Origin of the sequence: Massilia sp. YIM B02769, from assembly GCF_030411995.1 — a bacterium.
Lineage (GTDB): Bacteria > Pseudomonadota > Gammaproteobacteria > Burkholderiales > Burkholderiaceae_D > Telluria.
The window spans coordinates 304,942-353,477 of record NZ_JASNRC010000007.1 but is presented as its reverse complement, the minus strand read 5'-3'; the positions used below and the strand labels follow the sequence as shown (position 1 = coordinate 353,477).

Annotated in this window: 39 protein-coding genes (1 of these 39 running past the window's edge); 20 read left to right on the top strand and 19 right to left on the bottom strand. The window is 66.2% G+C overall.

Going from position 1 to position 48,536, the window contains the following annotated elements; all coding sequences use genetic code 11:
* Nucleotides 1-128: 128 nt before the first annotated feature.
* On the bottom strand, nt 129-920 hold the full coding sequence (gene aadA1, locus QPK31_RS13820) for an ANT(3'')-Ia family aminoglycoside nucleotidyltransferase AadA1 (RefSeq protein WP_001206317.1): 792 nt from the start codon (nt 918-920) through the stop codon (nt 129-131).
* Nucleotides 921-1,061: 141 nt separating this feature from the next.
* On the opposite strand from aadA1, the gene intI1 reads away from it, so the two are divergent.
* The 3 genes from intI1 (at nt 1,062) to QPK31_RS13805 (ending at nt 5,966) form a co-directional block, all read left to right on the top strand.
* Nucleotides 1,062-2,075, top strand: a complete 1,014-nt coding sequence (gene intI1, locus QPK31_RS13815) for a class 1 integron integrase IntI1 (RefSeq protein WP_000845054.1) — start codon at nt 1,062-1,064, stop codon at nt 2,073-2,075.
* A 360-nt stretch (nt 2,076-2,435) separates the two neighbouring features.
* Entirely contained in the window at nt 2,436-2,996 is a 561-nt protein-coding gene (locus QPK31_RS13810; RefSeq protein ID WP_003090771.1) for a recombinase family protein, read from the top strand.
* A 3-nt stretch (nt 2,997-2,999) separates the two neighbouring features.
* A complete protein-coding gene (locus QPK31_RS13805; protein ID WP_290423507.1) occupies nt 3,000-5,966 on the top strand; it encodes a Tn3 family transposase in 2,967 nt (988 codons plus the stop codon).
* On the opposite strand, the gene QPK31_RS13800 is transcribed toward QPK31_RS13805, so the two are convergent.
* Nucleotides 5,963-6,091 carry a hypothetical protein gene (locus QPK31_RS13800; protein WP_290423506.1) on the bottom strand — a complete coding sequence of 43 codons (129 nt, stop codon included), beginning with the start codon at nt 6,089-6,091 and terminating at the stop codon, nt 5,963-5,965. The genes QPK31_RS13805 and QPK31_RS13800 overlap by 4 nt on opposite strands.
* 299 nt (nt 6,092-6,390) lie before the next feature.
* On the opposite strand from QPK31_RS13800, the gene QPK31_RS13795 reads away from it, so the two are divergent.
* The 4 genes from QPK31_RS13795 to QPK31_RS13780 all read left to right on the top strand — a co-directional run bounded on the left by QPK31_RS13795 (nt 6,391) and on the right by QPK31_RS13780 (nt 13,006).
* Nucleotides 6,391-7,791, top strand: coding sequence for a metallophosphoesterase (locus QPK31_RS13795; RefSeq protein ID WP_290423505.1), 1,401 nt, complete (start codon nt 6,391-6,393; stop codon nt 7,789-7,791).
* Between the two features lie 213 nt (nt 7,792-8,004).
* Nucleotides 8,005-9,189 (top strand): cation:proton antiporter, encoded by a 1,185-nt coding sequence (locus tag QPK31_RS13790; RefSeq protein WP_290423504.1) that lies wholly within the window; start codon nt 8,005-8,007, stop codon nt 9,187-9,189.
* A gap of 1 nt (nt 9,190) precedes the next feature.
* Nucleotides 9,191-10,318, top strand: a complete 1,128-nt coding sequence (locus QPK31_RS13785) for a YbdK family carboxylate-amine ligase (protein WP_290423503.1) — start codon at nt 9,191-9,193, stop codon at nt 10,316-10,318.
* A gap of 156 nt (nt 10,319-10,474) precedes the next feature.
* The gene (locus QPK31_RS13780) at nt 10,475-13,006 is read left to right on the top strand and encodes a M20/M25/M40 family metallo-hydrolase (RefSeq protein WP_290423502.1); all 2,532 of its coding nucleotides are present in this window, start codon (nt 10,475-10,477) and stop codon (nt 13,004-13,006) included.
* On the opposite strand, the gene QPK31_RS13775 is transcribed toward QPK31_RS13780, so the two are convergent.
* On the bottom strand, nt 13,003-13,497 hold the full coding sequence (locus QPK31_RS13775; RefSeq protein WP_290423501.1) for a MarR family winged helix-turn-helix transcriptional regulator: 495 nt from the start codon (nt 13,495-13,497) through the stop codon (nt 13,003-13,005). The genes QPK31_RS13780 and QPK31_RS13775 overlap by 4 nt on opposite strands.
* A gap of 124 nt (nt 13,498-13,621) precedes the next feature.
* Between QPK31_RS13775 and QPK31_RS13770 the strand changes: the two genes are divergently transcribed.
* Nucleotides 13,622-16,045, top strand: a complete 2,424-nt coding sequence (locus QPK31_RS13770; RefSeq protein WP_290423500.1) for a transglycosylase domain-containing protein — start codon at nt 13,622-13,624, stop codon at nt 16,043-16,045.
* 248 nt (nt 16,046-16,293) lie between these two features.
* Here QPK31_RS13770 and QPK31_RS13765 read toward each other — a convergent pair whose 3' ends face one another.
* The 3 genes from QPK31_RS13765 to QPK31_RS13755 all read right to left on the bottom strand — a co-directional run bounded on the left by QPK31_RS13765 (nt 16,294) and on the right by QPK31_RS13755 (nt 18,665).
* On the bottom strand, nt 16,294-17,133 hold the full coding sequence (locus QPK31_RS13765) for a glucose 1-dehydrogenase (protein WP_290423499.1): 840 nt from the start codon (nt 17,131-17,133) through the stop codon (nt 16,294-16,296).
* A 43-nt stretch (nt 17,134-17,176) separates the two neighbouring features.
* The gene (locus QPK31_RS13760; RefSeq protein WP_290423498.1) at nt 17,177-18,319 is read right to left on the bottom strand and encodes a mechanosensitive ion channel family protein; all 1,143 of its coding nucleotides are present in this window, start codon (nt 18,317-18,319) and stop codon (nt 17,177-17,179) included.
* 166 nt (nt 18,320-18,485) lie between these two features.
* Nucleotides 18,486-18,665 carry a DUF3606 domain-containing protein gene (locus tag QPK31_RS13755; protein WP_290423497.1) on the bottom strand — a complete coding sequence of 60 codons (180 nt, stop codon included), beginning with the start codon at nt 18,663-18,665 and terminating at the stop codon, nt 18,486-18,488.
* A gap of 292 nt (nt 18,666-18,957) precedes the next feature.
* On the opposite strand from QPK31_RS13755, the gene QPK31_RS13750 reads away from it, so the two are divergent.
* The 3 genes from QPK31_RS13750 to QPK31_RS13740 all read left to right on the top strand — a co-directional run bounded on the left by QPK31_RS13750 (nt 18,958) and on the right by QPK31_RS13740 (nt 23,736).
* Nucleotides 18,958-22,050: an amidohydrolase family protein gene (locus QPK31_RS13750; protein WP_290423496.1), complete on the top strand. Its 3,093-nt coding sequence runs from the start codon at nt 18,958-18,960 to the stop codon at nt 22,048-22,050.
* 79 nt (nt 22,051-22,129) lie between these two features.
* Nucleotides 22,130-22,447: a thioredoxin family protein gene (locus tag QPK31_RS13745; RefSeq protein ID WP_290423495.1), complete on the top strand. Its 318-nt coding sequence runs from the start codon at nt 22,130-22,132 to the stop codon at nt 22,445-22,447.
* Nucleotides 22,444-23,736, top strand: coding sequence for an MFS transporter (locus QPK31_RS13740; protein WP_290423494.1), 1,293 nt, complete (start codon nt 22,444-22,446; stop codon nt 23,734-23,736). The genes QPK31_RS13745 and QPK31_RS13740 overlap by 4 nt, the downstream gene beginning before the upstream one ends.
* A 332-nt stretch (nt 23,737-24,068) precedes the next feature.
* On the opposite strand, the gene QPK31_RS13735 is transcribed toward QPK31_RS13740, so the two are convergent.
* Both QPK31_RS13735 and QPK31_RS13730 read right to left on the bottom strand, forming a co-directional pair.
* A complete protein-coding gene (locus tag QPK31_RS13735; protein ID WP_308633770.1) occupies nt 24,069-24,884 on the bottom strand; it encodes a DUF481 domain-containing protein in 816 nt (271 codons plus the stop codon).
* Between the two features lie 226 nt (nt 24,885-25,110).
* A complete protein-coding gene (locus tag QPK31_RS13730) occupies nt 25,111-26,403 on the bottom strand; it encodes an NCS2 family permease (RefSeq protein WP_290423492.1) in 1,293 nt (430 codons plus the stop codon).
* A gap of 232 nt (nt 26,404-26,635) precedes the next feature.
* Here QPK31_RS13730 and QPK31_RS13725 point away from each other — a divergent pair, with 232 nt between their 5' ends.
* The 3 genes from QPK31_RS13725 to QPK31_RS13715 all read left to right on the top strand — a co-directional run bounded on the left by QPK31_RS13725 (nt 26,636) and on the right by QPK31_RS13715 (nt 31,962).
* Nucleotides 26,636-28,915 (top strand): ATP-binding protein, encoded by a 2,280-nt coding sequence (locus tag QPK31_RS13725; RefSeq protein WP_290423491.1) that lies wholly within the window; start codon nt 26,636-26,638, stop codon nt 28,913-28,915.
* A gap of 75 nt (nt 28,916-28,990) precedes the next feature.
* Entirely contained in the window at nt 28,991-30,208 is a 1,218-nt protein-coding gene (locus QPK31_RS13720; RefSeq protein WP_290423490.1) for a hypothetical protein, read from the top strand.
* A 578-nt stretch (nt 30,209-30,786) separates the two neighbouring features.
* Nucleotides 30,787-31,962, top strand: coding sequence for a glycosyltransferase (locus QPK31_RS13715; RefSeq protein WP_290423489.1), 1,176 nt, complete (start codon nt 30,787-30,789; stop codon nt 31,960-31,962).
* Nucleotides 31,963-32,309: 347 nt separating this feature from the next.
* On the opposite strand, the gene QPK31_RS13710 is transcribed toward QPK31_RS13715, so the two are convergent.
* Nucleotides 32,310-33,404 (bottom strand): mechanosensitive ion channel family protein, encoded by a 1,095-nt coding sequence (locus tag QPK31_RS13710; RefSeq protein WP_290423488.1) that lies wholly within the window; start codon nt 33,402-33,404, stop codon nt 32,310-32,312.
* 123 nt (nt 33,405-33,527) lie between these two features.
* On the opposite strand from QPK31_RS13710, the gene QPK31_RS13705 reads away from it, so the two are divergent.
* Nucleotides 33,528-33,965, top strand: a complete 438-nt coding sequence (locus QPK31_RS13705) for an NUDIX hydrolase (RefSeq protein WP_290423487.1) — start codon at nt 33,528-33,530, stop codon at nt 33,963-33,965.
* On the opposite strand, the gene QPK31_RS13700 is transcribed toward QPK31_RS13705, so the two are convergent.
* Both QPK31_RS13700 and QPK31_RS26240 read right to left on the bottom strand, forming a co-directional pair.
* The gene (locus QPK31_RS13700) at nt 33,910-35,202 is read right to left on the bottom strand and encodes a hybrid sensor histidine kinase/response regulator (RefSeq protein WP_290423486.1); all 1,293 of its coding nucleotides are present in this window, start codon (nt 35,200-35,202) and stop codon (nt 33,910-33,912) included. The two genes, QPK31_RS13705 and QPK31_RS13700, sit on opposite strands and share 56 nt — an antisense overlap.
* 6 nt (nt 35,203-35,208) lie before the next feature.
* Nucleotides 35,209-36,291 carry a PAS domain-containing protein gene (locus QPK31_RS26240; RefSeq protein ID WP_290423485.1) on the bottom strand — a complete coding sequence of 361 codons (1,083 nt, stop codon included), beginning with the start codon at nt 36,289-36,291 and terminating at the stop codon, nt 35,209-35,211.
* Between the two features lie 301 nt (nt 36,292-36,592).
* Here QPK31_RS26240 and QPK31_RS13690 point away from each other — a divergent pair, with 301 nt between their 5' ends.
* Nucleotides 36,593-37,426, top strand: a complete 834-nt coding sequence (locus QPK31_RS13690) for a phytanoyl-CoA dioxygenase family protein (RefSeq protein WP_290423484.1) — start codon at nt 36,593-36,595, stop codon at nt 37,424-37,426.
* A gap of 45 nt (nt 37,427-37,471) precedes the next feature.
* Here QPK31_RS13690 and QPK31_RS13685 read toward each other — a convergent pair whose 3' ends face one another.
* From QPK31_RS13685 to QPK31_RS13665, 5 genes are all read right to left on the bottom strand, one after another.
* A complete protein-coding gene (locus QPK31_RS13685) occupies nt 37,472-38,128 on the bottom strand; it encodes a hypothetical protein (protein WP_290423483.1) in 657 nt (218 codons plus the stop codon).
* 293 nt (nt 38,129-38,421) lie between these two features.
* Nucleotides 38,422-38,685 (bottom strand): hypothetical protein, encoded by a 264-nt coding sequence (locus QPK31_RS13680; protein WP_290423482.1) that lies wholly within the window; start codon nt 38,683-38,685, stop codon nt 38,422-38,424.
* Nucleotides 38,686-38,753: 68 nt separating this feature from the next.
* Entirely contained in the window at nt 38,754-39,023 is a 270-nt protein-coding gene (locus QPK31_RS13675) for a DUF5985 family protein (protein WP_290423481.1), read from the bottom strand.
* A gap of 1 nt (nt 39,024) precedes the next feature.
* A complete protein-coding gene (locus QPK31_RS13670; RefSeq protein ID WP_290423480.1) occupies nt 39,025-39,282 on the bottom strand; it encodes a DUF5985 family protein in 258 nt (85 codons plus the stop codon).
* Nucleotides 39,283-39,672 (bottom strand): hypothetical protein, encoded by a 390-nt coding sequence (locus QPK31_RS13665; RefSeq protein ID WP_290423479.1) that lies wholly within the window; start codon nt 39,670-39,672, stop codon nt 39,283-39,285.
* A gap of 188 nt (nt 39,673-39,860) precedes the next feature.
* Here QPK31_RS13665 and QPK31_RS13660 point away from each other — a divergent pair, with 188 nt between their 5' ends.
* The 4 genes from QPK31_RS13660 to QPK31_RS13645 all read left to right on the top strand — a co-directional run bounded on the left by QPK31_RS13660 (nt 39,861) and on the right by QPK31_RS13645 (nt 43,690).
* Entirely contained in the window at nt 39,861-40,679 is an 819-nt protein-coding gene (locus QPK31_RS13660) for a DNA/RNA non-specific endonuclease (protein WP_290423478.1), read from the top strand.
* A 12-nt stretch (nt 40,680-40,691) separates the two neighbouring features.
* On the top strand, nt 40,692-40,964 hold the full coding sequence (locus tag QPK31_RS13655; protein WP_290423477.1) for a hypothetical protein: 273 nt from the start codon (nt 40,692-40,694) through the stop codon (nt 40,962-40,964).
* A gap of 298 nt (nt 40,965-41,262) precedes the next feature.
* A complete protein-coding gene (locus QPK31_RS13650) occupies nt 41,263-41,649 on the top strand; it encodes a YsnF/AvaK domain-containing protein (protein ID WP_290423476.1) in 387 nt (128 codons plus the stop codon).
* Between the two features lie 22 nt (nt 41,650-41,671).
* Nucleotides 41,672-43,690, top strand: a complete 2,019-nt coding sequence (locus QPK31_RS13645; RefSeq protein ID WP_290423475.1) for a YsnF/AvaK domain-containing protein — start codon at nt 41,672-41,674, stop codon at nt 43,688-43,690.
* 151 nt (nt 43,691-43,841) lie between these two features.
* On the opposite strand, the gene QPK31_RS13640 is transcribed toward QPK31_RS13645, so the two are convergent.
* The 3 genes from QPK31_RS13640 to QPK31_RS13630 all read right to left on the bottom strand — a co-directional run.
* Complete coding sequence (locus tag QPK31_RS13640) at nt 43,842-46,700, bottom strand: pitrilysin family protein (protein ID WP_290423474.1); 2,859 nt, start codon at nt 46,698-46,700, stop codon at nt 43,842-43,844.
* Nucleotides 46,701-46,798: 98 nt separating this feature from the next.
* Complete coding sequence (locus QPK31_RS13635; RefSeq protein WP_374045809.1) at nt 46,799-47,728, bottom strand: diguanylate cyclase; 930 nt, start codon at nt 47,726-47,728, stop codon at nt 46,799-46,801.
* A gap of 214 nt (nt 47,729-47,942) precedes the next feature.
* On the bottom strand, nt 47,943-48,536 hold the 3' portion of the coding sequence (locus QPK31_RS13630; protein WP_290423472.1) for a sensor histidine kinase. The gene runs 324 nt beyond the window's last position; only the last 594 of its 918 coding nucleotides appear in the window; its start codon lies beyond the right edge, outside the window — the gene reads right to left on this strand; the stop codon is at nt 47,943-47,945.

Here is a 48,536-nt window from a genome sequence, read left to right as displayed (position 1 = left end):
ACATCGACCCACGGCGTAACGCGCTTGCTGCTTGGATGCCCGAGGCATAGACTGTACAAAAAAACAGTCATAACACCTGAATTAAGCCGCGCCGCGAAGCGGCGTCGGCTTGAACGAATTGTTAGACATTATTTGCCGACTACCTTGGTGATCTCGCCTTTCACGTAGTGAACAAATTCTTCCAACTGATCTGCGCGCGAGGCCAAGCGATCTTCTTCTTGTCCAAGATAAGCCTGTCTAGCTTCAAGTATGACGGGCTGATACTGGGCCGGCAGGCGCTCCATTGCCCAGTCGGCAGCGACATCCTTCGGCGCGATTCTGCCGGTTACTGCGCTGTACCAAATGCGGGACAACGTAAGCACTACATTTCGCTCATCGCCAGCCCAGTCGGGCGGCGAGTTCCATAGCGTTAAGGTTTCATTTAGCGCCTCAAATAGATCCTGTTCAGGAACCGGATCAAAGAGTTCCTCCGCCGCTGGACCTACCAAGGCAACGCTATGTTCTCTTGCTTTTGTCAGCAAGATAGCCAGATCAATGTCGATCGTGGCTGGCTCGAAGATACCTGCAAGAATGTCATTGCGCTGCCATTCTCCAAATTGCAGTTCGCGCTTAGCTGGATAACGCCACGGAATGATGTCGTCGTGCACAACAATGGTGACTTCTACAGCGCGGAGAATCTCGCTCTCTCCAGGGGAAGCCGAAGTTTCCAAAAGGTCGTTGATCAAAGCTCGCCGCGTTGTTTCATCAAGCCTTACGGTCACCGTAACCAGCAAATCAATATCACTGTGTGGCTTCAGGCCGCCATCCACTGCGGAGCCGTACAAATGTACGGCCAGCAACGTCGGTTCGAGATGGCGCTCGATGACGCCAACTACCTCTGATAGTTGAGTCGATACTTCGGCGATCACCGCTTCCCTCATGATGTTNCCATCCACTGCGGAGCCGTACAAATGTACGGCCAGCAACGTCGGTTCGAGATGGCGCTCGATGACGCCAACTACCTCTGATAGTTGAGTCGATACTTCGGCGATCACCGCTTCCCTCATGATGTTTAACAAGCCATGAAAACCGCCACTGCGCCGTTACCACCGCTGCGTTCGGTCAAGGTTCTGGACCAGTTGCGTGAGCGCATACGCTACTTGCATTACAGTTTACGAACCGAACAGGCTTATGTCAACTGGGTTCGTGCCTTCATCCGTTTCCACGGTGTGCGTCACCCGGCAACCTTGGGCAGCAGCGAAGTCGAGGCATTTCTGTCCTGGCTGGCGAACGAGCGCAAGGTTTCGGTCTCCACGCATCGTCAGGCATTGGCGGCCTTGCTGTTCTTCTACGGCAAGGTGCTGTGCACGGATCTGCCCTGGCTTCAGGAGATCGGAAGACCTCGGCCGTCGCGGCGCTTGCCGGTGGTGCTGACCCCGGATGAAGTGGTTCGCATCCTCGGTTTTCTGGAAGGCGAGCATCGTTTGTTCGCCCAGCTTCTGTATGGAACGGGCATGCGGATCAGTGAGGGTTTGCAACTGCGGGTCAAGGATCTGGATTTCGATCACGGCACGATCATCGTGCGGGAGGGCAAGGGCTCCAAGGATCGGGCCTTGATGTTACCCGAGAGCTTGGCACCCAGCCTGCGCGAGCAGCTGTCGCGTGCACGGGCATGGTGGCTGAAGGACCAGGCCGAGGGCCGCAGCGGCGTTGCGCTTCCCGACGCCCTTGAGCGGAAGTATCCGCGCGCCGGGCATTCCTGGCCGTGGTTCTGGGTTTTTGCGCAGCACACGCATTCGACCGATCCACGGAGCGGTGTCGTGCGTCGCCATCACATGTATGACCAGACCTTTCAGCGCGCCTTCAAACGTGCCGTAGAACAAGCAGGCATCACGAAGCCCGCCACACCGCACACCCTCCGCCACTCGTTCGCGACGGCCTTGCTCCGCAGCGGTTACGACATTCGAACCGTGCAGGATCTGCTCGGCCATTCCGACGTCTCTACGACGATGATTTACACGCATGTGCTGAAAGTTGGCGGTGCCGGAGTGCGCTCACCGCTTGATGCGCTGCCGCCCCTCACTAGTGAGAGGTAGGGCAGCGCAAGTCAATCCTGGCGGATTCACTACCCCTGCGCGAAGGCCATCGGTGCCGCATCGAACGGCCGGTTGCGGAAAGTCCTCCCTGCGTCCGCTGATGGCCGGCAGCAGCCCGTCGTTGCCTGATGGATCCAACCCCTCCGCTGCTATAGTGCAGTCGGCTTCTGACGTTCAGTGCAGCCGTCTTCTGAAAACGACACAAGGCGCATCACGCCGTCAGAATAGAGTCCGCTTTCACATTCTTTGACACATGCTTGCCAAGGTCATAGATTTCAGCCTGACAAATTCAAGGCTTCGGGCGCAATGGAACCAAAAACCAACGCAAGCCCTGCCGCCCATCCAGCCCATGGAGGCATCTTGCAGGGACAACGCATCGGTTACGTCCGGGTCAGCAGCTTCGACCAGAACCCGGAACGCCAACTTGAACAGGTCGAGGTCGGCAAGCTGTTCACCGACAAAGCCTCGGGCAAGGACACCCAGCGTCCCCAGCTGGAGGCCATGCTCGGTTTCGTTCGCGAAGGCGACACCGTGGTGGTGCACAGCATGGATCGCCTGGCACGAAACCTCGATGATTTGCGCCGCCTGGTGCAGAAGCTGACCCAGCGCGGTGTGCGCATCGAGTTCTTGAAGGAAGGCCTGGTGTTCACCGGCGAGGACTCGCCGATGGCCAACCTGATGCTGTCGGTCATGGGGGCCTTTGCCGAGTTTGAGCGCGCCCTGATTCGCGAGCGGCAGCGCGAGGGCATCGCCCTGGCCAAGCAGCGCGGTGCCTACCGGGGCCGCAAGAAAGCCCTCTCCGACGAGCAAGCCATCACGCTGCGGCAGCGGGCCGCTGCGGGCGAGCCGAAGGCGCAGCTCGCCCGCGAGTTCGGCATCAGCCGAGAAACCCTCTATCAGTACCTTCGCAAGGACGACTGAACCATGCCGCGTCGCTCGATTCTCTCGGCTACGGAGCGCGACACCTTGCTTGCGTTGCCGGAAAGCCAGGATGACCTGATCCGCTACTACACCTTCAACGACTCCGACCTGTCGCTGATCCGCCAGCGGCGCGGCGACGCCAACCGCCTGGGCTTCGCGGTGCAGCTCAGCCTGCTGCGCTACCCCGGCTATGCGTTGGGCACCGACAGCGAGCCGCCCGAGCCGGTCATCCAGTGGGTGGCCAAGCAAGTTCAGGCCGACCCGGCGAGTTGGTTGAAGTACGGCGAACGCGACGTGACTCGCCGCGAGCACGCCCAGGAACTGCGCACCTACCTACAACTGGCCCCGTTCGGCCTGTCCGACTTCCGCGCCCTGGTGCGCGAGCTGACCGAGTTGGCCCAGCAGACCGACAAGGGCTTACTGCTGGCCGGTCAGGCCCTGGAGAGCCTGCGACAGAAGCGGCGCATTCTGCCGGCGTTGAGCGTAATTGATCGAGCTTGTTCGGAGGCCATTGCGCGGGCCAATCGCCGAGTCTACCGCGCCCTGGTCGAACCACTCACGGACTCGCATCGGGCCAAGCTGGACGAGCTGTTGAAGCTCAAGGCCGGCAGCAGCATCACCTGGTTGACCTGGCTGCGACAGGCACCGCTGAAACCGAACTCCCGCCACATGCTCGAACACATCGAGCGGCTGAAGACATTTCAGCTGGTGGACTTGCCCGAAGGCCTGGGCCGACACATCCACCAGAACCGCCTGCTCAAGCTGGCCCGCGAGGGTGGGCAGATGACGCCCAAAGACCTCGGCAAGTTCGAGCCGCAGCGACGCTACGCGACCCTGGCCGCCGTGGTGCTGGAGAGCACCGCGACGGTGATTGATGAGTTGGTCGATCTGCACGACCGTATCCTGGTCAAGCTGTTCAGCAGCGCGAAGCACAAGCATCAGCAGCAGTTCCAGAAGCAGGGCAAGGCGATCAACGACAAGGTGCGCCTGTACTCGAAGATCGGCCAGGCTCTGCTGGAAGCCAAGGAAAGCGGTAGCGATCCCTATGCCGCCATTGAGGCGGTGATTCCCTGGGACGAGTTCACCGAGAGCGTCAGCGAGGCCGAGCTGCTGGCCCGGCCGGAAGGCTTCGACCATCTGCACCTGGTCGGCGAGAACTTCGCCACTCTGCGCCGTTACACGCCGGCCTTGCTGGAGGTGCTGGAACTGCGCGCTGCCCCGGCTGCGCAAGGCGTGCTGGCAGCCGTGCAGACCCTGAGCGAGATGAACGCCTACAACCTGCGCAAGGTGCCGGCCGATGCGCCCACCGCCTTCATCAAGCCGCGCTGGAAGCCGCTAGTGATAACCCCGGAAGGCCTCGACCGGCGCTTCTACGAAATCTGCGCCCTGTCCGAGCTGAAGAACGCGCTGCGCTCCGGTGACATCTGGGTCAAGGGCTCGCGGCAGTTCCGCGACTTCGACGACTACCTGCTGCCGGCAGAGAGGTTCGCCGCGCTCAAGCATGCGCAGGCTCTGCCCCTGGCGATCAACCCGAACAGCAACCAGTACCTGGAAGAGCGCTTGCAGCTGCTGGACGAGCAGCTGGCCACCGTCACCCGCCTGGCCAAGGACAACGAGCTGCCCGATGCCATCCTCACCGAGTCCGGGCTGAAGATCACCCCGCTGGATTCCGCGGTGCCCAATACCGCGCAGGCGCTGATCGACCAGACCAGCCATTTGCTGCCGCGCATCAAGATCACCGAACTGCTGATGGACGTGGACGACTGGACGGGCTTCAGCCGCCACTTCACACACCTGAAGGACGGTGCCGAGGCCAAAGACCGGACATTGCTGCTGTCAGCGATCCTGGGCGATGCAATCAACCTCGGGCTGACCAAGATGGCCGAGTCGAGCCCCGGCCTGACCTACGCCAAGCTGTCCTGGCTGCAAGCCTGGCACATCCGAGACGAAACCTACTCGGCGGCCCTGGCCGAGTTGGTCAACCACCAGTACCGCCATGCCTTTGCCGCCCATTGGGGCGACGGCACGACTTCCTCTTCCGATGGCCAGCGCTTCCGCGCGGGCGGCCGGGGCGAAAGCACCGGGCACGTCAACCCGAAGTACGGCAGCGAGCCGGGACGGCTGTTCTACACCCACATCTCCGACCAGTACGCTCCGTTCAGCACTCGCGTGGTGAATGTCGGCGTGCGCGATTCCACCTACGTGCTCGACGGCCTGCTGTACCACGAATCCGACTTGCGGATCGAGGAGCACTACACCGACACGGCCGGCTTCACCGATCACGTCTTCGCCCTGATGCACCTGCTGGGCTTCCGCTTTGCGCCGCGTATCCGCGACTTGGGTGAAACCAAGCTGTACGTGCCGCAAGGCGTGCAGACCTACCCAACGCTGCGACCGATGATCGGCGGCACCCTGAACATCAAGCACGTTCGCGCCCATTGGGACGACATCCTGCGCCTGGCCAGCTCGATCAAGCAGGGCACCGTCACCGCCTCGCTGATGCTGCGCAAGCTCGGCAGCTATCCGCGCCAGAATGGCCTGGCCGTGGCCCTGCGCGAGCTGGGCCGGATCGAGCGCACGCTGTTCATCCTCGACTGGTTGCAGAGTGTCGAGCTGCGCCGCCGCGTGCATGCCGGATTGAACAAGGGTGAAGCGCGCAACTCCCTAGCCAGGGCAGTGTTCTTTAACCGTCTCGGCGAAATCAGGGATCGGAGCTTCGAGCAGCAGCGCTACCGGGCCAGCGGCCTCAACCTGGTGACAGCCGCCATCGTGCTGTGGAACACGGTGTACCTGGAGCGCGCCACCCAGGCGCTAGGCGAAACTGGCAAGCCGGTGGACGGGGAACTGCTGCAATACCTGTCGCCTCTGGGCTGGGAACACATCAACCTGACCGGCGATTACGTCTGGCGGCAGAGCCGCAGGCTGGAAGACGGGAAGTTCAGACCGCTACGGCTGCCCGGAAAACCTTAGCGTACGATTTTTTCCGAATTCTGCGGGCTCCCCTTGAACCGGTAGCCGACCCAGGCGCCGACGAGCAGGGCGCCGCCGGCGACCAGGCCCCAGAAGCCTGCTTGCAGCCATACCGGTATATCCATGCGGGTCTCCATTGTTGTGTTTGTCAAAATGGTACTACCAAGGCCGGCATGGCGGAGTTCTGCTGGGTGTAGGGTGGTCGGCTACACCCGATGCCATGCAAGTCTGCGGTGCCGGCGCCGCCCACGCGTTCAATGCCCCTCCGCTCGGCCCGCCACCTTGCAGACAGCGGTTGAACGCGTGGGCGGCGGACACCCAGCAGCGTTTCAGCCCGACGGGTGGAGCCGGCCACCCTACGGCACGGATTCACGGGATCGTCATACGGCTGTGATACATTCGGCACTTTTGCAGGAAAGGCAGCATGAACCTGACCCCTTCGATTCCATCGATCCGCCTGGCGGCCCTGCTGGCCGCCTCCACCCTGGCCGGCTGCGCAGCGTACACGCCCGTTCCCACGCATACCGAAGCAGCCTTTGTCCTGATCGGCGATAACGGCCAGGCCATCGCGCGCGTGATCACGGCGCAGCAGGCTTGCCCGCCGCTGCAGGTCGACGGCCACCTGATCCCGATGCGCGTGCGCGTGCCGTTCTCCAGCATTCCGGCGCGCGCCGGCCAGGCGCACACGCCGCCGTCGAGCGCGGTGCTCACCTGCGAGGCCCCGATCCCGGCCGGCAGCTTCACCGCCCAGGTCAACGGCCAGTCGCTGCCGGTGCCGAAAGCGGAACCGAAGCGCATCGTCGTCATCGGCGACACCGGCTGCCGCCTGAAGGGCAAGGACTTCCAGGACTGTAACGATCCCAAGGGCTACCCCTTCTCGACCGTGGCCGCCAGCGCCGCCGCCTTCAAGCCGGACTTGGTGATCCACGTCGGCGACTACCACTATCGCGAAGACCCGTGCCCGAGCGGCCGCCCCGGCTGCGCCGGCAGCCCCTACGGCTACGGCTACGACGCCTGGGCCGCCGACTTCTTCACGCCGGCGAAAACCCTGCTGGCGGCGGCGCCCTGGGTGGTCGCGCGCGGCAACCACGAGAACTGCACGCGCGGCGGGCAGGGCTGGTGGCGCTATCTCGATCCGCGCCCGTTCGAGACCGGGCGCGATTGCGACAAGCCGGAGAACGACGCCACCGGCGACTACAGCGACCCTTACGCGGTGCCGCTGGGTGGCGGCGCGCAGCTGATCGTGTTCGATACCGCGAACACCAACTACAAGGGCCTGCCGGCGAGCGACCCGCGCCGCGCGCGCTATGCCGACACCTACCGCAAGGTCGAGGCGCTGGCCAGGAATGCGCAATACAACATCGGCGTCGACCACCATCCGCTGTTCGCCTTCGGCGCGAACCGCGACGCGAAGACCGGCGAGATCACGCTGTTCGGCGGCGACAAGGGCTTGCTGGATGCCTTTGGCGACGTCGATCCGGGCTACTTCCCGCGTTCGGTGAGCATGCTGCTGTCGGGCCACGTGCACCTGTGGGAACAACTCAGCTTCTCGACGCCGCACCCGACCCAGTTCGTGGCCGGCTTCTCGGGCACCGCCGAGGATATCGTGCCGCTGCCCGCCAGCGCGCCGCCTGGCCAGAGCCCGGCGCCGGGCGCCATCGTGGAGACCATGAGTTCGTGGATCGACGGCTTCGGCTTCATGACCATGGAGCGCACCGGCCCGGATGCCTGGCTAGTCAAGGTGATGGACCGCGACGGCAAGCAGCGCAACAGCTGCAGCGTCAAAGGCAAGCGCTCGCGCTGCGAAGTTGCACAAGTGAAATAGTGGTAAGTACATTTAGTCAAATATAATTGCCAGTAGAATATTTATCAGGCAATATAGACCCTATCGGAGCCGCCGCCATGGCGGGCTCGCGATCAGCGATGAGGCGTACACCACGTTTCTTTTGAGCCCCCGGGCACCCCGGGGGCTGTTTTTCGCGGAAGGCCCACCGCCCGGTGGTGCATGTCTTTCTTCCGCCCTGCCTGGAGGAAATGCATGCTCGACTATTCCGACCTTGGACTACAACTCGCCTGGCCGCTGGCCATGACGCTGGCCTGGATGGCCGGCGAACTGGTCTACCGCTGGACCGCGCTGCCGCGCATCGCCGTCTACGGCCTGGCCGGCTTCGTGTTCGGCAACCTGGCCGCCGGCTACCTGCCGCCCTCGGAAGCGAAGAACTTCATGTGGCTGGCGAACCTGGGCCTGGGCCTGATCCTGTTCGAGCTGGGCTACCGCATCAACCTGCGCTGGCTGAAGAACAATCCCTGGATCGTCGTCACCTCGGTGCTGGAAGCGATCTGCACCTTCGGTGTCGTGTATCTCGTTTCCTGGTACTTCGGCATGGAACGCCTGCCGGCTGCGCTGACGGCCTCGCTGGCGATGTCGAGCTCGCCCGCCGGCCTGCTGCGCGTGCTGAACGAGCAGGGCGCTTCCGGCCAGGTGACCGAGCGCGCCATGCACCTGACGGCGCTGAACTGCGTGATGGCGGTCTTCACCTTCAACATCGTGGTCGGCATCGGCGTGTTCCAGACCTCCGGCGACCTGACCCACGCGGCCGGCAGCAGCCTGCTGGTGCTGGTGGCGTCCGCCGGGCTGGGTGCGCTGTTCGGCGCCCTGGTGCCGTTCTGGCTGCGCATCATCGACGCCTCGCGCGACGGCACCCTGGCATTCGCGCTGGCCGTCGTGCTGCTGGTGGCGATCACCTCGGTGCTGCCGCTGTCGCCGGTGCTGGCCGCGCTGACCTTCGGCCTGGTGGCGCGCCACCGCCGCATCGCCCTCAGCCCGGCGCAGCGCAACTTCGGCGTGCTCGGCGACCTGTTGGCCGTGCTGATGTTCTTTTTCGTGGCCACCAAGGTGCAGGTCGAGCACATCGGTGGCGGCCTGGCCCTGGGCCTGCTGCTGGTGGCGGTGCGCGCGGTCGTCAAGGTCGGCATCTGCACCGCGTTCGCGCGCGTGTCGGGCATCTCGGCGCGCAAGGGCGCCTTGTCCGGTCTCGCGCTCACGCCGATGGCGGTGTTCGCCATCCTGCTGATGGAGCAGACGCGCTGGATCGGCGTCGATCTGTTCGACAGTCTGGCGCCGCTGGCGGCCGTGATGCTGCTGCTCGACGTCGCCGGCCCGATCCTGACGCAACGCGCAGTGGTCTGGGCCAATGAAACCCGTGCCGGAAAGGAGGCCTGATATGGCGCTCGAAAAATTCGCCCAATCCCAGCCGCTCACCATGGGCGTGGAGCTGGAACTGCAACTGGTCAGCCTGTCGGACTTCGACCTGGTGGCCGCCTCGCCGGACATGCTGGAGCTCCTTGGCCGCGCGCCTTTCCCCGGCAACGTCACGCCCGAGATCACCGAGAGCATGATCGAAATTAATTCGAGCGTGCACACCCACCACGGCGAACTGCTGAAGGAACTGCGCGAGATCCGCGACACCCTGCTGCGCGCCGGCGACCGCCTGAACGTGGGCGTCTGCGGCGGCGGCACCCACCCGTTCCAACAGTGGTCGCAGCGCCGCATCTTTTCCAAGCCGCGCTTTCGCGAGGTGTCGGCCCTGTACGGCTACCTGGCCAAGCAGTTCACGGTGTTCGGCCAGCACGTGCACATCGGCTGCGGCTCGGGCGACGAGGCGCTGTTCCTGCTGCACGCGCTGAACCGCTACATCCCGCATTTCATCGCCTTGTCGGCTTCGTCGCCGTTCCTGCAGGGCAGCGACACCCGCTTTAACTCGGCGCGTTTAAACTCGGTGTTCGCCTTCCCGCTGTCGGGGCGGGCGCCTTTCCTGCTCAGCTGGGACGCTTTCGAGCGCGACTACTTCACGCGCATGGAAAACACCGGCATCGTGCGCAGCATGAAGGACTTTTACTGGGACCTGCGGCCGAAGCCGGAATACGGCACCATCGAGCTGCGCGTCTGCGACACGCCGCTGACGGTGGAGCGGGCCGCCGCGCTGGCCTGCTACCTGCAAGCGCTGTGCCGCCATCTGCTGGAGCGCAACGAGCCGCCGCCGCAGGAAGACGACTACCTGGTCTACAACTACAACCGCTTCCAGGCCTGCCGCTTCGGCCTCGACGGCACCCTGGTGCATCCGCAGACCCACGAAACGATCTCGCTGCGCGAAGACATCCTGACCACGCTGCGCCACCTCGAACCGCACGCCAGGGCGCTGGGCAGCGAAGCGGCGCTCGAACACCTGTACAACGAAACCCACACCGGCAGCGACGCGGCCTTCCTGCGCGAGGCGCACGAGGAAGCGGGCAGCACCGAGGGCATCGTCGATGCGGCGCTGCGCCGCTTCCGCGCCGACTATCCGACCTGAGGATGTGGCTATCGCTGCACGTGTCGCCGGCGGTTCGCGTAGCGGCGCGGGATGGCACGGCTCTGGGGCTGTCCGGATCCGGATAGTATTGTCCGCAGGCGGACAGCTGCCCGCGCGAGCCGCACGCGCTTCCATGGGACGACTGCGCCTGGCACGATGATTGCGATGAAGGAATCGGCATCCTTCATCAACATCACTGGAACAGGCGGACCAATGAACCTTCATCGCTGTCATGCAGTCGTCTTCGCGCTGTGGGCGCGTCTTTCGCGTCTTTCGCGCCTCCCCTCGGGAGCGGGCTGCTTGCTCTGCGCCGCGGCCTGCCCGGGTGCACTGCACGCCGCCGCGCCCGCGACCTCCGCGCTCGCCGGACAATGGCGCGTCGAAACCGCCGTCGGCGCCACGTCGGATAACGGCGTCGTCACCGATATCATGGGCAAGGGCATTCTCACGATCACGCGTTCCGCGAGCGGACTGGCGGGCTCGATCGCCTGGCTCGACGAACAGGGCCAGGTCAGCTCCACGCGCGACATGGATGGCCGCTTCGAGGGCGGGCGCGCCGTCTTTACCCACGCCGGCAAGCGCGTTACGCGCGGCCGCGACGGTGAGGACGCCAGCACCGAGGTGACCGTGCGCTGGACGCTCGCGGCGCAGGGTGAGCGGCTGGTCGGCGAGCGGCTGATCGAGACCGACGAGGACGAACCCAAGCCTGTGCGGGGGCAACGCGTCGCTGCGCGCGATGTCCGCCCCTTGGCCGCGCTGCGGCTTGTTGCGGCGAGCGCGCCGCAACGGGAACCGGATGCCGCCCCGGCACGCGGGCCATCGACCGAAGCCGAGCGTGCGCGCGTGCTGCGGCTGGCGCGCGCACCGGAGATCGAGCGCGGGCACGATCCGCGCGCGGCCATGCTGCGCGACGGCGCCTGGCTCGACAGCTGGGTGCGCGAGGTTCCCGACCTCACGTTCGAACCTGGACCCGCGTTCGGCTGGCTTGGGGCGGCGGGTGGCGCCGGCAGCGGCGAGGTACTGCAGTTCCAGTACACGGCCAGCGCCATGGCATTCCAGATCGAACAGCCGATGCCGCGCGTACAGCCGGACGCGGTCGCCGCCGCAGGCATGGAGGGGGCCTCGCGCGCCTACGAAGCCTTGCTGCGCCGGGATCCGAAGCAAAGATCGGAAAAGCTGGACCTGGCCCTCTCTGCCCGCGCCAGGGGCGAGCTGCCGGCGTTCCTGGCAGCCCTGGGGGGCAGGGACCCCGGCGCGGCGTTTGCCGGCCCCGGGCGCACGGCCTCGGACGACCCGGTCGTGCAAGCGGTCGTCAGGCTCGGCACCACCGACGGGCGCGCGCTGGAATGGCTCGACATCCTGAGCAACCGCTTCGGCGGCCGCATGCCGGGCAGCGACGCCTACACGCACGCGGCGGCATGGGCGCGCATGCAGTTCGCACAGTGGGGCCTGCGAGCCGAGCTCGAAGAAGCAGGGCAGGTAGCGGTGGGTTTCAACCGCGGCCCATGGATGGCACGTATGGTGGCACCGCGCGAAGAGACGCTGCGCATGGCGACGCCGGCATTCACCGCCGGCACCCGCGGCCGGCAGCGCGGCCTGGCCGTCGCCGGACCCGCCACCCTCGACCAGGCCCTGGCGCGGGCTGCCGAATTCCGGGACAAATGGGTGCTGATCGGCGGCCGCAGCAGTGGCGGCGGACGCGACGGCGAATACTTCCACCGGCCGCGGGCGATCATGCTGGCGTTGGCAAAGGCAGGCGCGCTGGGCACCATCCAGGCCGCCGACGAGCCCCTGTATTCCGGCACCGCAGCGCCGACTTCCTGGGATGCGCTGCCGACGCTCCCCGATATCAAGCTGGCCGCGGCGCAGTACGACGCTATCCGGCAGCGCACGGCCTCCGGGGAGCCGGTCGTGCTGGAATTCGACATCCGCAACTGGTTCTATCCCGGCCCCGTGGCATGGCACAACGTGGTGGCGCGCATTCCCGGGACGCAGCAACCGGACGAGATCGTGCTGCTGGGCGCGCACCTCGACAGCTTCGACGGCGCTACCGGCGCGGCCGACAACGGCGCGGGCGTCGCCACCATGATGGAAGCGATGCGCCTGCTGGCGGCGTCCGGCGCAAAGCCGCGCCGCACCATCATGCTGGTCCTGTTCGGCGCCGAGGAACTCGGATTGAAAGGCGCAGCGGCGTTCGCGCAGCAGCATGCCGCCGCGCTGCCCGGCGTGGTCATGATGCTGAACCGGGATGCGCGGCCCGGCGCCTTGAGCGGCATCGCCGTGCCGCCCGCGTGGGGCGATGTATTCGCCCGTGTGCAGCGCAACCTGGCGGGCGTGCATCCGGTATTCGGCTTCGAGGCCGGCATCGAGCACGCGCCGCGTCCGCGCAATCGGGGAAATACCGGCAGCGACGCTGACGTGTTCGCAGCGAAAGGCATCCTGACGCCGCGACTGTCTGCGCTGACCGATTTCGATTACGAACATGTCCACCATACCGTCGCCGATACCTACGACCAGGTGCTGCCGTTCCGAACGGCGCAGCAATATTCGGCAATCGCGCTCGCCATCATAGCCCACGAAGTCGCGAACGCGCCAGCCGGGACCGGTCGCCAACCCGGCGCTGATGGTCCCGCAGGCTGTGATGGGCGGCCGGCCGGCAGCTGCCCCGTAACCGTCAGCGGACGCTAGGCATCGCCCAGCGGCATATGGGCGCCGGCTTCATCGGCCGCCAGGCGCGCGATCAGCACGGCCAGGTCCTGTTCCAGGCGCGCCAGGGTAGCGGCGTCGAGGCTGGCCAGGGCGTCCGGCAGCACGCCGACGAAAGGCTGGGGCGCGCGCTGCAGCACGGCGTCGGCGGCGGCCAGGGTGCGCAGGGCCACGCCGCGGCGGTCCAGGCCCTCGCGCGCGCTGGCGATCAGGCCGCGGCTGGTGAGGGTGCGCACCAGGTTGCTGGCGGTGGACTGGTGGATGTCGAGTGCGCGCGCCAGTTCGGTCACGCCGATGCCGGGCGATTGGGAGATTACCGACAAGGCCCAGAGCTGGGCCCCGCCCAGGCCGGCGTCGCGCTCGACCTGGCGAAAGTGGCTCTTGATCGAATTGAAGACGATGCGGAACTGGCGCAGCACCCGTGTCTCGGGGGCGAGCCGGTCGACCTCGCCTTGGTTGTTCTGTTGGGACATACCATTATCATAGCGGAAACCGTTCTAATTTTGGTAACACCCACCACGCGACGTTGCGTGCCTGTCACTCGGCTCCGGTCGGCTATACTTTGCGGATAAGGCAACGCATCACCCAAGGACATCAGTGGACCAGGAAGAACAACAAGAAAACGGCATCCGCCGGCAGGCGAAAACCTTGCTCAGCGGCGCAGGCAACAAAGCGCAGGCCGGCGTGCGGCGCGCCCATGGCTTCCTCAGCGGACGGCCGCGCTGGGAACAGGCAGTACTGGTCGGGCTCTGGGCCTTTGCCGCGCTGCTGGTGGCGCTGCTGGTCTATTTGATGATCCTGATTCCGCTCACGCCCGGCATCGACGACCTGAAGCAGGTCAGCAGCGCGCGCCCGAGCGTGATGCTCTCCAGCGACGGCAAGGAGCTCGGCACCTTCGAGCAGGGCCTGCAGGAAAGGGTGAAACTGTCGCAGGTCTCGCCGCACGTGGTCACGGCCCTGATCTCCACCGAAGACCACCGTTTCTACGACCACCACGGCGTCGACTTCACGCGCATCGCCGGCGCGCTGCTGGCCAGCCTGAAGGGCGACGCCCAGGGCGGCTCGACCATCACCCAGCAGCTGGCGCGCAACATGTTCCCCGAGGAGATCGGCCGCGCGCGCAGCATCAACCGCAAGCTGAAGGAACTGATCACCGCCATCAAGATCGAGAACACCTACAGCAAGACCGAGATCCTCGAGGCTTACCTGAACACGGTGCCTTTCCTGTACAACGCGCGCGGCATCGAGATGGCGGCGCGCACCTATTTCAGCAAACCCGCCGCCAAACTCGACGTGCTGGAAGCGGCGACCCTGGTCGGCATGCTGAAGGGGACCTATTACTACAACCCGGTGACCAATCCGGAACGCTCCCTTGGCCGGCGCAACGTGGTGCTGGGCCAGATGTACAAGCACGGCGCCTTCGACGAGAAGCGCTTCAAGGCGCTGACCAGGCGCCCGCTGCGCCTGCGTTTCGAGCGCCAGCTCGATCGCAGCGGCCGCGACGACCATTTCACGGCGCACGTGCGCAAGTGGCTGCTCGAATGGGCCGACGAAAACGACTACGACCTCCAGCTCGACGGCCTGCGCGTCGAGACCACGCTCGATGCCGAGCTGCAGGCGGCGGCCGTGCGTGCGGTCGAGCGCCAGGCCGGCGCGCTGCAGGCGGTGGCCGACGTCGAGTGGTCGTCGCCCAGCCTCTTCAATTCGAGTTCGACCGGTACCTATACCTCCATGCGCCCGGGCGTCAAGGCCTTCGACTACTACTGGCGCTCGCACGCGACGGAACTGGACGCCTTTGTCCGCGAGTCCGGCGAGTACCGGCGCGCGGTCGACGGCGGCGAGGCCCCGGCCGCGGCCCTGAAGCGCCTGAAGGGCGACCGCGACTTCCTGCGCGGCCTGAAGGAAGCCAAGTCGCGCTTGGAAGCCGGTTTCGTCGCCATGGACCCGGGCACCGGCGAAGTCAAGGCCTGGGTCGGCAGCCGCGATTTCGCGCGCGACCAGTACGACCACGTGGCCCAGGCCGCGCGCCAGCCGGGATCGACCTTCAAGCCCATCGTCTACGGCGCGGCGCTGGAAAGCGGCATCCCGCCCGAGCAGACCTATGTCGACACGGTGATGGAATTCGACATGGGCAACGGCAAGGTCTGGCGTCCGACCGACATGTCGGGCACCAGCGGACGCCAGATCACGATGCGCGAAGGCCTGGTCCACTCGAAGAACACGATCACGGCCCAGGTGATGCAGGACGTCGGCCTGCCGTCGGTGATCAAGCTGGCGCGCAATCTCGGCATCCGCCAGAGCAAGCTGTCGCCGGTGCCGTCGCTGGCCCTGGGCACCAGCCCGGTCACGCTGCTGGAGATGGTGAACACCTATGCGACGATTGCCGCCCAGGGCCAGTACCGCAAGCCGGTCTTCGTGCGCCGCATCCTCGACCGCGACGGCAAGGTGATCGCCGACTTCGGCACCGTGGCGCCGGAACGCGCGCTGTCGCAGGCGTCGAGCGAGACGCTGATCGACATCCTGCGCGGGGTCGTGAACCGCGGCACCGGCACGGCGGTGCGCTACCGCTTCGGCGTGACCGGCGACGTGGCCGGCAAAACCGGCACCACCCAGAACAACGCCGACGGCTGGTTCATCCTGATGCACCCGAACCTGGTGGCGGGCGCCTGGGTCGGCTTCAACGACAACCGCGTGACCATGCGCAGCAACTACTGGGGGCAGGGCGGGCACAACGCGATCCTGCTGGTCGGGGATTTCTTCAAGACCGCGCTCGACGAAGGGAAGATCGACAAGGATGCGCTGTTCCCTGGCGGGCGCAAGCCGGAGCCTGTGCATCCGCGCGCGGAGCCCGAGGAAGAGTTCATCGATGAGGAGGAGCTGAACGAGGGCGTGCCGGCGGATGAGGCGATCGAGGTCCTGGCGCCGGTGGAGGACGAGGCGGTCGAGGTGGAGACGGTGCCGGAAGAGGAGATTCCGCCACCGCCGCCGCCACCGACGCCGGTTCCGGCGCCGGAATACTGACCGGTCCCCGGAGTCGACGGCCGCGTTCGTACGGTGGGCACTCCGTGCCCATGCGGAACGCCGCATCGTGTTGACGGATTACCCTATCGATACGCAAAAGCCGCGTTGACGCTTCCAGATGCGTCAACGCGGCTTTTCGTTTTCGATTAGATTAAACGCCAACACCGCGCCAGATTCCGCGTGGGCACGGGGTGCCCACCGTACGGTCACGGCCGCCGATCAATATGACGCTGCGGAGATTCGGCCGCTTATAAAATCGGCGTCCCGCCGGTCACCGCGATCCGCGCGCCGGAAATATAACTCGCCTGGTCCGACGCCAGCATCACATACACCGGCGCCACTTCCGCCGGCTGCCCCGGCCGCTTCATCGGCACCTGCGAGCCGAAGCTTTCCACTTCCTCCGGCGGCATGGTCGATGGAATCAGCGGCGTCCAGATCGGCCCCGGCGCCACTGAATTCGCGCGGATGCCTTTCTCTGCCAGCAGCTGCGCCAGCCCGGCCGTGAAGTTGGCGATCGCGCCCTTGGTGGTGGCATACGCCAGCAGGGTCGGCTTCGGCTTGTCGGAGTTGATCGAGCTGGTGTTGATGATCGACGACCCCGGCTGCATGTGCTTCACCGCCGCTTTGCAGATGTGGAACATGGCCGTGATGTTCACCTGGAAGGTGTAATCCCACTCGTCATCGGGAATCTCTTCCAGCGATTCGCGCGTCATCTGGAAGGCGGCGTTGTTCACCAGGACGTCGATGCGTCCGAATGCCTGCACCGCCTTGTCGACGATCGCCCGGCAGTGGGCCGGCTCGGCGATGTCGCCCGCCACCAGCACGGCCTTGCGGCCGGCTTCCTCGACCAGGCGCGCGGTCTCTTTTGCATCCTCGTGCTCGTTGAGGTAGGCGATCAGCACGTCGGCGCCTTCGCGCGCAAAGGCGAGGGCGACGGCGCGGCCGATGCCGCTGTCGCCGCCGGTGATGATGGTGGCCTTGCCGGCCAGCTTGCCGGAACCCTGGTAGCTGGTTTCGCCGTGGTCGGCCTTGGGCGTGAGCCCGGCTTCGGTCCCGGGTGGCTGCTGTTGTTGCTTGGGCTGGTTCATCGAAACAATCCTCCTTGCGTGATTCGGTTGGGAGACCGGCAGCTCAGGCGCCTTGCGGCAGGCTGCGCAGGGTTGCCGGTGGTCTGACCCGGCCTTCCGCCGGGAGTTCGGGTGCGGCATCGGGCAGCGGCTCCTGCAGCAGCAGTTGCTGGGCGCGCGGCGCGGTCGAGATCTTCAGCGCGGCGAACATCTGCATCGCCGCCAGCAGGATCGCCTGCTGGGTGCTCATGAACAAATCGTAGTCCGCGGTCTGCATGGTGTAGACGACTTCGTACTCGATGAAGTTCTGGTCGTACTTGCTCAGGTGGGCGCGGCCGAAGCTGACCTTGTCCTGCGCCTCGATGATGGCCTTGACCGCCTCCGGCACCTTGGCGGCCAGCGCCGCCGGCGTGTCGGGATGGGCGCGCAGGGTGAACACGATGCGGCGCGTCTGCATGCGCTTGAAGTTCGACACCGTGTCCTTCAGCAGCGCCGCGTTCGAAATCACGATCTGCTCGCCGCTCGCGGCACGCAGCCGGGTGGTCTTCAGGCCGACCTTTTCCACCGTGCCCGAGATGCTGCCGGTGGAAATGGAGTCACCCACCTCGAACGGCTTGTCGAGGGCGATCGAGAGCGAGGCGAACAAATCGCCCAGCACGTTCTGCACCGCCAGCGCGATGGCGATGCCGCCGATCCCGAGGCTGGCGACAAAGGTGCTGACGTCGATCCCCATGTTCGACAGCAGGGCCAGCGCGAAGATGACCCAGACCGCCGTCTGCAGCACCCAGATGATCAGGGTGTGGGCGATCGTCACCTGGCCGTCGTTGCCGTGGTGCGAGTGGGTGCGGAAGTAGCGGCTTGCGGTGACCTTGACGGCATTGTGCAGGTAGATCGCCAGCTGCAGGCCGAGCGTCAGGAACCACAGGTGGCCGACGCGCGCGTTCCAGGGCGGCGGCAGGTCGAGTGCCGACAGGCCGATCAGCACGGCGGTGGCCAGCACCACCAGGTTGCTGGTGCGGGCCAGGGTCTTGCGCAGCACTTCGGCGACCGGGCGGTGCGCCGACTCGTCGCTCAACTGGTCGAGGCGGCGCCGGAACAGGGCCAGCGCGGCATGGATGGCCAGGAAGGAAGCAACCGCCAGGCCGGCGGCGAACAAGGCATTGGTCAGCGAAATGTCGAGCGATGCAATAAAGGCGCGGATATCCACATTGGGCTCCTTTCACGGAAGGGGTGGCGCAAGGGCGCGCGGACGGATGGCAGCCGGCGCCGCTGGCGCGGGCTCCCGGGTACGCTGCCGCGGCTGGCCGACGGCAAGTCGGGCGCCAGCGGCGGCAGGGGATGGACGCGCAGGGCGTCCGGGGGAGAGCTGGGTGTTACTGTTTGCCGAGGTGTGCGCGCACGGCGCTGACCGAAGGGCCGACCGCTTTCACGGCTTTTTCGAGCTCTTCCTTCGACACGCCCAGGGCTTCGGTCCAGTGGCGCACTTCGTAATCCTCGTGCACGTCGATACGGGAACGGTCCTGCTGGCCGCGGTCTTGTTTGTTGTCGGACATGATGGCCTCCTATTGACGAGTTTGCATCCAATATGCCAGTGGCCTCGGGCCTGGTCCGTTAAGCACTTCACCTTCTGCTTGCATTTCTTATATGCACCTCTACTGCGAAACTTCCCCGAAGTTCCTCACAGTCAGCAGCGAGACTTGAGCGAAATCAGTCCCGATGCGTTCTGCCTGCGATGCATTTCCAGTCAGACTCAGCAGTAAGTTTGGCGTAAGAAGCGAGCCCGAGCATCGATGAGTCGCCCGCGCACCACTTTGGTGCATTTAGGCAACTCATCCGGAGGAACACATGAAGAATCGAATCGGCTTGCGGCAGTCATGCGTGCGTACTGCCCTGGCGGCCGCCGTCGGCGCGGCCTTGCTCTCGGCTTGCCAATGGCCCGGCGGCACGACGGTGGACCAGCTGAACGGACTGCACGGGCCAACCCGCGACCTGATTGTCGAACTGCGCGAAGGTACCAACATGGCCGCCGCGCCTTCGCCGGACGGCAAGCGCATCGTGTTCTCGGCCCAGGGCGCACTCTGGGTGATGCCGGGCGCGGGCGGACGCGCGGTGCGCATTACCGACTACACGCTGGAACCGACCGCACCCGTCTGGTCGCCGGACGGCAAGCGCATCGCCTTCCAGAATTACGCGCCGGAAGGGAACTTCCATGTCTGGACGATCGATCCGGACGGACGCGAACCGAGGGAGATCACGGCCGGCCCGTATGACGACCGCGAACCGGCCTGGCTGCCGGACGGCAGCGGCCTGGTATTCTCGTCGGACCGCAGCGGCGACGGCCAGTACAAGATCTGGAGCGTGGCCCTGGGCGGCGCGGCGCCGGTGCAGCTGACCACCGGCCCTGGCGCGGAAAGCAATCCGGTGGTGTCGCCCGACGGCACGCGCCTGGCCTATGTGGATGGCAGCAACGTGCTCACCGCGCCGATTACCGGCGGCGCCCCGACGACCGTCGCACCCGGCACGGCGCCGGCCTGGACGCCGGACGGCAGCGCGCTGGTCTACCAGAACGCGGCGCGCCAGCTTGTGTTGGGCGGTGCCCAGGTCAGCACCGACGAAGACATCTTTCCGTTCCCGGCGCGCTTCCTGGCCGACGGCCGCTTCCTGTACACCAGCGACGGCAAGATCCGCACGCGCGACGCCGCCGGCGGCGCCCGCCAGGACCTTGAGTTTCGTGCCGAACTGAAGCTGCGCCGTCCGGTCCTCAAGAAGCCGAAGGAGCGCGGCTTCGACAAGCTTGGCACGCGCCAGGTGGCGGGCATCAGCGCGCCGGTGCTCTCGCCGGACGGCCAGCACATTGCCTTTGTCGCCCTCAACGATGTCTGGACCATGCGCATCGGAGAAGAGCCGGTACGCGTGACGGACGACCTTGATCGCGACGCCAATCCGCAATGGACGGCCGATGGCCGGGCGGTGTACTTCTCTTCCGAGCGGGGCAACGCCGGTCAGCTGGCGGTGGACCAGGTCGACCTGGCCAGCGGCACGCGCACCCGCCTGGCCGCGATTCCCGGCCGCTCGATGGTCACGCCCAAGCTGTCGCCGGACGGCGGCCGCATCGCCTACACCACGCTCTCGGGCCAGCTGGAAATCTGGAACCGCGCCACGAACACCCCGGAAGTGATCATCGCTTCGAACAGCACCCAGGTCAGCACGCCGCAATGGACACCGGACGGGCGCCGCATCCTGCTGGTCGATAACGAGCGCATCAACAACCGCTTCCGCGAGGGCTACAACAAGCTGCGCGTGATCGACCTGGCCAGCCGCACCGGCACCTTTTACGCGGTGGCGCCGGCGCCGCAGCAGATCTCCGAACGCGACGAAGGCGCGGCCGCGCTGGCGCCGGACGGCAGCAAGGTGGCCTTCATCATGGACTCGCGCCTGCACGTGATGCCGCTGGACGCGAACGGGGCCCCGGCCGGGCCGGCGCGCCAGGTCACGGACGACATCGCCGACCTGCCGGTGTGGGGCGGCGATTCGCAGACGATCCTGTACAAGTCGGCCGAACGCGTGCGCACCGTGCGTGCCGACGGCAGCAACATGCGCGACATCCCGGTGCGGCTCGCATGGCGCCAGCAGGTGCCGCAGGGCCGCACCCTGGTCCACGCCGGCGCGCTGTGGGACGGCGTCGGGGCCGCGCTGCGCCACGACGTCGACATCGTATTGGAGGGCAACCGCATCGTCTCGGTGGCGCCCCACGCGGCCCACGAAGCCGGCGCGCGCGTGGTCGATGCCGGCGGCTTGACGGTGATGCCGGGCCTGATCGAGACCCACCTGCATCCGCTGACCCTGTACCAGGGCGGCCAGTTCGGCCAGATCGCCCAGCTGATGCTGTCCTACGGCGTGACCACCGCGCAATCGGTGGCAGGGCCGCTGCACCAGAGCGTGGAGATGCGCGAGGCGCTGGAAGCGGGCAAGCTGATCGGGCCGCGCCTGTTCGTCTCGCCGCCGCTGTGGGAGGGCAACCGCCTGTTCTACAGCTTCGCGCGGACCCTGCGCACGCCGCAGATCGCCCAGCTCGAGATCGACAAGGCCAAGCGCATGGATGCCGACTTCCTGAAGAGCTATGTGCGGGCGCCGATCCCGGTCATGGAGCGTATCGCGCAAGGGGCGCTCGACCTGGGCGTGCCGAGCGGGACCCACATGGTGCAGCCGGGCGCCGCGACCGGCCTGCTTGGGACCACCCATTTGTCGGCGACCCAGCGCATGGGCTATGGCTGGTCGAAGTCGTTCGCGCGGCTGGTGACCTACCAGGACGCGGCCGATGTGTATGGCAAGGGCGGCTTCAACCTGATCGACACGCTGTTCTCGAGCAGCGCGCTGGCCGGGCTCGACCCCGGCATCGCCACGGATCCGCGTTTCATCCTGGTGCCGCCGAATTTTGTCGCCGGCCTGCAGAACGCCGCGCCGCCGACCGCTGCGCAGATTGCCACCATCGTCAACGACGCCACCCAGCAGGCCAAAGTGAAAGCGGCGGGCGCGCTGGTGGCCAACGGCACCGATTCGCCGCTGGTGGTGCCGGGCATTTCGCTGCACCTGAACCTGCGCGGCGCGGCCCTGGTGCAGGGCAACCTGGCGGCCTTGCAGTCGGCCACGCGCGACGCGGCACGGATCGCGCTGGTGGGCGACGACCTGGGCACGATCGAGCGAGGCAAGCTGGCCGACCTGATCGTCGTGAACGGCAACCCGCTGCAGGACCTGAAGGCGGCCGCCGATGTGCGCCTGGTGATCAAGAACGGCCGCGTGTACACCCAGGACGAGATCCTGGCGCCGGCGCGCACGAAGGAACAAGTCGAGGCACGGCGTCTCGCTTTGCAGGCCCAGGAAGGCCTGTGCCGCGCGCAGCCGCACCATTGCGAAACCGGGGAGGGCCATGCGCATTGAATGAAAAGTTGCAGTACTAACTCTTCCATGGCGTTTTGAGGTAGGCTTATTACATAAAACACCATGGAGGAGCCAACGTATGACCTATGAAGCAACCCAGCCGGAGCGCAGCGCGATCGATGCGGCCTCCGGCATCACCGCCGTCGACTTCGGCACCAACTGGTGCGGCTATTGCCGCGCCGGCGAGCCGCTGATCGAGCAGGCATTGCAGGACTACCCCCAGGCCAAACACATCAAGGTCGAGGATGGCCCGGGCCGTGCGCTGGGACGCTCGTTCCGCATCAAGCTGTGGCCGACCGTGGTGGTCATGAAGGACGGCGTGGAAGTCGCGCGGGTGACCCGTCCGCTTGACGCCGACGAAGTGCGTGCAGCCCTGGCCAAGGCGGGCAATCCATGACCGCGCCGAAGAACCGCGCGCGCACGGTATTGTTCGCCAGCCTGATCGGCACCACCATCGAATTCTTCGACTTCTACATCTACGCCACGGCGGCGGTGCTGGTCTTCCCGAAGCTGTTCTTCCCGGGCTCGGACCCGACCGCGGCCATGCTGCAGTCCTTCGCCACCTTCGCCATCGCCTTCTTCGCGCGGCCGATCGGCTCGGCCGTGTTCGGCCACTACGGCGACCGCATCGGCCGCAAGGCCACGCTGGTCGCGGCCCTGCTGACCATGGGCGTCTCGACCATCGTGATCGGCCTCTTGCCGACCTACGCCACCATCGGCACCCTGGCGCCGCTGCTGCTGGCCTTGTGCCGCTTCGGCCAGGGCCTGGGCCTGGGCGGCGAATGGGGCGGGGCGGTGCTGCTCGCCACCGAGAACGCGCCGCCGGGCAAGCGCGCCTGGTATGGCATGTTCCCGCAGCTGGGCGCGCCGATCGGCTTCTTCCTGTCGGGCGGCACCTTCCTGCTGCTCACCCAAACCCTGAGCGAAGACCAGTTCTTCGCCTGGGGCTGGCGCGTGCCCTTCCTGGCCAGCGCGATCTTGGTGGCCGTCGGCCTGTACGTGCGTTTGAAAATCACCGAGACGCCCGACTTCCAGAAGGTGCTGGACCGCGGCGAGCGCGTGAAGGTGCCGGTCGTCGCCGTGCTGCGCGACCATGGCGGCCCGCTGGTGCTGGGCACGCTGATGGCGCTGTCGACCTTCGTGCTGTTCTACCTGATGACGGTGTTCGCGCTGAGCTGGGGCACGACCGCGCTGGGCTTCTCGCGCACCGACTTCCTGTTCATGCAGTTGGGCGCGGTGGTGTTCTTCGGCCTGACGATCCCGCCGTCGGCGCTGATCGCCGACCGCTTCGGCCGGCGCGCGGCGATGATCGCGGTGACGCTCGGGATCACGCTCTTCGGCCTCACCTTCGGCCAGCTGTTCGTGTCCGGCCACATGGGCACCGTGATGCTGTTCATGATCATCGGCCTGGGCCTGATGGGACTGACCTACGGCCCGCTCGGCACGCTGCTGGCCGAGCTGTTCCCGCCGGCGGTGCGCTACACCGGCGCCTCGCTGACCTTCAACCTGGCGGGCATCCTGGGCGCATCGCTGGCGCCCTACATCGCCACCAAGCTGGCGACCGAGTACGGGATCGCATCGGTGGGCTGGTACCTGTCGGCCGCAGCGCTGCTGAGCCTGGTGGCGCTGATCCTCACCTCGGGCAAGGCGCGCGAGCACGTGCGCGAAAAAGCGGTGGCTGAGTAAGGGAGGCGGCGCCGTGCTGAACGGCGCCGTTGAAATTCGTAGAGCGTGTGAAAAAATTGTCAGGGCAAGGGATACGGCCCACCGGCGCCGAGTCGAAGACAGTACGAATGTACGGCGAGACGAGGCAACGCAGCCATGGCGATTTTTTCACACGCTCGTAGGGTGGACTCCCGAGTCCACGCGGTCGTGCCATGGAACACCGCAACGCTTGCGAACGTCGTCGCATGCATGCTTAGCAGGCTGTGAACCGCATGCCGATATGCCCGGGCGGTACCGCGTGGACTCGGGAGTCCACCCTACGGAAGTCGAACGCGTGCCGGCCGGGGAAGCGGTTAGAACGAATACACCAGCGTCAGCGAGGTCTGCGTATCCGTGTTCTTCTTGTCCTCGGGGACGTTGGTGTCGTTGCGGGCGCTGAAGGCGGCCTTCATCTGCATGGTGTCGTTGATCTTGGTGCTCAGCGACGATTCCGCGATCGAGTGCACGTTCGAGGTGCCGCGCTCCACGCTCACGGTCTGGACGAACGCCGCCGACGGGCTGACCTGCCAGCGGAAGCGGGCCGCGCCGCGTACGGTGAAGCCGTTCTCGGTGTCGCCGGTCTCGCGCTGGCCGGTGAAATAACCCGGACCGATTTCCACATCGAGCGCCTTGGTGTCGGTATTGAACAGCTGCGAGCCGTGACCGACCGCGAACGAGGTATAGCGCGTGTAGGCGCCGAACTTGTCGTTCACGTGCGAGGCCAGCGCAAAGGCGCGCGAGCCTTCCTTCATCAGCTTGTAGGCGGCCTTGGCCGACAGGGCCCAGCGCTCGGCCGAACGCTGGCGATAACGCTCGCCGTCGTCGTCGGTGATCTCGTCTTCCTTGAAGAAGCCGCTCAGGATGTATTCGTTGCTCCAGTCGGCCGTCTCGTGACGGGCGTCGATCTTGCCGGTGACCGAGGTGCCGGTGGTGTTGCCGGTGGTGCTGATCGCGCCCAGCTCGGCCGAGGTGAACCAGCCGCCTTCGGGAATGGTCTCCGGGCGGGCGACGGTCAGGCCGCTGTGGATGTTGCCGATGGTCGGGAGCTCGTCGGCAGCGCCGCCGGCGGCGGCTGCGGCGCCGTGTGCGCAGGCCAGCAGGGCCAGCGCGTACAGGGGAAGAGATTTCATAAGCATCGTTGCGTTGTGCACGGCTGCGGCGGCCCGGGGGCCGCTGCACGCCGGTCGTTCATTCGTTCGCGGGAAGGAGCGCCGGTGCACGTCGTGCGGCAGTGGGGCTCGGCCCACATTGTATCCCAGAAGCAGCACGTGCACGCCTTCCGGTCAGCCGGAAATCGCGGCCGCGGCGCTTGTGCGGCAGATAAACGACTCAGCCGTAGGCGCCGCGGGAGCACGTTCATGTTCCGATATAGACGATCTTGAAAATGAATAGTGCGGCAATGATCCAGACGATGGGTTTCACGTCGCGCGCGCGGCCGGTGGTCAGCTTCAGCGCCGCATAGGTGATGAAGCCGAAGGCGATGCCTTCCGCGATCGAGTAGGTGAAGGGGATCACCAGCGCGGTGATCGCCGCCGGGATGCTCTCGGTGGTGTCGCCCCATTCGATGTCGCCGAGGTCGCGCAGCATCAGGCAGGCCACAAAAAGGAGGGCAGGGGCGGTGGCGTAGGCCGGCACCACGCCGGCCAGCGGCGCGATGAACAGGCAGGCCAGGAACAGCACCGCCACGGCCAGCGCCGTCAGGCCGGTGCGCCCGCCGGCCTGGACCCCGGCCGCGCTTTCGATGTAGGCGGTGGTGCTGGAGGTGCCCAGCACCGAGCCGGCGACGATCGCGCCGCTGTCGGCCAGCAGGGCCTTGTTCAAACGTTCCATCTTGCCCTCGACCAGCAGGCCGGCGCGGCTGGCCACGCCCATCAGGGTGCCGGTGGCGTCGAACAGCTCGACCAGGAAGAACACCAATACCACGTTCAAAATACCGACCGACAGTGCGCCCGGAATGTCCAGCTTGAACAGGGTCGGATCGATCGACGGCGGCGCCGAGAAGATGCCCTTGAAGGTATTCCCGCCGAAGAAGAAGCTCAGTACCGTGACCACGATGATGCCGATCAGGATCGCGCCGCGCACCTTCAGGCGGTCGAGGGTGACGATCAGGATGAAGCCGATGATGGCCATCACCGCCGGCGGCGCGTGCAGGTCGCCGGCCTTCACCAGGGTCGGCTCGCTGCCGACCACGATGCCGGCGTTCTTCAGCGCGATCAGGGCCAGGAACATGCCCAGGCCGACGGTGATCGCCACCCGCAGCGAATGCGGGATGCCGTTGACGATCATGCCGCGCAGCCCGAACACCGAGACCAGGATGAACAGGCAGCCCGAGATGAACACGGCGCCCAGCGCCGCCGGCCAGGCCACGCCCATGCCCAGCACTACGGCGTAGGCGAAGTAGGCGTTCAGGCCCATGCCGGGCGCCATGCCGATCGGGTAGTTGGCGTACAGGCCCATGACGGCGGTGCCGAGGGCGGCGACGATGCAGGTGGCGACGAACACCGACTCCTTCGGCATGCCGGCGTCGCCCAGGATCGAGGGGTTGACGAAGATGATGTAGGCCATCGTCAGGAAAGTCGTCAGGCCGGCGAGCAGCTCGGTGCGGACGTCGGTGCCGCTTTCCTTGAGTTTGAAAAAGTGATTGAGCATGAACGGCTGCGCTCCGGAGTAAAAAGTGGGTCGTTGGATGGATGAGCGAAGCATACACCGGCGCACGCCGCCCCGTCAGCAAGCTTGCCGAAAAGCCCATAAAGCTGTCGATTGCGCCCACCCCGTTGCGCGGTAATGCCGTGTAAATATTCTTTCCTTGATTTATGTTGCAGCATTGGTATCATCGATTTGCTGGCTGTCATGTCGACGGCCGTCCGCCTGTGAGCCCGCGATGCGAATCCGTGCCTACCTGTACCTGATGGCCGCAGCAATCATGATTCCGGTCGTCGTCTTCGCCGGACTGACGCTGCGCCAGCTGCAGCAAGCCGAAACCGGCGCCGCCCTCGACGGGGTGGCCCAGAGCGCCCAGCGCGTGGCCATGCTGGTCGACGACGAACTCGACGACGCCGAAGTGCACCTGCGCGCGCTGGCGGCATCGAAGGCCCTGGCCGCCGGCGACCTGGCCGCCTTCCGCGAGGAAGCGGTGAACGCGCCGCACGGCAGTTCGAGCTGGATCGTCCTGCTCGACGAGCAGGGGCGCCAGCTGGTGAATACCGTGGCCCCGGCCGGCACCGTGCTGCCGACCGACCCCAGCCACCCGAACATCGCCGTCCTCTTCAGCCAGCAGCGCGCCCTGGCCACCGACCTGGTGACGGGGCGGGTCAGCGGGCGCCTGATGACCTACCTGGCGCTGCCTGTCTCCAGCGGCGGACGGCGTTATGCCCTGGCCGCCGGCTTCAGCAACGAACACTTCCGGCGCCACCTGGGCGCGGGCGGCATCCCGGCCGACTGGCAGGTCGACCTGGTCGACCGCAAGGGCAAGCTGATCGCATCGAATCTCGGCTCGGTCGAGCTGGTCGGGCAGGCGGTCAACCCGGCGCTGACCAGCGCGGCCGCATCGGCCGAACACGGCATGCTGACCCTGCCGATGCGGCGCGGCGAACCGGCCAATACCGCCTTCGTGCACGCCGGCGCCTCCGGCTGGACCGTGGCGGTGGCGGCGCCGGCCGAGCTGATCGCGGCGCGCGAGCGCGGCGCCTGGCAGATGGCGGGCGGCGGCCTGCTGGCGGCGCTGGGCTGCGCGGCGCTGCTTGCCACCTGGTTCGGGCGCGTGCACGCGCGTGCGCTGCGCCAGGCTGTCGACGCGGCCTCGGCGCTGGCGAACGGCGCCAGGCCGGAGCCGGGCAGCTCGCGCATCGTCGAGATCGAGCACCTGTTCGAGGCCCTGCGCCATGCAGGGGATGAACTGCGGCGTGCCCAGGCCTTCCGCGAGCAGGCCGGCAACGAACGCCAGCTGATGCTCGAGCGCGCCCAGCACGCGCGCCAGACCGCGGAAGAGGAAAACCGCGCCAAGGACCAGTTCCTGGCCATGCTCGGCCACGAGCTGCGCAATCCGCTGGCACCGATCGGCACCGCCGCCCAGCTGCTCAAGATGCCGGGCCTGGACGTGCACCGCGCCCGCTACGCCGCCGACGTCATCGGCCGCCAGATCGAGCACATGAACCGCCTGCTGGGCGACATGCTCGACGTCTCGCGGGTCACGCGCGGGCTGGTCAGCCTGAACCTGGAAGACGTCGACCTGCGCGGCGTGGTCGAGCGCGCGGTCGAGCAGACGCGCCCGCTGATGGAGGAATGCCACCACCGCCTGGAACTGCGCCTGCCGCCGCAGCCGGTGCTGGTGCGCGCCGACCAGACCCGCCTGACCCAGGTGGTGGCCAACCTGCTGACCAACTCCGCCAAGTACACCCCGCCGCACGGCCATGTGCAGCTGAGCCTGGCCAGCGAGGGCGGCGAAGCCACGCTCTCGGTGGCCGACGACGGCGAGGGCATCACGCCGGAGCTGCTGCCGCGCGTGTTCGACCTGTTCTCGCAGGGCGAGCGCAAGGCGGACCGGCCCCAGGGCGGGCTGGGACTGGGGCTGGCCCTGGTGCGCAGCCTGGTGCAGCTGCACGGCGGCAGCGTCGACGTCAGCAGCCCGGGACGCGGCGGCGGCAGCATCTTCACGGTCAAGCTGCCGCTGAAGATCGAGTTGCCGGCCCTGAGCCGGCAACCGGCGCTGCCGCAGGCCGCTCCCCAGGCCGATATGACGAACGGCCTGCGCATCATGCTGGTCGACGACAATATCGACGCCGCGGTCAGCCTGTCGCTGCTGCTGGAAGCGGCCGGCGACCACCTGGTATCGACTTATTACGACGCCTCCAGCGCGCTCGAATGGGCCGCCTTCGAGCGCCCCGACGCCTTCATCCTCGACATCGGGCTGCCCGACATGAACGGCTACGAGCTGGCGCGGCGCCTGCGTGCGATGCCGGAGTTCGCCGGCACCATGTTGATCGCGCTGACCGGCTACGGCCAGCTGCAGGACAAGGTCAGGGCGCGCGAAGCCGGCTTCGACCAGCACATCGCCAAGCCGGCCGAGCCGGAGGCCATCCTGGCGGCGCTGGCGACGGTCCGGGTGGCCGGCGCCGACCACCCGAACGAGCGTGCCGGCGAGCGGGCCAACTACACGCAATAGCCAGCCTTCAGGCAACGCGCGCTCCGGCGCGCCGATTTGCTACCATGGCGCCTTCATCAACCGATATCCATGCCCATGCCGAAAAATAAGAAGCCGGCGCCGCGCAAAGGCGCAGCCTCCCATTCCTCCGCCGACGAACCCGATCTCGACGCGCTGGCCCAGGCCCTGGCCGACCTGGCGCTTGACGTGGCCGAAGGCGAGGAAGGCGACCCGGAACTGGCCGCCGCGCGCGAGGAAGAGCTGGTGGTAACGGTGCGCAAGGCGCTGCGCCGCAAGCGCGACGAGGTGCTGTACGGCGCCATCGAGCTGGCCCGCTTCACCGATCCGGAAGCCTGCCGCCTGCTGCGCGCCCACATCGGCGAGCAGGCCGCGACCCTGCACATCCGCAAGGAAGGCGAGCCGGAGCGCGAGATCGACGCCTTCCTGATCCCGCTGTTCGTGCGCAGCAGCGGCGGCCTGGTGGCCGCGGAAACCTTCGCCGAAGATGCCGCCTACGAGGAACTGGCGGCCAGCTTCATCGCCGCCGACCTCGACAGCAAGGACGCGAAGGTGGCGCTGGTGCGCCACGCCTACGACCTGGCCGAGATCGACCACATTCCCTACAGCGCCCTGCAGGAGCTGCTGCGCGAAGCGGCCGCGAGCATGACCAGCAGGAAGCCCGTGGCGGCGCCGCTGCTGGAAGCGAGCATCCGCGGTTGGAGCGGCGAACGCTTCGCCCCCGACGAAGAGGCGATGGAACTGCGCTTCCTGCTCGGCTTCTCGATGAAGCGGGTGGGCGACCCGTTCTACGAGGTGCCGAAGGATGAAATCGGCGCCGACGTGTACTTTGCCGAACGCATGCGCCGCTACCGCGCATGGACCGAGCGCGTGGCGCCGCTGGTGGCGCGCTGCCTGGCGCAAGACCCCGAGCGCGTGGCCATCAACTTCCTCTACCAGGACCTGTTCTACGGAGCCAAGGAAGGGGGCGTGGCCGAGCTGGCCCTGCTGGGCCTGCTGTCCGAGATCAACGGCTTGCTGCTGGAGAAGGAACTGGCGCCCGATGCCGTGCGCGCCGTGGTGGCGCCGGTCGACGGCGGCGAGCACATCATCCTGCGCGTGAACCTGTATGCGCTCGACGGCGGCCCGCCCTGGGGCGGTGTGGAGAAGCCGGTCGACCTTGCGGCCGATCTCGGCGCCGAGGTCGACGAGCTGTGCCACGCCCTGGGCTCGATCGGCATCGACGATGTGTCGACCGCCGACAGCTTCAGCGCAGACGGGCATCCCGAGGGCGCCCAGCCCTATCCGCCGGAATAAGCGCCGGAATAAGCGCCGGAATAGTCGCAGGAGACAAGCGCCGGAGACAAGCGCCGGACACAAGCGCCGGACACAAGCGCCGGAGCAGGGTGCTCGACCCATGCTGCGGCGCAGCATTCTCATCCGTATCGACCCGCCTGGCCGTGCCTTCCGCACGGTCGTTCCTTTCCTCCAGGCCTACAGCCTCTGCCTGCTTTTGCGGCATCCCTTATCGGCGCGAAAACCGCCTCGGCAGCGCTTTTCGAAGCCGCGCACGATTGCGCAGCTCAGCAATATGGATGAGTTTTCGTAGTTGTTTTTCTTGTATGTAGGTAGGACTTTCCTTACAGCTGAGGCAGCGCAACACCAGGCGCTCCTATGAGAACGGAAGGTCGGGCGGGACAAAGCCGTTGCCGAAGCCGAATGTTGCGATGCATAACTGAAAATAATGGCAAATTTGCATGTTACGATTGTCCGGTCCGGTGTAACAAAAGCGGCCCACACAGCGTCCCTCGCAGACCGCGCCAGCCCTTTGCGCATCCTTCCGTTACACGGCTCCAAGATCAACTAAAACGCCACCAAGGCGAAAGGAAATCAACATGCAGACCCTTATCGTGTTTTGCCACCTCCGTTGGGATTTCGTGTTTCAGCGTCCCCAGCACCTGATGACGCGTCTGGCCGAACACTACAACATCCTCTTCATCGAGGAACCGGTGCAAACCGAAGGGCCCGCACACCTGAAGAAAACGGCCGTCGCGCCGAACATCACGGTGTGCCAGCCGCATACCAATGTCCCGCACTACGGCTTCCACGACGACCAGATCCCGGTCCTGCAAGGCCTGCTGTCCGACCTGGTGCCGGAAGGCGAACGTCCGGTCGTCTGGTTCTACACCCCGATGGCGCTGCCGCTGCTGCAGGGCCTGGACCCGGCCCTGGTCGTCTACGACTGCATGGACGAACTGGCCGCCTTCAAGAACCCGCCGAAGCAGCTGCTGCAGCGCGAATCGGCGCTGCTGAACATCGCCGACCTGGTCTTCACCGGCGGCCCGAGCCTGTACGAAGCCAAGAAGAACCGCCACGCCAACGCCCACTGCTTCTCGAGCAGCGTCGACGCCGCCCACTTCCGCCAGGCCCTGGACGCCGCCATCTCGCACCCGGACCAGGCCCATGTCGCCGGTCCGCGCCTGGGCTTCTACGGCGTGATCGACGAGCGCTTCGACACCGGCCTGGTGCGCGAGATGGCCGCCGCCCACCCGGAATGGCAGATCGTGCTGGTTGGCCCGGTCGTGAAGATCGATCCGGCCGAACTGCCGCGCGCCGACAACGTCCACTACATGGGCCAGCGCGGCTATCAGGAACTGCCGCAGTTCCTGGCCGGCTGGGACGTCTGCCTGCTGCCGTTCGCCATGAACGAATCGACCAAGTTCATCAGCCCGACCAAGGTGCTGGAATACATGGCGGCCGAAAAGCCGAGCGTCAGCACCCCGATCACCGACGTCAAGGTGCCGTACGGCGACGTGGTGGCGATCGCCGAGACCCCGGCCGAGTACATCGCCGCCTGCGAGCGCATGCTGGCCCAGTCGGCCGAAGAGAACGCCACCATGGCCAAGCGCATGCGCGAAGTCGTCGCCAACACCTCGTGGGACAAGACCGCCGCCCGCATGCATGAACTGATCAGCAACGCCGTGCCGGGCAAGAAGGCCCGTCCGGCGCCGGTGGCGATCGAAGCCGTCATCGAGAAGCGCGCCGAGCCGCTGCCGGTGCAGGCTGCGTAAGCGATTCGCTGTTTTGTAGAAGCCCGCCCGGCGCAAGCCCGGCGGGCTTTTTTGCGTCCGGTGGAATGGCTGGCGGCGCGCGTTACCTGCGAACGCAACCGTACGGTGGGGCTGTCGAGGCTGGGGGCCTCGACAGCGAAGTGCCCACGCGGTTACGTGCGCGACCTTGCACCTGCTGCGGGAAGATATCGCTCGAATCGCCGAGCGAAGCCACGCCGCATCGTCGGTTTGCCTTCATCGCATCCGTTTCGAGCGACATTTCACCGTAACGGACTCCGGGACCGTGCGTACCGCGTGGGCACGGCGTGCCTAGCGCGGCCCGGCCCACCGTACGACCCCTCGCGCCCTCAATGTTTGAAGGACGCATCCGGCGGCGCGGCCATCACGGGATGCGGCGGCATTCCATCCTGGTCCGCCAGCTTCACGATCGACAACGGATGCGCAAACCGTATCCCTTCGCGCGCGAACCTGCGGTAGATCTCGAGCAGGATGGCCTGCTGGGTATCCATGTGGGCGAGGTAGTCCGGGCTCTGGAAGTGGTACACCACCTCGAAGTTCAGCGACCACTCGCCGTAGTTGAAGAAATGGGCGCGCTCGAAGGCGGCCTGCCGATCGGCGCTCACCACCTCGCGGATCAGCGCCGGAATGCGCGCCAGCTGCTCCTCGCTGCTGCCATAGGCCACGCGCAGCACGAAGGCGACGCGCCGGGTGTCCATGCGCTTGTGGTTGTGGATGCGGCTCTTGAGCAGGTCGCCGTTCGAGAAGATCACCTGCTCGCCGCCCAGGCCGCGCAGGCGCGTGGTCTTCAGGCCGATGTGCTCGACCGAGCCCAGCACGTCGCCAACGATGATGAAATCGCCGATCTCGAAGGGCTTGTCGAGCATGATCGAGAGCGAGGCGAACAGGTCGCCCAGGATGTTCTGCACCGCCAGCGCGACCGCGATGCCGCCCACGCCGAGGCTGGCCACCAGGGCCGTGATGTTGAAGCCGAAATTGTCCAGCACCATCAGGAAGGCCACCACCCACAGCGCCAGGCGGCTCAGGAAGCAGATGATGGTGCGCGACGCGCGCTTGCCGTCTCTGGAAAGGTAGTGGTCGCGCCAGGCGCGCAGCAGGGTGTCGCCCCAGATCGCCAGTTGCAGGATCAGGGCGGCGATCGCCACCCGCGACGCGACCAGGTGCTGCTTGTCGCTCAGGTCCAGGACCAGGGCGCCGAGGTAGGCCGACATCGCCAGCATGATGACGATGTAGGTATTGCGCAGCATCCGGGCGACCAAGGCATGGACATTGCCGTCGGCCATGCCGCCGGTGCCCTGCGACAGGGCCTGCATCCGGTGCAGCACGAAGCGGCGCAGCCAGTACAGGGCCAGCGTCACGCCGAGGGTAATGGCGACGGCGAACGCCCAGCTTTCGAGGGTATTCCTGAGGAAGGTGAAATGCATCCGGGCTCCGGCGTGACGTTCATCCGCCTAGTGTGCGGTGCCCCGCGAGCGGAGCGCGCACAATTGACACCTGGCAGGAAGGAGCCTACATTGCCATCTTTGCAATCGTGAGCCTGCATGGGCATGCGCCAAGACACCCGCCACTACACCGTCTCCTGCGGCACCCTGGTCCTCGACGGCCAGGGCCGGCTGCTGCTCGGCCATGTGACGAACACCGCCGCCTGGGACATCCCGAAAGGCATGCAGGACCCGGGGGAAACGACGCTGGAAGCGGCGATACGCGAACTGTACGAGGAAAGCGGCGCGGCGTTTGCGCCGGAACGCTTCATCGACCTGGGCGAATTCGCCTACCGGCGCGACAAGCGCCTGCACCTGTACCGGGTCGAGGCGGGCGAGGAACTGGGCGACCTGGCGCAGCTGGTGTGCACCAGCTGGTTCCCGCACCACAAGACCGGCAAGCCGACGCTCGAAATGGACGCGTTCCGCTGGGCCGGACGCGATGAAGTCAGCCAGCTTTGCTGGCCGCGGATGGCGAACCTGCTGCTGACGCTGGCGTGGTAGCGCCCTTGGCCGGCGTATGCGGCGCCGGCGGGGCCAGTGCGGCCTCGATCGTGTCGAGCGTGGCCGGCTTGGTCAGGTGCAGGTCGAAGCCGGCCTGCGCACTGCGTTCGCGGTCGGCAGGTCCGCCCCAGCCGGTCAGGGCCACCAGACGCAGGCCGTCGTTGAGCGGGTCCTTGCGGATCGCCGCCGCCACCTCGTAGCCGGACATGCCGGGCATGCCGAGGTCGAGGAAGACCACGCCGGGCGCGAAGCCCGGCAGCATGCGCAGCGCCTCGTGGCCGTCGTTCGCGATCGCGGTCGTGTGTCCCATTGCCGCCAGCAGCGCCGCCAGGGTGTCGGCGGCGTCACGGTTGTCGTCGACCACCAGGATGCGCAGCGCGTCGAGCGTGCGCGCAGCGGCGGGTCCGGCCTCGCATGCCGCGCCGGGCGCCTGCGCGGCGGCCAGCGGCAGGCGCACCGTGAACACGCTGCCGGCGCCGATGCCGGGGCTGGCAGCGCGCACGCTGCCGCCGTGCAGTTCCACCAGGCTGCGCACCAGCGACAGGCCGATCCCGAGTCCGCCGAGGCTGCCGTTGCTGCCGACCTGGGTGAACATCTGGAACACGCGTTCGAGTGCGTCCTCTGCGATGCCGATGCCGTTGTCGGAGACGGTCATGGCAAGCTCGCCGCCATCCACCGCAGCCGCCAGTTCGATGGCGCCGCCGCGTGGCGTGTAGCGCGCCGCGTTGTTCAGGAGATTGCTGAGCACCTGGGTCAGGCGCGTCGGGTCGCCGTACAGCGTCACCGGCTCGGCCGGCAGGCGCAGGCTGAAGCGGTGGCGCGCGGCCTCGATCAGCGGCGCGCTGGTGTCGGCGGCCGCCCTCAGGAGCTCGCCGAGGTCGATCCATTCGCGCCGCAGCTCGACCTGGCCGCGCGTCACGCGGGCGACGTCGAGCAGGTCGTCGACCAGGTGCACCAGCTGGTCGAGCTGGCGGTCCATGATCGCGTGCACGCGGGCGCTGGCTTCCGGGTCGGCTCCGGCACGGCGCAGCAGCTGCACGCCGCTCCTGATCGGCGCCAGCGGGTTGCGCAGCTCGTGGGCGAGGGTGGCCAGGAACTCGGTCTTCAGGCGGTTCGCCTCGGCCAGGTCGGCCGCCAGGCGGCGCAGCTCTTCCTCGCCGCGGCGCTGCTCGGTGATGTCCTTGAACAGCACCGCCACCCGGTGCGCGTCCGGCTCGCCGATGCGGGTCGCGTACAAGTCGAATCAGCGGCCCAGGGCGCGCGCCTCGTTGACGAAGCGCGCCGGCTCGCCGCTGACGACCACACGCCCGAAGATGTCGAACCAGTGCTGCTCGTGCTCGGGCGCCAGTTCGCGCATGCGCCGTCCCGCCGCGTCCTGCAACCCGGTCTGGCCGTCGAAGGCGGGATTGGTTTCGACGAAGCGGTAGTCGCAAGGCTGTCCGGCTTCGTCGAACAGCACCTCGATCAGGCACATCGCCTCGTCCATCGCGTTGAACAGGGTGCGGTAGCGCTCCTCGCTGGCGCGCAGCTCGGCTTCCGCCTCGAACTGGCGGGTGGCGTCGATCACCACGCCGCTTACCGCGTACGGGATGCCGTCCTCGCCGGCGGCGATCTGGCCGCGCGCGATGACCCAGCGCCAGCGTCCTTCCGGCGCGCGCACGCGGAAGGTGGCGTCGTAGGGAGCGCCGCTGCGCAAGGCGCCTTCCAGGCGGGCGCGGGTGGCGGCCAGGTCGTCGGGGTGCACTGCCGCCAGGTAGGCGGCCATCGGCGCGTCCTGCGGCAGCACGCCGCCGAACATGGCGGCCAGGCGGGCGTCGCCGCGCACCCGGTCGGCGCCGACATCCCATTCCCAGACCGCCAGGTTGGCGGCGGCCAGGATGGATTCCAGGCGTTCGCTGGCCTGGCCGAGGGCTCGCTCGGCACGGCCCCGTTCGGACGCGGTGCGGAAGGCATCGAGGTAGAAGCGCGCCTTGGCAGCCAGGATGGTCGGCGAGACCGGGTCGTTCAGCACGGCGATGGCGCCGGCTTCGTAGACCTGTTCGAGCGGAAGAGGGGGTGTGGGCGGCAGGTCCAGGGCCACCACCGGGGTGTGGCTGGAGCGGCGGTTGGCGCGCATCAGGCCCACCGTCTGCAGCAGGCCCGGGCCGTCGCCGGCGTAGCCGACCAGGACCAAGGCGAAGTCGGTGGCGTGCGCCAGGTCCAGTCCTTCGTGCGCGGACCGGGCCCGCATCACCGATTGACCGAGCTGGGCCCCGGCCTGGTTCACCACCGGATCGAGCCTGTCCGATTCGCAGACGAAGAGGATCAGGCTGGCGGGCGCGTTCACCGGCCGGCCTCGGGCAGCGGCATGCGTGGGACGGCGGCGGGCGCGGATGCGGGTTGGAACGGACTCATGTATGGGCAGCCGGGTTTTGTTGTCCTTGGTATAAGAATGTAAAAGTGGTGCGCGAGAATGTCAATCTTTTGCTCGGCAGTTCGGGGGCACGGCTGCACCGGCTGGCCTGTGACATTGTTTCCACAGGTGAATCCGAAAAGCGTGCCGGTGCTTCGCCGGTGCGGTGTTTGGGCGTAGCATGGGCGCATGCCCGGGAGCGCGAAGGGCAGGGCACAGACAAGGAGACAGCAACATGCAAGACGCAGCACAGCAGCCGGATTCCCATGACGTCGCCACCATCATGGGCGGCCTGTACGGGGACGGCATCATCGCCTGCAAGGGCGCCTTCGACCGCGCCTGGGTGGCACGCCTGGGCCAGGACATCGCGACCCTGTTCGAGGAGGCGCGGCGCCGGCCGGGCGGGGCACTCGAGCGCGGCCCCAACCGCTATTACGTCGAGGCGCATCCGGAGCGCATTTCCGGCTTCGCCGACATCATCGGCCACCCCTGGGTGGTGGCGGTCTGCCGCGCGGTGCTGGGCCCGGACTACCGCGTGGTCGAAGCCGGCTTCGACATTCCCGGCCCGGGCGCACTGCACCAGCCCTGGCACCGCGACTTCGCCTCGCCCGAGGCGACGCTGAAGGGCCGCCTGAATTCGCTCGCCTTCAACATCACCACGGTGGACGTGGAAGAGGACATGGGCCCGTTCGAGATCGCGATCGGCACCCAGTGGGACGACCTGGGCGGCGGCGACCCGATGTTCCCGCCGCGCGAGAACTGGCCGCGCTACGAGGCGCGCGCCCAGCGCAAGCTGCCGCGCATGGGCGACATCTCGGCGCGCTCGGCGCTGACCATCCACCGCGGCACGGCGAATCAATCGGACCGCTCGCGCCCGGTGTTCGTGCTCGGCGTGGACGCGCCGGACGCGCGCAACGCCGACAAGCACGATTTGCAGCTGACGCGCGCCTACTACGACAGCCTGGCGCCGGAACTGCGCGAGCACATCACCTGCCGCGTGGTGGACAGCCTGGAGAACATCGTGCAGGCGCATACCATCGAGGGCCTGCGCATGGGCGTGACGACGTAGGGAGGCGATGCGCTCGCCAGCGAGGTCCGAGACCGGGATGGTTCGTCAGCAGCCTGCGTGCGGGGTTACCGTGGAACCGGGCGCGCCGCGCGCGCATGATGGGCTTTTGGCAGAGAACAAGTCGCGCTCCGAGACCCAACCACGGGTACGTCGATTTTCTGGGCCAACATATTCAGCCCTGACCCAACCATCGCGTGTTTCAAAGACCCGTAGAGCATCACCGGTAACGAGATACGCCTTGCGTGGCTTGGCCCGCGACGGATCGTCATGAAAATATGCCTTCTTCGCTGCGATAATCCTGACCGCCTCCCAGCTGCCGCGCTCGGTGAGCGCGAATGTCGACGGGTCCGATGCGAAGCGCTGGACGTTCCAGCAACCGCCATGCTCCTCGTCGAGCGTCAGGCGAACTGCTGGTTTTCGGTCGGAAGTCACCGGCTCAATGACGCCACGGATGACCGCTTGTGGATCGCGGTCGCCTGGAAACCAGGTGTTCACGCGGTCAGCTGAACCTGCGGCTTTGCCGCTGACAAAGAAGATGCAGCTGAACTGGCCTCTTCCTGTGGAACGCTCGAAGTAACCCGTCAAGTAACCGTTTCGGTCGACGCCAACGAGGAACACGCCATAGTCTCCCGATACCATCTCCGCCGCCAGACAGGGCCAGGCCGCCAATGTCATCAGCCAGACCAGAAGTCGTTTATGCACGGGTGTCCTTTCAACAAGCCGGAGTCAACCTGCCTGGAAGTAGGGCCGGACCGCTTCGATTTGCCCCGCAGCCAGGTCCTCCCACACCAGGACTGCCGACTCTTGAGGAAGCGCCTTGACCTCTTTCATTGGGCATAATTCGGCTTCGTAATTCTGGTCGGCCCACTCTTCCAAACGCCAATTGCGCTATTTATCTGCGCACTAGTTATCGAGCACGGACAGCGCTAAGAAAAAAGCCCGCACGGCTCGCACCGCGCAGGCTTTCTCCTGCTGTTGTCACTCTTCAGTCAATCTCAGGGCTTGCCCTGGTCCTCGCTGTCCGGCTCGGTACTCACCGTGTCCGGCAGCGATTCGGTGACGCTGCCCGGCAGTTGGCCCACGCGGCGGGTATCGTCCGACGCCATGTCCAGGTTCACTTCCTCGGCCACCTCGAAACGGCCGTCCTCGGCGCCTTCTTCGCCCGGCAGCAGGTTTTCCGAACGGTTGTATTCGTCGGTACCCGGCTGCGCGGTCTGCTGCTTGTCTTGCGGTTTGGCTTGCTGCTCTGGTGTCGTCATGTGTCCTCCATATTCGCATTGAAGATCATGACTGCATTATCACGCAGGCCAGCCGCGTCAGGCGCACGCTACTTGCGCGCCCTGGTCTTCGGCAGGTTCTTTTCCAGGATCGCCCACAGGATCAGCCCATAGGCCAGCAGGCGGATCAGGTAGTGCAGGGGCGAGTCCTCGCCGCCGGCGTCGTGCAAGGCCGAATACAGGCGATGCACCCCTTCGATGAAAAAGGAGAGGGCGAAATACAGGAAGAAGCGGTCGCCGGAATCGCGCCAGAAGCGCAGGAAGAACAGGGCGATGACGATCGAGCCCATGGTGATGGCGCCGGTGAAGAGTTCGGTCATGTCATTCCTTCTCGTAGATCAGCCCGTACAGCAACAGGGCGATGGCGACCAGGGCGCTGATCAGCCGCGCCGGCAAGAAATTGATATCGGGGAAGACGATCTTGTCGAGCAAGAGGAACAGATTGTTCAAGGTCATCACCGCAAAGCAGGACCCGCTCCAGAACAGCAGCCGGTAGCGCGTGCGCCGGTAACTGGCGAACAGCAGCCAGGCGCAGGCGAGCGACGTCAGGATGCACAGGATGTAGATCGTTTCCGCCACTTACGAATCCTTTCGCAGTTTGAAGGCGTCGGCGAATTGTTGCGCCTTGCGGTCGAGGGAAGAGTGAATCAGATGGGTGACGTCCACCAGGTGCCTGGCATACAGCTCGGCCAGGTCATCGATGCGTTCGCCCAGCTGCGGCGAGCCGGGCCGGTACTGGTAGCAGCCCGGGGCGTCGGCGCAGGGCGCGACCATGCCGGCGCGGCACAAGTCTTCCAGCAGGGTGTGGGCGGTACGCTCGCGCACGTAGAGACGCTGGGCCAGCGTGTCGCTGTGCCATTGCTGCGCCGGATCGGCGCGCAACAGCAGCAGCGCTTCGAGGAAGGGTACGGACGGAATGCTAGTGAGCACAAAGCGCCGCAGGTCCTCCGGAATCGGGGCCTTTTCCATTGACGGTGATTTGTTTCCGTTACGGAATGTTATCAAAAGAGCGCGTATTCTAGAGGATTCCCTTAGACAATGCACAATCAATCGTGCGCCACGTCAGAGTCGTTGTCCTGAAACTGTGCCATGCAGGGCGGGTGAGGGCGGATGTGTCGGCTACAATGCGGGCTCGTTACATTCTTTCAACCGAGCACATGTTTCACAGAATCTTCACTGCGGTGGCGCTGTCTGCCGCACTCATCGCACCAGGCGCGGCGGGCGCCGCCGGCGCCAGCACCGGCTGTCCCTCGCATTACGTCGACGGCCGCGCGCCCGAGATCCGCAACCCCAAGCTGGCGAATGCCACCCGCGAACTCTGCTACGGCGTATTCGGCGTGATGCACTCCGGGATCACCCGCACGCCGCTGTGGTCGGCGGAAAACCTGCGCGCCGAAAACGTCGCGGCCGCCCAGGGCATGAAGCGCGACAACGACTTCCACGCCGAGTCGCGCCTGCCGCGCAACCAGCGCGCCGAACTGTCGGACTATGCGCGCAGCGGCTTCGACCGCGGCCACCTGGCGCCGAACGGCGACATGCCGGACAAGCGCAGCCAGCGCGAAAGCTTCACACTCGCCAACATGGTGCCGCAGGACGGCGACCACAACCGCCATATCTGGGCGCCGATCGAGGGCGAAGTGCGCAAGATGGCGAAGAAGGAAGGGCAGCTGTACGTGATCACCGGGCCGGCCTTCCTCGGGAATAACCTGCGCAAGGTCGGCAACGTGCTGGTGCCGAGCCACCTGTACAAGGTGGTCTACAGCCCGCGCCAAAAGATGGCCGCGGCCTGGTTCACCGAGAACCGCGCGCATGCCGACATCCAGGTGATCCCGGTGGCCGAACTGGAACGCATCGTCGGCATCGAATTCCTGCCCTCGCTCAGCCAGCAGCAGAAGGAACGCATGCTGCGCCTGCCGAAGATCAAGCAGAAGAAGCAGAAACAGGACCGCGATTTCTGGTCGACCTCGATCAAATAAACAGGAGCTCTCATGACTGCAAAGAAAAAGACCAGTGAAAAAACCCTCGTCCCCTTCGCCAACGAAGCCGACGTGCTGCACATCGGCGACCTGATGGTCGAGAACCGTCTCGACCGCATCACGCTCTCGGGCGACGTCGACCTGACCCTGGACCAGCCGGGCCTGGCACTGGCGCGGCGCCTGCACGCGCTGCTGGGCGACATCGTCGGCAAGATGGAAGCGCAGGAACTACCGGCGCAACTGCCGCCGCCGGACGTGCAGCAGGTCGAGAATCCGTTTAATTAAGCTTCTGTTAAGTTTCGCTCACGCGGACTGCACCCCTTCGCGCCGGCACGTGCGCTGCCGGCGCCGACCTGCCGGCCCTCGCCGGCACGCGCCAGAGCGCCTTTACCTACAGGCTTCCTGCGTTTCCACCGGCTTTTTCCCCGCTCGTTTTACTGCCCAAAAACCTCATCCATTTACTGGGGTCAATGGTGCGCTAGGCCCCGACAGTTTGGAGTAACCTGATCTGGTCTCGCGTCAGCGACCAAACGGAGCCGATTCAATGGCAGGTAACACGTCAGACCCAGCAGGACAGGATCTGTTGACGATCCCGGTCGTCGCGGAACAGCTCGCGGTCGGCACCCGTACGGTCGACACCGGGCGCGGCGTCCGCATTCACAAGACCGTGATCGAGCAGCCGGTCACCATCGACGAGCGCCTCGGGCGCGACGAGGTGGAGATCACGCATGTCGCGGTCGACCGCATCGTCGCGCCTGATGAGGCGCCCACCACCCGCTACGAAGGCGACACGATGATCGTGCCGATTCTCGAGGAAGTGCTGGTGGTCGAGCGCCGCGTGCGCATCAAGGAAGAGCTCCACATCACCCGGACCCGCCGCGAGGAGCGGCACCAGGAGTCGGTCGTGCTGAAGGCCGAACAGGTCAGCATCGAGCGCTTCGACGAGTCCGGGTCCCCGCCAACGAAGTGACCCTATAACTGGAGGAATGATCATGCAACATACCCTGATTGCTGTCTTCGACAACCACAACGACGCGGTGAGCGCCAAGAACGAACTGCTGTCCTCGGGCTTCTCGGAGTCCGACGTGCGCCTCTCGCACGGCAACGAAGATCCGGCCATGGCCTCGAAGGGCGTGACCCCGGCCGGCTCCATGACCGACACGAGCGTCACCCGTACCGACGACGAGCCGGGCATCGGCACCAGTATCAAGAACTTCTTCAGCGACATCTTCGGCGCCGACAGCGACGAGCACCACGCCAAGTACTCGAACGCCGTGGCCCAGGGCAACCACGTGCTGACGGTGAACACCGACAGCGAGCCGGAAGTCGAGCGCGCCGCCGACATCGTCGAGCGCTACGGCCCGGTCGACATCGACGAACAGTCGGAAAAATGGGCCAGCGGCGCCGGCCTGGGCGGCGGCATGGGCGACATGAATTCGCCGGGCGCCGGCGTGATGGGCGTGGGCGCGGGCGGCCTGCAGCAGTCGCAATCGATGTCGCTGCAGTCGGACAACGACCGCCTGCCGCTGAACCAGCAATCGCTGAACGACCCGAACCCGATGGGCACCACCTACCAGGAACCGATGTCCTCGCATGACCAGCTGAGCGCCGGCAGCTACGGCACCGGCAGCGGCAACCTGCAGACCAGCATGGGTTCGAGCAATCCGTCGGCCGGCTCGGATGCGATGAAGGCGTCGTCGGGTTCGTCCTCGCTGTCCGGTTCGTCCTCGTCGCTGCAAGGCTCGTCGCTGGAAGGCTCGGCCAAATCGACCGCCAGCATGCAGGATGCGTCCCTGACCGGCTCCTCGCTGAGCGGCTCGTCCTCGTCTTCGCTGAGCGGCTCGCAGCAGCGCGATACGAATACCGCCGCGATTCCCGTGGTGCAGGAACAGCTGAAGGTCGGCAAGCGTGAAGTCCAGCGCGGCGGCGTGCGCGTGTTCTCGCGTGTCGTCGAAACCCCGGTCAACGAATCGATCGGCCTGCGCGAAGAGCACGTGAACGTCCAGCGCCGCCCGGTCAACGAACCGATCAGCACCACCGACAGCTCGGCCTTCAAGGAGCAGTCGATCGAGATGCGCGAAACGGCCGAGGAAGCCGTGGTCGAGAAATCGGCGCGCGTGGTCGAGGAAGTCACGATCAACAAGGAAGTTTCTCAACGCCAGCAGCAGATCAACGACACGGTGCGCCACACCGAAGTCGAAGTCGAGCAGCTGGGCGCCGGCTCGGCCCGTTCGAGCATGATGAGCGACGACGATTACTACCGCAACCACTTCACCAGCAACTACGGCAGCACCGGCGATTCGTACGACGACTACGCGCCGGCCTACAGCTATGGCTCGGAAATGGCGCGCAACGGGAAGTACAGCGGCCGCCAGTGGGACGACGTCGAAACCGATTTGTCGAGCGACTGGGCAACCCGCGCCGGCAACAAGGCCGGCTCGACCTGGGCCAAGATGAAGGCCGCCGTCAAGCACGGCTGGGATCGCATGACGAACGACGATGACGATTCCTACTACCGCAACCACTATGCCAGCAGCTACGGCGCCTCGGGCGACTCCTACGACAGCTACAAGCCGGCCTACAGCTACGGCTCGGACATGCGCCGCGACCAGAAGTACAGCGGCCGCCAGTGGGACGACGCCGAATCCGACCTGCGCAGCGATTGGGACAGCCGCTACCCGAGCGACAACGGCGTCTCGACCTGGGACAAGACCAAGGCCGCCGTCAAGCATGGCTGGGATCGCATGACGAACGACGACGACGATTCCTACTACCGCAACCACTACAACGCCACCTACAGCACCACCGGCGACGACTTCGACACCTACCAACCGGCCTACAGCTACGGTTCGGAAATGCGCAAGAGCGAGATGTACCGCAACCGCCCATGGGACGACGTCGAGCCTGACCTGCGCAGCAGCTGGGACGCACGCTACCCGAACAACGGCGTGTCGACCTGGGACAAGATGAAGGCGGCCGTGCGTCATGGCTGGGACCGCATGACGTCGTAATCGCGTTCGCTGCCGGGCCGGTCGCTACCGTGCCGGTCCGGTGTTAACGAAGAAGGGCGCCCTAGGGCGCCCTTTGTCTTGGCACAACCGCAGCCGGCTGGGTTAAGCACAGCTAACCCTTGTCCGGCTTCGTTAAGCTGCGCTTAACTGATTACTCCGCGAACGCCTGCGCCGCCGGGGTGATCTTCACGTTCCCGGCTTTGATGCCGAGCTTCATGTTGCCGATTACCTGGTCTTCGTCGAGCACGGCCTGCGGCTTGGCCGCATCGTACTTGATCGGCGAGAAGGCATCCGACACCAGCGCCTCTTTCAGACCGGCCGCATCCTTGGTGATCACGACCACCGACAGGTTCTTCGCCGACAGGTGCTTCCTGATCGCCGCATTCACGTCGGCCGCCGTCAGCTTCGACAGGCCGTCACGCATCATCTGCGTGAATTCCGGCGTGTTGTACCACTGCGAATCGAGGGCGTAGCCGAGGCGCTGGTCCTGGGTCGCGGTCATCACGAACACGTTCTTCATCAGGTAGCCGCGGGTGGTCTCGAAGTCGTCCTGCGAAATGCCATTGTCGACCATCTTGCCCAGTTCCGACAGCGCCAGGCGCAGCGTGAAGTGGGCATTCTGCGGCGCCACCGGACGGATCCAGACCTCGAACAACTGCGCCTTGCGGCCGAGGTTAGGACGCGGGAAGAAGCCGTACATACCGCCCGGGAAGGCTTCGATGTAGGCATAGTCGCCGTAGTTCAGGCCGCGCAGTTCGCGGATCTGCTGGTACAGGTGGGCGCTCGAGGCGCGGTGTTCGCCCAGCCAGGTCTTGGCCAGCCACAGGGCCGGGAAGTCCGGGTGCGAACGCGTCACCGCCAAAGGCAGGCCGAACGAAATCGCGGTGGCGCGGGTGTTCTTCTCGATGATCTCGACTTCCAGTCCCTGCGGCTTGCGGCCCTGCGGCACAGGCGTTGCCGGCAAGCCGGCGCCCTGCGGCAGGCGCGCCAGGGCGGTCTTCAGCCCGGCGGTCATGGCGTCGCTGACGTCGCCCGAGATGCCGACGCGCACCGCGCCCCCGGTGTAGGCCTGCTTGTAGAAAGCCTTGACGTCGTCGAGCGTGATTGCGTCGATGCCTTTCACCGTACCGAGTACCGGATGGCCGTAGCCAGTGCCGGCGAACACATTGGCCTGCAGGCGTTCCTTGCCAAACTCTTCCTCGTTGTTGTCCTTCAGGTCGAGCAGCAGGGCATTCTTCTGCGCGTCCTTCAGGCGGCGGAAGTCTTCCTCGCGGAAGCCCGGCTCGATCAGCTGCGGCAGGGCGATGTCCAGGAATTCGTTCCATTTATCCTTGTGGATCGAGCCGCTGAAGGTGGTCATTTCCTTATCCACCTGGTCCGAGAAGCTGCCGGCCAGCGGGAACAGCGACTTGGTGATCTCGTCGATCTTGCGCTCGCGCGAACCGGCTTCCGAGACCATGGCTGCGGTCAGCGCCGCCAGGCCTTCCTTGCCTTTCGGGTCGTGCGCCGAACCTGCCGCGAACAGCAGCTTGAAGCGCACCTGCGGCAGGGCCGACTTTTGCACCAGCACGTCGAACTTCGCATCCGAAGCCTTGGGCGCCAGGCTGGCCAGCTTCGGCAATGCCTCGATGCCGGCGGGCAGGGCGTCGTGGGCCAGGGTGGTGATCACCATGCTGTCGTCGACCAGGTACTTGCGCGCAGCCGCCTGCAGGTCGGCCGGGCTCAAGCTGTCGACCACGCGGTAATAGCGGTTCAGGGTGCCGAAGGAACGGTTGAAGTGGACGTAGGAGGCCAGCGTGGCGGCGATCTGCTCGGTGTTGTCGAGCGAGCGGATCAAGCCATACTTGTTTGCCGACTTCGCGTCCGCCAGTTCCTTCTCGGTAACCGGGGTGTCGCGCAGCTGGGCGATGGTCTGCAGGATGGCGTCGCGCACGTACAGCGCGTCGGCCGGCTTTTTCACGCGGGCGCCGATGGTGGCCAGCGAAGGGTCGACGCGGTTCGGCGTGTAGTCGAACAATTGATCGACCTTTTGCTCGTCCTGCACCAGGCGCTTGTACAGCGGCGAAGTGGAGCCGAAGGAAAGCGACAGCAGCATGGCCAGCGCGGCCTGGTCCTTTTGCGTATCCGAGAAGGCCGGGGCGCGGAAGGCGACCGTCACCAGCGGCAGGGTCGGGGTTGGCCACGGCACGTGGCGATACAGGGCGCCTTTTGCGGCGGGTTCGGCCGGCACCGGCGCGTTGTAGCTGCCTTTCTGCCATTTGGCCCAATATTTCTCGACCATGGCGATCGCCTTCTGCGGCTCGACGTCGCCGGCGACGATGATGGTGGTGCGTTCCGGACGGTACCAGCGGTCGAAGAAGACCTTCGAGTATTCGTACTGGTTCGGCATGTCCTCGATGTCCTTCAGGAAGCCCATCGTGGTGTGTTTATACGTGTGGGTGGTGAAGGCGGCGTCGCGCTGCACCTCGAACAGCTTCTGCATCGGGTTCGCGCTGTTCTTGTTGTATTCGCCCAGCACGGCGCGCGATTCGGTCTTGAAGGCTTCGATCGGATAGGACAGGTGCTGGAAGCGGTCGGCTTCCACCTTCAGCACGGTTTCCAGGTCTTCCTTGGCGAAGGTGGTGTAGTAGTTCGTCAGGTCGTCGCTGGTGTAGGCGTTCTGGCGCGCGCCGGCCCTGGTGATGACTTCCTGGTATTTCTCGGGCGGGTAAGCCTTCGTCCCGCGGAACATCATGTGCTCGAAGAAGTGGGCGAAGCCCGACTTGCCCGGCTCGACTTCGTTGCGCGAACCGGTTTGCACCGGGATCGTCACCGACACCAGGTTCGGGAAGCCGGTCGGCACCACGATCACCTTCAGGCCGTTGGCCAGGGTCTTTTCGGTGGCCTTGAAGGGCAGGACGTCGTTGCCGGCCGCATTATTCGTGACAGGTTTGGCCGGGGCCGCCTGCGCGGGCAGCGTGCATACCGGAGCGGACAGCGCGAGCAGCGCCATCGGGAAGAGTTTCGACACAGGATCTCCTTGGGAAAAAATCTGGCACGAAGCATAAGATATTCCCCAGGGAATGAACAGCTTTACAAGGTATGCATGCCAGCCCGGTTCAGCCCCGTTCAGCCCGGTTCGGCCAGCGGCAGGCTGATGCGGTTGCGGCCAAGGTGCTTGGCGCGGTACAGGGCGGCGTCGGCAATCGCGACCAGCTGGCTGGCATCGTTCTCAAGCCCGGCAATCGCGGTGGCGGCGCCGATCGAGACCGTCACATGCTGGGTCGGCGCCTGGCCGTTTGCCGCGTACAGGGGCACGCGCAGGTGCTCGACGCGGCGCCGGATGCGCTCGGCGACAATCGCCGCGCCCTTCAGCGACTGGTTCGGCAGGATCACGGCGAATTCCTCGCCGCCATAGCGCGCCACCAGGTCGTTGGCGCGCATTTCGCTGGCGACCGCGGTGGCGATCCGCTTCAGGCATTCGTCGCCGCCGAGGTGGCCGTGGGCATCGTTATAAGCCTTGAAATTGTCGACGTCGACCATCAGCAGCGACAGCGGCTGGTGCTGGCGCAGGGCGCGCTGCCATTCGGCGTTCAGGGTATCGTCGAAGCAGCGGCGGTTCGCCAGGCCGGTCAGGCCGTCGCGGGTTGCGAGCTTTTCCAGCGCCATCTGCGCCATCTTTTCCTCGGTCAGGTCGCGCAGCGATTCGACCACGGCCGTCACGTGGCCGTGCTGGTCGAAGAGGGCGCTGGCGTCGGCGGCCAGGTAGCGCCGCTTGCCGGCGCGCGGCATGTCGCACCAGGTTTCGACCGACAAATGCGAGCTTGCCACTTGCGGCTTGCCGTGGCGCGGGTAGATGTGGCGGATCTCGTCGGTGCGATTCTGCAGCACCAGGTCGGCCAGGGTAGGGCGCGGATGGTCGTAGAAGCAGCGCCAGTGGTGATCGGTACCGACGATTTCTTCGGCGGGCACGCCGGTCAGGCGCTCGCAGGCACGGTTCCAGATCAGGACATGGGCATTGCTGTCGAGGACGAACACCGGGATCGCCAGGGTTTCCATCAACTGGTGGGCGAAACCGAGGTCCTTGCCGTGCGCGACGATTCCGGGTGTCGCGTCGAGCGAGCGCTGCATGCTTGTGCTGGTCATCAGGCGGCCTTCAAAGTCGGTTGAGAAGTGTCCCTTGAGCAATCTATTGATCGCTGACAAGGACCGATTCTGCTACCGCTGGCCTCCGACGCTATTGACGTACAGCAATACTCACAGGCTTGACTTCTCAGCCCGGGACCACCCCACCCATTCCGGATAGCGCGATCGCCATCCGGGTGCCGCCGCCCGGCAGCGCTTCGGTACGCAGGGCGCCGCCGCCGCTTTTCACCCGCTCGCGCAGGGCGGCGAGGCCGCAATCGCAGTCGCCGGCCGTGTCGCCGTCGTCCTCGATGCACAGGCTCAGGCGGCTGGCGTTGCGGCTGAGCTGGACGCGGACCCGGGTGGCGCGGCCGGCACGCGCGATGTTCGCCAGCGCTTCCTGCAGCGACCGGTAGAGCAGGGCGTCGCCTTCGCGTTCGCCGGCCGGTGCGTCAATCTCGGGCTGCAGGTCGAAGCGGTGGCCGATGCCGTGCAGGCGGCTGAAGTCGGCCAGCTGGCGCGCCATCGCGTCGCCCAGGCTTTCGCCGGCCGCCAGCGGACGCAGCTCGCCGGCCAGCACCCGGAGCGAGCGCAGCGCCAGGTCGACGGTGACGATCATGGCGCTGGTCTTTTGGTGGGTGGCGGGGTGGATACCGGCGCTTGCCACCTGCAGCAGCGACATTTCCGCGCGCAAGGCGACCAGCACTTGCCCGACTTCGTCGTCGATGTCGCGTGCGATGCG

Bases quoted from the DNA above. Each gene is read 5' to 3' on its own strand.
- QPK31_RS13690 (WP_290423484.1), top strand. From the start codon at position 36,593: ATGCAAGACGCAGCACAGCAGCCGGATTCCCATGACGTCGCCACCATC.
- QPK31_RS13680 (WP_290423482.1), bottom strand. From the start codon at position 38,685: ATGACGACACCAGAGCAGCAAGCCAAACCGCAAGACAAGCAGCAGACC.
- QPK31_RS13675 (WP_290423481.1), bottom strand. From the start codon at position 39,023: ATGACCGAACTCTTCACCGGCGCCATCACCATGGGCTCGATCGTCATC.
- intI1 (WP_000845054.1), top strand. From the start codon at position 1,062: ATGAAAACCGCCACTGCGCCGTTACCACCGCTGCGTTCGGTCAAGGTT.
- QPK31_RS13710 (WP_290423488.1), bottom strand. From the start codon at position 33,404: ATGCATTTCACCTTCCTCAGGAATACCCTCGAAAGCTGGGCGTTCGCC.
- QPK31_RS13795 (WP_290423505.1), top strand. From the start codon at position 6,391: ATGAACCTGACCCCTTCGATTCCATCGATCCGCCTGGCGGCCCTGCTG.
- QPK31_RS13735 (WP_308633770.1), bottom strand. From the start codon at position 24,884: ATGAAATCTCTTCCCCTGTACGCGCTGGCCCTGCTGGCCTGCGCACAC.
- QPK31_RS13705 (WP_290423487.1), top strand. From the start codon at position 33,528: ATGCGCCAAGACACCCGCCACTACACCGTCTCCTGCGGCACCCTGGTC.
- QPK31_RS13740 (WP_290423494.1), top strand. From the start codon at position 22,444: ATGACCGCGCCGAAGAACCGCGCGCGCACGGTATTGTTCGCCAGCCTG.
- QPK31_RS13750 (WP_290423496.1), top strand. From the start codon at position 18,958: ATGAAGAATCGAATCGGCTTGCGGCAGTCATGCGTGCGTACTGCCCTG.
- QPK31_RS13730 (WP_290423492.1), bottom strand. From the start codon at position 26,403: ATGCTCAATCACTTTTTCAAACTCAAGGAAAGCGGCACCGACGTCCGC.
- QPK31_RS13790 (WP_290423504.1), top strand. From the start codon at position 8,005: ATGCTCGACTATTCCGACCTTGGACTACAACTCGCCTGGCCGCTGGCC.
- QPK31_RS13755 (WP_290423497.1), bottom strand. From the start codon at position 18,665: ATGTCCGACAACAAACAAGACCGCGGCCAGCAGGACCGTTCCCGTATC.
- QPK31_RS13775 (WP_290423501.1), bottom strand. From the start codon at position 13,497: ATGTCCCAACAGAACAACCAAGGCGAGGTCGACCGGCTCGCCCCCGAG.
- QPK31_RS13745 (WP_290423495.1), top strand. From the start codon at position 22,130: ATGACCTATGAAGCAACCCAGCCGGAGCGCAGCGCGATCGATGCGGCC.
- QPK31_RS13780 (WP_290423502.1), top strand. From the start codon at position 10,475: ATGATTGCGATGAAGGAATCGGCATCCTTCATCAACATCACTGGAACA.
- QPK31_RS13645 (WP_290423475.1), top strand. From the start codon at position 41,672: ATGCAACATACCCTGATTGCTGTCTTCGACAACCACAACGACGCGGTG.
- QPK31_RS13725 (WP_290423491.1), top strand. From the start codon at position 26,636: ATGCGAATCCGTGCCTACCTGTACCTGATGGCCGCAGCAATCATGATT.
- QPK31_RS13720 (WP_290423490.1), top strand. From the start codon at position 28,991: ATGCCGAAAAATAAGAAGCCGGCGCCGCGCAAAGGCGCAGCCTCCCAT.
- QPK31_RS13785 (WP_290423503.1), top strand. From the start codon at position 9,191: ATGGCGCTCGAAAAATTCGCCCAATCCCAGCCGCTCACCATGGGCGTG.
- QPK31_RS13805 (WP_290423507.1), top strand. From the start codon at position 3,000: ATGCCGCGTCGCTCGATTCTCTCGGCTACGGAGCGCGACACCTTGCTT.
- QPK31_RS13635 (WP_374045809.1), bottom strand. From the start codon at position 47,728: ATGGAAACCCTGGCGATCCCGGTGTTCGTCCTCGACAGCAATGCCCAT.
- QPK31_RS13765 (WP_290423499.1), bottom strand. From the start codon at position 17,133: ATGAACCAGCCCAAGCAACAACAGCAGCCACCCGGGACCGAAGCCGGG.
- QPK31_RS13660 (WP_290423478.1), top strand. From the start codon at position 39,861: ATGTTTCACAGAATCTTCACTGCGGTGGCGCTGTCTGCCGCACTCATC.
- QPK31_RS13665 (WP_290423479.1), bottom strand. From the start codon at position 39,672: ATGGAAAAGGCCCCGATTCCGGAGGACCTGCGGCGCTTTGTGCTCACT.
- QPK31_RS13715 (WP_290423489.1), top strand. From the start codon at position 30,787: ATGCAGACCCTTATCGTGTTTTGCCACCTCCGTTGGGATTTCGTGTTT.
- QPK31_RS13800 (WP_290423506.1), bottom strand. From the start codon at position 6,091: ATGGATATACCGGTATGGCTGCAAGCAGGCTTCTGGGGCCTGGTCGCC.
- QPK31_RS13655 (WP_290423477.1), top strand. From the start codon at position 40,692: ATGACTGCAAAGAAAAAGACCAGTGAAAAAACCCTCGTCCCCTTCGCC.
- aadA1 (WP_001206317.1), bottom strand. From the start codon at position 920: ATGAGGGAAGCGGTGATCGCCGAAGTATCGACTCAACTATCAGAGGTA.